This window comes from Blastococcus sp. SYSU DS0828 (assembly GCF_054050975.1).
Map to the genome: position 1 here is coordinate 1 of NZ_JBJHAK010000023.1, position 56,146 is coordinate 56,146.

The window sequence follows — 56,146 nt, forward strand, 5'->3', positions numbered from 1 at the left end:
TCACAGAGTTACGGCGGCCATGGCGAGAGGGAAACGCCCGGCAACATTCCGAACCCGGAAGCTAAGCCTCTCAGCGCCGATGGTACTGCCCTGGAGACGGGGTGGGAGAGTAGGACGCCGCCGGACATACTTCCCCGAACGGGGGTCAGAGCGAGCGCTCTGGCCCCCGTTCGCTTTTCCATGTCCGCCGCCGGCCGTGCTGGTCGTGTGCGGCGTCTAGCAAAGAGGTACTGAAAAGGCATGACTGCTCCGCGACGTGGTTCCGGCGGGTCCGGCGGGTCCGGCGACGGGCGACAGGGTGGCCGCGGCCCCCGGTCACAGAACGATCGTCGGCCGGAGGGCGGTGCTGGCGCGCGCGGTGGTGCCCGAGGCGATCGACCGGCTCGGCCGCAGGGCGACAGGCCGGCTCGCTCTCAGGGGGATCGTCCCCGTGGTGATTGGCAGGACCGTCGTCCCCAGGGTGACCGCCCGGGTCGACCGCAGGGCGACCGCCCGCGTGGTGACTGGCAGGACCGCCGTTCCCAGGGCGACCGCTCGGGGCGACCGCAGGGTGACCGGCCCGGGCGGCCGCAGGGCGAGCGTCCCCGTGGTGACTGGCAGGACCGTCGTCCCCAGGGTGACCGACCGGCTCGGCCGCAGGGTGACCGGCCGCGTGGTGACTGGCGGGACCGTCGTCCCGAGGGCGATCGACCGGCTCGGCCGCAGGGCGACCGCCCGCGTGGTGACTGGCAGGACCGTCGTCCCCAGGGCGATCGATCGGCTCGACCGCAGGGCGACCGCCCGCGTGGTGACTGGCAGGACCGTCGTCCCCAGGGCGATCGATCGGCTCGGCCGCAGGGCGACCGGCCGCGTGGTGACTGGCGGGACCGCCGTCCCGAGGGCGATCGACCGGCTCGGCCGCAGGGGGACAGGCCGGCTCGCTCTCAGGGGGACCGTCCCCGTGGTGACTGGCAGGACCGCCGTCCCCAGGGTGACCGTCCGGCTCGGCCGCAGGGCGAGCGTCCCCGTGGTGACTGGCAGGACCGCCGTCCCCAGAGTGACCGCCCGCGTGGTGATTGGCAGGACCGCCGTCCCCAGGGTGACCGCCCGCGTGGTGATTGGCAGGACCGGCGCCCCCAGGGCGACCGCCCGGCTCGGCCGCAGGGGGACAGGCCGGCTCGCTCTCAGGGGGACCGTCCCCGTGGTGACTGGCAGGACCGCCGTCCCCAGGGCGACCGCCCGGCTCGACCGCAGGGTGACCGGCCGCGTGGTGATTGGCAGGACCGCCGACCGTCGGGGGAAACGCCGCAGGGCAACTGGCGCGACCGACGCCCGGAGGGTGGTCCCTCCGGCGGCCGTCCGTCCCGGGACGCGCAGGACCGGCGCCCCCCGGTGCCGGTCGGTCCGGAGATCCCCGAATGGGCAGATCCCCGGGAGCTGGATCCTGCGATCCGCGCTGCCCTGAAGGGGCTCGACCCGCGCAACTCCGCCAAGGTCGGGGGGCACCTGGTCGCGGCCGGGTCCCTGGTCGACGAGGACCCGGAGACCGCGCTCGCCCATGCACGCGCTGCTCGTGATCGGGCTTCCCGGCTGGCCGTCGTCCGCGAGGCCGTGGGGGTTGCGGCCTACCACGCCGGCGACTACGCCGAGGCGGCTCGGGAGATCCGTGCCTACCGCCGCATGAGCGGGGATCAGGGCTACCGCGCAGTGCTGGCCGATTGTGAGCGTGCGCTCGGCCGTCCCGAGGTGGCCATCCGCCTGGTGAACGAGGCGCTCGCCGAAGGCGTCGACGCCGAGGAGACCGTGGAGCTGCGACTGGTCGAAGCAGGCGCACGACAGGATCTCGGCGAGGAGGCTGCGGCCCGCCTGGTCCTCGAGGCGGCTCTCGGTGGTCGCCCCGAGCCGTCGGCTGTGTTCGCCGGCGATCCGGGCCGGCTGCGGCTGGCCGCTGCCTACGCCGAGCTCCTGCGAGCCCAGGGCGAGGACGAGCGTGCCGATCAGTGGCTCGAGGCCGTCGCGGCAATCGATCCCGAGCTGGCGGGTGAGGATCTCGGCGTCGAGTTCAGCGAGGTCGACGAGGCAGACATGTCCGGAGAGGACGTCGTTCGGGCGGACGTGGTTCCGGGGGAGATCGCTCCGGAGGAGGTGGTTCCGGGAACAGAGGCTGCGGAGGACGTCGCTGCGGAGGACGTCGCTGCGGAGGACGTCGCTGCGGAGGACGTCGCTGCGGAGGACGTAGTCCCGGGAGCAGTGGCCCCGAAGGACATCGCGTTGCAGTTCATCGCTCCGGAGGACGCGAGCCCGACCGCCGGTACCCCGGACGACGGTAACCGCCCGCAGGCGATGAGCTTCGCCGAGGAGGTCGAGGCGGAGGTCGCCGAGCTGCTGGGTGAGACCGACGGCGACGCCCCCTCCGCTGACGAGCGAGCGGGATCCGGGAGCGACGACCAGGAGTCCTGACCCCGAGTCGGGGACGAACCGCCGTCCACACCCGCGCGTGACTCCACAGATCGGGTCGTACGGCGGACGAGGGCGGCACGACCGACCAGGCTGCGGGCATGAGCGTGGCTGTGATCGATCGCAACGACGTGGTCCTGCGGGGGCGGTTGTCCGCCCCCGCAGAACTGCGCACCCTGCCGAGCGGCGACGCGCTGCTCAGCTTCCGTCTGGTGGTGCGCAGACCGGTGCCCACGGTGCGAGGTCGGTCGGTGGACGTCCTCACCTGCATCACGTACGACCGGGCGCTGCAGCGGCGCATCGCCGCCTGGCAGCCCGGTGACGTCGTGGAGGTCGAGGGAGCGCTCCAGCGGCGCTTCTGGCGCACCGGGTCAGGTACCGCGTCGGTCTGCGAGGTCAACTGCCGGCGCGGACGGAAGGTCCCGCGGTCGGCCGGGCGAGCGGCGGGGGAGACCGCCTGACCAGCGTGGCCCGCCGGTCAGTCCGTGAGGGGCCGCAGCACCAGGCCCGTGCGCGGCTTCGGCACGAAGAGGGTGGACTTCCGCGGCATGCGGGCGCCCGCGCGCGCGACCGCGGCGACGTCGGTGGGAGACGGGGCGCGCAGCAGCACGGCGACCCCGTCCTGTTCGAGCGCGGCCGCGACCGCCTCCTCGAGGGTGTGGGCGATGACGACGGCGTCCACCGTGTCCGGCCGGGCCCATAGCAGCTGGACGAGCCCGTGGTGTGCCAGCACCACGTCGAGGTCGCGCCAGGCCGGTGGGGCCTCCGGCGGAACGGCGGCCCGGACCACCGGGTCGGCGCCGGTCAGCCGCACCAGCCGGGCGCCGTCGGTCAGCAGCAGCCCCCGCTCGGCGGGATCCCCCAGCCAGGTGCGCGCCGCCGCGACGACCGCGCCGGCGCCCGCCCCGATGACCGGCAGCTCCGCCGTGACGAACCCGCGAGCCGCCGCGTCCACAGCCGCATCGAACGGCAGGCCGGGCACCACGCGGTGGATCGGGTCGACCCGGAGACCGCCCGGTCCCATGGGCGTGACGAGGGCGAGAACCGCGCCCGACCCCGGTCCACCGCCCTGGGTGCGGGCGTGGGCGCGGGCCGCCGCGAACCGGTGGTGCCCGTCCGCGATCACCGCCCGGGTACGGGCCAGGGCACTCGTGGCAGCCTCCAGCGTCGCCGCGTCGGTCACGCGCCACAGCCGGTGCAGCACGCCGTCGCCGTCACGCAGCTCCAGGGTCGGCGGCGTCCGCCGCACCGTGTCGCTCACGCCGGACACCGCCGGATCGGGATCGTGCGCCAGCACGATGGGTTCGAGGTCCGTGCGGGTCGCGGCGAGCAGGGCGCGCCGTCCCTCCACCGCCGCGGGGTAGGTGTCCTCGTGGGGGAGCACCGCTGTCGACCCCTCCGGCGGCAGGACCACTGCGCCCAGCCACCCGACGGTGGCCGGGGCGCCGTCGGACGGTCGCAGCTCGTACAGCCACAGAGCAGCAGCCTGGTCGCGCACGAGCACGCCCTCGTCCAGCCACGCCTGCAGCGTGGCGGCGGCGAGACCGGCGCAGCTGTCCGGGACGCCCGGCCCACCGTCGAGCCCCGGCAGGATCAGCCGCACGATGTTGTGCGGGTCGGCGTGGACCAGCCGATCCCGGCCGGCCGGGGTCACCAGGTCGTAGGCTGGCGAGCTGACACGGGCGAGGTGCCCGGGATCGCGGTCCCGGTAGGTCAGCGCCCGGAACGGCCGGACCTCCAGGCCCGGGACCGACCCGGGTGTTCGGGGTCCCACCGACGACGAGAGCACGACACAGATCGTAGGAGCGGCAGCGACGGCCGCCGTCGGTCGCTCCCGACCGGCCGGGGAGAGCAGCGAGGACCGGGCAGCGGTCCAGGAAGGAGGCAGCGGTGGCGGAGCCCGGTGCACCGGAGGACCGGGGCGGGGCGCGCCAGGCACCCGCCGGCGGTGTCTACGACTGGTACCACCGCGGGCTGGAGCTGCTCGCCGACCGGCATCCCGACGCCGCCGCCACCCTCCTGGCCCGCGCGGCCGAGGCAGAGCCGGGCTCGCGCAGCGTGCGCGAGGCCCTGGCGCGGGCCCAGTACGACGCCCACCGGTACCCCGAGGCGATCGACACCTTCACCAGCCTCATCGCCTCCGACCCCGCCGACGACTACGCACGGTTCGGCCTCGGGCTGGCCGCCAGCCGCGCCGGCGACCTCGCCCTCGCCGCGGAACAGCTCGCACTCGCCGTGGCCATGCGCCCCGACCTCGCCCACTACGCCCGGGCCCTGCGCGAGGTGCGGGCGCGCCGGATGAGGGGGACCGCATGAGCGACCAGGCCACCGGGTCGCCGATCCCGGCGCTCGCCGCGGGCTGCGCCGAGCCCCCGGCCCGGCTGTACGACGTGGCCCTGCTCGACCTGGACGGGGTGGTCTACGTCGGCCCCGACGCCGTGCCGGGCGTGCCCGCCGCCCTGGCCGGTGCCCGCGCCGCCGGCATGCGGCTGGGCTTCGTCACGAACAACGCCGCCCGCACGCCGGAGCAGGTGGCCGCCCACCTGACCGAGCTGGGGGTGCCGGCCGGCGCGTCCGACGTCATCACCAGTTCCCAGGCGGCGGCCACCGTCGTCGCCGGTCTCCTCGACCCCGCGGCGCGGGTCCTGCCGGTCGGCGGCCCCGGCGTCGCGGCTGCCCTGGAGGCCGCCGGGCTCACGGTGGTCGCCAGCGCGGACGACCATCCGGAGGCCGTCGTCCAGGGGTACGGGCGCGAGGTGGGCTGGGCGCAGCTCGCCGAGGCCGTGGTCGCCGTCCGCAACGGCGCCCGGCACATCGCGACCAATGCCGACGCGTCCATCCCCTCGCCGCGCGGCCCGTTACCGGGCAACGGGGCGATGGTGGCGGTCGTCCGGCAGGTGACCGGATGCGAGCCCCTGGTCACCGGGAAGCCCGACCCTGCCATGCACGCCGAGTGCGTCCGCCGCACCGCCGCCGAGCGCCCGCTGGTGGTGGGCGATCGGCTGGACACCGACATCGAGGGCGCCCGCCGCGCCGGCGCGGCCAGCCTGCTGGTCTTCTCGGGGGTCACCGATCCGGCCACGCTGCTCGCCGCCGGCCCGGACCACCGGCCCGATCTGCTCGCTGCCGACGCCGCCGGGATGCTGCACGCCCACCCCGCGGTGACGGTCGAGGGCCGTACGTGGCGGTGCGGCGGCTGGACGGTCCAGCGGGCCGAGGGCGGCGACGCGCTGGAGCTCCGCGGACCGGACGCCGGACCCCCGCAGCGGGGTGCGGCGGCCTCCGACGACCTCGACGGGTTGCGCGCGCTCTGCGTCGCGCACTGGGCCGCCCACCCCACCGCGGCCGCGCCGGTGCGCGTCCTGGCGCACGGCCCGGCAGCGACCGAGGTCGCGCGGACCTGGCACCTGCCGTCGGCCGGCTCCCGCTGAGCCGCCCGCTCTCAGACCAGCTTGCGCAACCGCAGGAGGTCGCGCAGGCCCGCCTCCAGCTTGACCCGGCCGCTGGCCCACGCCGGCCCGAACGACAGCCGTCCGTCGGTGAGGGCCACCAGGTCGTCGCTGGTCATGGTCAGCCGGATGTCGGCCTTCGGGACGCCGGGACCGTCGGGCACCGCGTGCAGGTCCCGCACCGAACCGGAGCTCAGCCGACCGAGGACCACCTGCTCGAGGTCGGGGAGCCGGCAGGACAGGCTCCGGTCGAGCCCGGCCGCCGCGGGGTTCGCGGCCAGGTCGCCGAGGATGCCCGTGAGGGCGGTCATGCACTGGTCCATCGTGGCCACGCGGCGGGATCTCCCCTGGGATCGGTGGTGGGTGCGGTCGCCCGACGCTATCGCGCTGCTCCGTCGGGCCGGTCCGCGTCGTTGCCGGCCGGTAACCTCCGCAGCAGGACGCCGGCTCGTGCGCGAGCGCGCGCCCTTCCCTCCTCGACCCGATTCCCCGAGAGGTGCTCCGTGACCGAGCCGACCGCACCGCGTCCGGTGCCCGGGCCCCCCCGCCCGGGGGCTGCGCCGGTCGCCGCTCCCGGTGGGCCCACGACCGGGCCGCGGCCGACGCCGGCGACCGAGTCCGTGGTCTCCCAGTCCCCGGCCACCGAGGTCCCGGCGACGGGCGGGGGAACGCCCCCGGCCGGGGCGAGCGCGGGCCACCGGCTGGGCGGTCTGGAGGAGCTGCCCGTGTCCGAGCACGTGGCCGTCTTCGAGGTCGAGCACGCGCGCCTGCAGCGCGAACTCGGCACGATCGATCCGCGCTGATGGCCCGTCGCGCCCGGCTGGACGCCGAGCTCGTGCGCCGCGGCCTCGCCCGGTCGCGCGAGCACGCCGTGAGCCTCATCGCCGAGGGGCGGGTCGCCGTCGCCGGCCAGGCGGCCACCAAGCCGGCGACCGGCGTCGAGGCGGGCACCCCCGTCGTCGTGCGGACCGACCCCGACGAGCCCACCTGGGTGTCCCGCGGCGCGCACAAGCTGCTCGGGGCGCTGGAGGCGTTCCCCGTTCCGGTCGAGGGGCGGCGCGCCCTGGACGCCGGCGCGTCCACCGGCGGCTTCACCGAGGTGCTCCTGGACCGGGGCGCGTCGGAGGTCGTCGCCGTCGACGTCGGGTACGGGGAGCTGGCCTGGTCGCTGCGCACGGACGACCGGGTGCGGGTGCACGAGCGCACCAACGTGCGCACGCTCACCCCCGAGGCGATCGGCGGACCGGTCGACCTCGTGGTCGCCGACCTGTCCTTCATCTCGCTGCGCCTGGTGCTGCCCGCGCTCACCGCGTGCACCCGGCCGGGCGCCGACCTCCTGCCCATGGTGAAGCCGCAGTTCGAGGTGGGCAGGGAGCGGCTCGGTGCCGGCGGGGTCGTGCGCGATCCCGAGCACCGGGTGCAGGCCGTCCTGGAGGTCGGCCGAGCGGCGCACGCACTGGGCTGGGGAACCGCCGGTGTGGTGGCCAGCCCCCTGCCGGGGCCCGCTGGGAACGTGGAGTTCTTCCTCTGGCTGCGGTCCGACGCCGGGCCGACCGAGGAGGACACCGTCCGTCGAGCAGTCCAGGAGGGACCGCAGTGAGCAAGCCGAGCACGGCACCGCGCGACGGGCAGGAGGCCCGGTGGGTCCTGCTCACGGTGCACACCGGGCGGCAGGACATCGTCGAGCTGGCCCGCACGTCCGCGGCGCGGCTGCTCCGCGGCGGCATCGGCGTCAAGGTGCTCGAGGAGGAGGCGCCCGACCTGGAGATCCCCGGCGCCGAGGTGGTTCCCTGCGACGAGGCCGCCGCGAAGGACGCCGAGATCGTCATGGTGTTCGGTGGCGACGGCACCTTTCTGCGCGCCGCCGAGCTGGCCCGGTACACCGACGCCGCGCTGATGGGGGTCAACCTCGGCCGGGTGGGCTTCCTCGCCGAGACCGAGCCCGAGGCGGTCGAGGAGACCCTGACCGCCATCGAGGACTGCGAGTACTCGGTCGAGGAGCGGCTCGCGATCCAGGTCGACGTCCGCGACCGCGACGGCATGGTCGTCGGCGGCACGTGGGCGCTGAACGAGATCTCCGTGGAGAAGGCTGAGCGCTCGCGGGTGCTCGACGTCGTCCTCGCCATCGACGGGCGGCCGCTGACCAGTTTCGGGTGCGACGGCGTCCTGTGCGCCACCCCGACCGGGTCCACCGCCTACGCCTTCTCCGCCGGGGGGCCGGTGGTCTGGCCCGACGTCGAGGCGCTGCTGCTGGTGCCCTCCAACGCCCACGCGCTGTTCGCGCGGCCACTGGTCACCTCGCCGAACTCGGTGGTGACCGTCGCCGTCCCCGCAGACGGCAACCGCGCGCGCGTCTCGGCCGACGGGCGGCGCACCGTCGAGGTCCCCGACGGTGGCCACGTCGACGTCCGCCGGGCGAGCCGGCCGGTGCGTATCGCCCGCGTGCACGCCGCGACGTTCGGCGACCGGCTGGTGGCGAAGTTCGGACTGCCGGTCCGCGGCTTCCGTGACGCCCGGCACCCCGGTCCGGGTCACGAGCTGTTCACCAGCCGCAACGTCCTCGCCCGTGATGTCGTCGACGGCTCCGACCTCCCGGCGCGGGAGGTGAGCGGTGGCGGCACGCACGACGGCGTCTGAACGACCGGCCCCGGCGGGCACCGCGACCGGGCGGCTCTCGGAGCTGCGCATCCGGGGGCTCGGCGCGATCGACGACGTCACCCTGGAGCTGGGCCGTGGTCTCACCGTCGTGACGGGGGAGACCGGCGCCGGCAAGACCATGGTGGTGACCGGCCTGACCCTGCTGTTCGGCGGGCGGGCCGACCCCGGCCGGGTCCGGGCGAACGGTCGCGCCGGCGTGGAGGGCCGCCTGGAGCTGCCGCCGGAGTCACCCGCGTGGGCGCGGGCGGCCGACGCCGGTGCCGACCCCGACGACGACGGCAGCCTCATCCTCGCCCGCACCGTCAGCGCCGAGGGCCGGTCCCGCGCGTACCTGGGCGGCCGGAGCGTTCCGGTCGGGGTCGTGGCGGAGCTCGCCGAGAGCCTGCTCGCGGTGCACGGCCAGACCGACCAGCTGCGGCTGTCCCGCCCGGCCGAGCAGCGCCGCGCGCTCGACCGCTACGCCGGCGCCGACCACCTGGCGCTGCTGGAGCGCTACCGCGAGGCCTACCAGCGCTGGCGGGACCTGGCCGCGGACCTCGACCGCCGGCGGGGGCAGGCCCGTGAGCTGGCGCAGGCCGCCGACGTCCTCCGTCACGGCCTGGAGGAGATCGCCGCGGTCGCCCCCGAACCCGGCGAGGACGAGGCGCTCGACACCCAGGCCAAGCGGCTCAGCGACGCCGATGCGCTGCGAGCCGCCGCCGACGAGGCGCGCATGGCGCTCATCGGCGACGTCACCGGCGACCTCGTCGGCGGCGAGCTGCCGCAGGACGCCACCGCGTCGCTGGCCATCGCCGAGCGCGCGCTGGCCGGCTCCGACGACCCGACGCTGGTCATGCTCGCCCAGGACCTCGCCGACGCCGTGGCCGTCGTCTCCGACGTCGCCGGCCAGCTCGCCGGCTACGTGGCCGACCTGGACGCCGATCCCGCCCGGCTGGCCGAGGTGCTCGACCGCCGAGCCGCCCTGACGGCGCTGGTCCGCAAGTACGCCGAACCCGGGGCGGGCGTCTCCGGGGTGCTCACCTGGGCCGAGGACGCGCAGCACCGCCTGGCCGAGCTGGACGTCTCCGACGAGGCGCTGGAGGCGCTCGAGGCCGAACGGGACGCCGCCCGCGCGGAGGTCGACCGCCTGGGCGCCGCGATCTCCGCGGGGCGGCGGGCCGCCGCGGAGGGGTTCGCCGCCGAGGTCGGCCGCGAGCTGGCCGGGCTGGCGATGAAGAGCGCCCAGGTCTCTTTCAGCATCGACAGCCACCCCGACGACCCCGGGCCCGAGGGCGTCGACGAGGTGGCGCTGCTGCTGGCCGCGCACCCCGGCGCGCCGCCCCGGCCCGTGCACAAGGGCGCCTCCGGCGGGGAGCTCTCCCGCGTGATGCTGGCCATCGAGGTCGTCTTCGCCGGCGCCGACCCGGTGCCGGTCATGGTCTTCGACGAGGTCGACGCCGGGGTGGGCGGCCAGGCCGCCGGGGAGATCGGCCGGCGGCTTGCCCGCCTGGCCCGGGACCACCAGGTCGTGGTCGTCACGCACCTGGCACAGGTCGCTGCCTTCGCCGACACCCACCTGGTCGTCGACAAGGCACCCGACACCGGTGCCGGGGTCACCGCCACCGACATCCGCTCGGTCGACGGCGAGGACCGCGTGCGCGAGCTGGCTCGCATGCTCTCCGGCCTCGCCGACAGCGACACCGGCCAGGCGCACGCGCGGGAACTGCTCGCCGTGGCGGCGGCTGCCCGCTGACCGGCATTCCCCGGAGCGGGTGAGTGGCCCGCAATGCACCGGGGTAAGGGGCGTCGGTGACCTGCTTCTCCTCCACCGACGAGTCCGCGCACTACGGCTTCTCGGTGTGCATGCTGCTCGACCAGTACCGGGACCAGCTGGGCTGGGTCGAGGAGGGGGTCGACGAACTGGGCACCGGCGACGCCACCGCCATCTCCGACGTGGTGCGCTCCCTGCCCGAGCTGCGCGTGCGCAGCTACGACATCAGCGCCCCGTCGGTGGAGCAGGCCCGCGCCAACATCGCCGAGCGCGGCGTCGCCGACCGCTACACCGTCGAGCTCGGCGACTTCTTCGACCAGGCCGACTCCGCGGGCGGCCACCAGGCCCGGACGGTGATCTCCAACCCGCCCTACATCCCCGCGCCGGACCGGGACATCGTCATGCCCGAGCTCTGGGGCGGTGTCCGCGGGAACGACCTGGTGCTGCAGCTGCTCAAGGCCGGCTACACGAACGTGATCTCCGCGGTCGCCAGCTACTCGGATCCGGAGACGACCGTGCGCACCGCGGAGGAGCTCGGGTACCGGGTCGTCAACTTCCTGGCCACGGGCCTGGACTTCGGCCCGTACAGCAGCGAGCCCAAGGTGCGCGAGCACATCCGCCGGCTGTGCGACGCGGGCCACGCCTGGGCCGGCGAGGACGGCTACATGGTGGCGGTCGCGCTGTTCACCCGCGATCCGGGTCTCCCCGGCAACCGCGGCGACCAGCTGCTCCGTTCTCTGCAGATCAGTCTGTGATCCTCCGGATCACACCGCGGCCAGGAGCCGTTCCCCGCCTGCGCTGAGCCGTTGCCGGCCCTTCTCGGGGAGGCCTCCGGCCGCCCCTCGGCGGGCCGCCTCGCGGGGCGGCTCCCCGACCTCCCTCGGGAGGCCCTCCGGGCCCCGCTCGACAGGTCGGTCACCTGCGCTTGGCGTACCCGGCGAGCCCGAACTGCAGCAGGGCCAGGCCCCGGCGTCCCTGGCGGCGCAGCTCCGCGGCGAGCTCCGGCCCGCTCACCCCGGCCAGGACGCGGTCGCGGGCGAGTTCCAGCAGGGAGGCGTAGAGCCCGAGGACGGCGTGCGCGGCGAGCCACGGTTCGAGCTGGCCCGGCCGGGCCGCCGTCTCCTCGGCGATCAGGTCGGCCAGCGAGGTGGTGAGCTCGCCGAGGATCTCCCGTTCCCGCACCTGGAGCGTCCGGCTGCCCCGGATGACCCGCGCCATCCGGGCCACGCCCTCGGCGGCCTCGGGCGTGCCGAGCAGGCTCACCGCGGCGACCACGAAGCTCCCCGCCGCCGCGGCCACCGACTCACCCGCCGGCCGCCGGCGCACCGCGGCGAGCAGCGCGGCGCGCATCGGCGGATCGGCGTCGAAGACCAGCCCCTCCTTGACGGGGAAGTGGTTGAAGACGGTCTTCTCCACCACGCCGGCGCGCTGGGCGATCTCCACGACGCTCACCGCGTCGAAGCCCCGCGCCTCGAACAGCTCCGTGGCGGCGTCGACGATCCGTTCGCGGGTCTGCTGCCGGCGGTGCTCCCGGATGCCCTGGCCCCGCAGCTTCCGGCGGCCGCGCGGCCGGTCCGCGCCGTCCTGGCCCGCGACGGCCTGGTCCACGCCGTCCTGGTCCGCGACGTCCTCGTCCACCACCGGCGCGGCCGGCGGCACGGGGGGCGCAGCCGGGGCCGCGACCGGCTCCGGAGCCGGAACGGCCCTGATCACCGCGGTGCCGGCAGGGGCCGGGGCGGCCTCCTCGACCTGCGGGAGGGACGCGTCGGTCGTCAGGGCTGCGGCAACACCAGTCACACGGGCAACGCTAGTCACGACTCGGTAACGGTTCCGCGGAAGTAGCCCGCGGGACGAACCCGGCGTGTCGGCCGAAGGTGGTGTCGGACACGCTGAGTGACCAGGGCGTTGCCGAGGCGCGTCGGTGGATCGGCCGGCGTGCCGGGCGTGGCAGCATGCGATGTCATGCGCATCGGCACCGTTCGCCGCGGCCGGGCACAGGAAACCGGGTCCGGCGTCGCCGGCACCGTCCGCCTGGACCGCCGCACGAAGAACCTGACGAAGCGGTTGCGCCCCGGCGACATCGCGGTCATCGACCACGTCGACATCGACCGGGTCAGCGCCGACGCGCTGGTGGGCTGCAAGGTCGCCGCGGTGGTCAACGCCGCGCCCAGCATCTCCGGTCGCTATCCGAACCTGGGGCCGGAGATCCTCATCAACGCCGGGATCCCGCTGCTCGACGACGTCGGCAAGGACGTCTTCGCGAAGGTCAAGGAGGGCACCGAGGTCCGCCTCGACGGCGGCCGGCTGCTCGACGCCGAGGGCACGGTGCTCGCCGAGGGGACCGAGCACGACGCCGAGTCGGTCGCCGCCGCGATGGCCGATGCGAAGGCCGGGCTGTCGGTGCAGCTCGAGGCGTTCGCCGCCAACACGATGGAGTACATGAAGCGGGAGCGCGCGCTCCTGCTCGACGGGGTCGGCGTCCCCGACGTCACCACCTCCATCGAGGGCCGGCACGTGCTCGTGGTCGTCCGCGGCTACGACTACAAGGAGGACCTGCACGCGCTCCGCGCCTACATCCGCGACTACCGCCCGGTCCTCATCGGGGTGGACGGCGGCGCGGACGCCCTCGTCGACGCCGGCTACTCGCCCGACATGATCATCGGTGACATGGACTCGGTCAGCGACGACGTCCTGCGCTCCGGTGCCGAGGTCGTCGTGCACGCCTACGCCGACGGGCGGGCTCCCGGCCTCGCCCGCGTCCAGGACCTCGGCGTGGAGGCGATCACCTTCCCGGCCGCCGCCACGAGCGAGGACATCGCGATGCTGCTGGCCGACGAGAAGGGCGCCACGCTGATCGTCGCGGTCGGCACCCACGCCACCCTCGTCGAGTTCCTCGACAAGGGCCGCGGGGGCATGGCGTCGACGTTCCTCACCCGCCTGCGGCTGGGCGGCAAGCTGGTCGACGCCAAGGGCGTCAGCCGGCTCTACCGCAGCCGCATCTCGACCACCGCGCTCGTCGTCCTGGTGCTCGCCGCCTTCATCGCCATCGGGTCGGCCCTCGCCGTCTCCGCCGCGGGGCGGCTGTACCTCGACCTGCTGCTCGACCAATGGAACAGCTTCATGTTCTGGCTGGAGAACCTCTTCTCGTGATCGACTTCCGCTACCACCTGGTGTCGCTGATCGCCGTGTTCCTCGCGGTCGCGCTCGGGATCGTCATCGGCACCACGGCGCTCAACGAGCCGATCCTGGCCGACATCGAGAACCAGGTCTCCCAGCTCGAGCAGGACAAGCGGGCGCTCGAGGACCAGACCCGCGACCTCCAGGCGCAGCTGAGCACCAGCCAGGAGTTCGAGGAGGCGGTGGGCCCGGTCCTGGTCGACGGCACGCTCACCGAGCGCAGCGTGCTGCTGGTGCTCACCGACGAGGACGTCGCCCCGGAGACGGTCGAGGAGGTCACCGCGCTGATCGGCGACGCCGGGGGCTCGGTCAGCGGCGTCGTGCGCCTGCAGCCGCAGTACAGCGACCCGGCCACCGCGACCGCGCTGCAGAGCTACGTGACCGGCGCGGGGCTCCCCGCCGGCCTCCAGCTGCCCGAGAGCGGCGATGCCGGGGTCCTGGTGGCCTCCCTGCTGTCCCAGGTGCTCATGATCCCCGAGGGCGGTCCGGTGCCGGACACCGCGGCGGTGTCCTCGGTGCTGGCCGGGCTCAGCTCGCTGGAGGTGCTCACCGCCGAGTCGGCCTCCGTCTCGCCGGCCGACCACGCCGTCGTCCTCACCGGTGGCCTGTTCGAGGGTGCGGACGCCGATCAGCGCACCACCATGCTCGTCGAGCTGGTCACCGCGCTCGACGAGCAGGGCCGTGGCGCAGTCGTCGCCGGCACGGCGGCGACGGCGCGCCCCGAGGGGCTCGTCGGCGTGCTGCGCGCGGACCCCGCGCTCGCCGCGGCCGTCTCCACGGTGGACAACGTGGGCACGGAGGTGGGCAGGATCAGCACCGTCCTCGCCCTCGGTCAGGAGTCGCAGGGCACGTCGGGTAAGTACGGGACGGCGGACGACGCCCAGCCGGTGCCGCCGGTGCCCGCGGCCGCGCAGTGAGCGGACGGCGAGCCGCGGCCCTCGCGCTCGCCGGTGCGGGAGCGGCGCGCGTCGCCCTGGCCGCATCGACGGCGCTGACGGCGTCGCCGGCCGGTGCGGCCTGGCGGCGGACGAACTACGCCGGCCGGCCGGTGTCCCTGCTCGGCGGGCCGGCGCTCGCCGTCTCGGCGACGGCGTCGGCGGCGCTCGGCGCCCCGCCCGGGACCCGGGCCGCAGCGGTGGTGGTCGGCGCCGTCTCCGGCCTCGTCGGCGGGTACGACGACCTCGCCGGCGCCCGGCCCGAGCAGGCCCGTGACAAGGGGCTGGCCGGGCACCTGCGAGCGCTCCGGGAGGGCCGCGTCTCGGCCGGGGCGGTCAAGGTGGCCGGTATCGGCGCCGCGGCCGCCGTGGCCGCGATCCTGACCCGCGGGCCCGGCCGGGGCGCCGGTGCCGTGGTCGACGGCGTGCTCACCACCGGCCTGGTCGCCGGCACCGCGAACCTGCTCAACCTGCTGGACCTGCGACCCGGGCGCGCGGCGAAGGTGGCGGCGATCGCCGCGGCCGCCGGTCTGGGTGGCCCGGCGGGGAACCTGGTGGCCGGTCCCTTCGGGGCGAGCCTCGCCGTGCTGCCGGACGACCTCGGCGAGCGGATCATGCTCGGCGACTGCGGCGCGAACTCCGTGGGCGCCCTCCTCGGCCTGCGGCTGGCCCGGATGCCCTCCCGCGGCGCCCGGACGGGCGCGCTGGCGGCCATCACCGCGCTCACCCTGGCCAGCGAGCGGATCAGTTTCACCCGCGTCATCGAGGCCACCCCCGGGCTCCGCGATCTGGACCGCCTCGGTCGCCGATCCTCGTGAGCACCCGGCAGGTGGCGCGCGGGGTGGCCGGCGCCGCCGCGCTGATCGCGGCGCTGACGCTCCTGGCCCGGCTGGCCGGGTTCGGCCGCACGCTCGTCTTCACCAACACGGTGGGGGCCGGCACCACCGGTGACGCCTACCTGGCGGCCAACAACGTCCCGAACATCGTGTTCGAGGTCGTCGCCGGCGGCGCGCTGGCCAGCCTCGTCGTGCCGATGCTCGCCGGTGGCATCGCCGCCGGCGACCGGGAGCAGGTGCGCCGCACCGCCTCGGCGCTGCTGGGCTGGACGCTGCTGCTGCTGGTCCCGCTGTCGCTCCTGGTCGCCGTGTTCGCCGAGCCGATCGCCGAGCTGCTGCTCGGCGGCGGCGACGCGGCGGAGGTACAGCTGGCCAGCCGGTTCCTGCTCGTCTTCGCGCCGCAGGTCGTCCTCTACGGGATCGGCATCGTCCTGACGGGCGTGCTCCAGGCACACCGGCGCTTCGCCTGGCCGGCGCTCGCCCCGCTGCTGTCCAGCGTGGTGGTGGCCACGACCTACCTGGTCTTCGCCGCGATCGGGGGCGGCCGGGACGTCTCCGGGCTCTCCACGCCGGCCGAGCTGGTGCTCGGCGTCGGCACGACGCTCGGCGTGGTCGCCCTCAGCCTCAGCCTCCTGGCGCCGGTGCGCGGACTGCGCCTGGGGCTGCGGCCGGCGTTGCGCTTCCCGGTCGGCGCCGCCCCGCGGGTCCGCCGGCTGGCCGCCGCCGGCGTGCTGACCCTCGCCGGGCAGCAGCTGCTGGCCGCCGTCGCGATCCGGCTGGCCAACGACGGCGCCCCCGCAGGCACGCTCGTCGTGTACGCCGCCGGCCTCACGGTCTTCCTGCTGCCCTGGGCGGCCCTCGCCGTCCCGCTGGCGACGTCGGCCTACCCCGGGCTGGCCGAGAGCGCCGAGAGCGGCGACGAGGCCGCGTACCGCCGTGCGCTGGCGCCGGTCACCGTGCTCGCGGTCGCCGCCTCCGCCGTCGCCGCCGCGGTGCTGGTCGCGACCGCCGGCCCCGTGGCGCGGGTCTTCCTCGCTGCCCAGGGCGACCGCGACGTCGCGGCGCTGCGCGACACCGTCATGGCCTTCGCCCCGGGGTTGCTCGGCTACGGCCTCGTGGCGGTGCTCACCCGGGCGCTGTACGCCCGCGGCCTGTGGAAGGCGCCGACGGCCTGCGTCCTGGGCGGGTGGCTGCTCGCCGTCGTCGCCGACGTCGTCCTGGCCCGGGTCCTGCCCGCCGGCGACCGGGCGCTGGCCCTCGGGCTCGGCCACACCGCGGGGGTCACCGTCGCCGGGGCCGGGCTGCTGCTCGTGGTCGCCCGGGTGGCGGGCCGGCCCGCGCTGGGAGGGTTGGGCCGCACCGGCCCCGTGGCCGTCCTGGCGGCCGTCGTGGGCGGCGCCGCGGGGCTGTGGGTCACCCGGGCGCTGGGCGCGGACCCGGTGCCGGGGGGCGGCCTGCTCGTGACGCTCGGGGTCGGCGTCCTCGCCGGGTGCGTGGTGCTCGCCGTCGCGCTGGCGGTCATGATGGGCACGGCCCGCGCGCAGCTGGTGGGGGCGTTCCGGGAGTTGCGGTCGACGGGCGGGCAGGAGGTGCGCGGTGCCTGAGGCGCCCCTGCGCAGCCGCCGCGTCACCGAGGTGCTCGCCACCAGCACCGGCGGGGTGGGCACCCACGTGCGCTCGCTGCTGCACCCGCTGCTCGCCGCGGGTGCCGACGTGGGTGTGTGCGGCCCGGCAGCCACCGACGCGCTGTTCGACTTCTCCGGCCGCGGCGCGGACTTCACGCCCGTCGAGATCTCCGCCGGGCTGGCCCCCGCCGCCGACGCCCGGGCGGTGCGGGCGCTCCGCACGGCGCTGACCGGCACCGATCTCGTGCACGCGCACGGGTTGCGCGCCGGCCTGGTCGCCGCGGCCGCGCGCCGGCTGGCCGACGGCTCGCCCCCGCTGGTCCTCACCCTGCACAACGCCCTCCCCGAGGGCGGTGGCCTGCGGCGCCGGGTGCTGGCACGCGCGGAGCGGGCCACCGTCCGGGCCGCCGACGTCGTCCTCGCCGCCTCGGCCGACCTGGCGGAGAACGCCCGTCGGCGGGGGGCGCGCGACGTGCGGCTGGCGCCGGTCTCCGCGCCACCGCTGCCCGCGGCCACGCGCACCCCGGCGGAGGTGCGGCAGGAGCTGGGGCTGGACGACGACCGCGCGCTCGTGGTCGCCGTGGGCCGGCTGCACCCGCAGAAGGGCTACGACGTCCTGCTCGACGCCGTGGCCCGCTGGTCGGCCGACCAGCGCGTGCGACCCGCGCCGTCGGTCGTCGTCGCCGGCGACGGGCCGCTGCACGACGAGCTCGCCGGTCGCATCCGGGCCGAGAGGTTGCCGGTCACGCTGCTGGGTCGCCGGGACGACGTCGCGGACCTGCTCGGTGCCGCCGACCTCTGCGTCCTGCCCTCGCGCTGGGAGGCGCGTTCGCTCACCGCCCAGGAGGCGCTGCGGGCGGGGGTGCCCCTGGTGGCCAGTCGCACCGGCGGGCTGCCGGAGCTGCTCGGGGACGCCGCCGAGCTCGTCCCGCCAGGAGACGCCGAGGCCCTGGCCGAGGCCGTGGTGCGGGTGCTCTGCGACAGCGCGCACGCCGCCGACCTCGCCGAGGCGGGGCTGCGGCAGGCGGCCACCTGGCCCGACGAGGAGGGGACGGCCGCGCAGCTGGTCGGCATCTACCGGGACCTGCTCGGGACGTCCCCGGCCCGGCCGGGCACATGACCGGGCCGGCTACGCGGGTGGCACGCAGGACGGCGGCGCTCGTGGCGCTGGTCCTGCTGCTGCTGGTCGGGCTGCCGACCGGGGCGGGTGCGGTGGCCGACCAGCAGGACTACGCCGCCGACCGCGTCGTGGTGGTGGGGGTGCCCGGGCTCACGTGGGCCGATGTCGACGCCACGGCGACGCCGCAGCTGTGGGCGCTGGCGGAGGGGTCGGCGATCGGAGCGACGTCGGTGCGGGCCGCCCGCTCCACCACCTGCCTGCTCGACGGCTGGGCCACGCTCGGCGCGGGGAACCGGGCGCGCTTCCCCGGCACCGACGAGGGGCTGCCACCGGTGCCGCTGCCCACGCTGCCCGATCCGGAGGCGCCCGACGGGGACCGGGAGGAAGCCGGCCCCGAGGAGGAGGCCCCCGAGGAGCCCCGGCTGGACACCTCGCTCACGCGGTGCGGCCTCCAGGAGCGGGTGGCCGCGGTGGCGCTGGGCGATCCGCAGGCCACCGTCGCCCGGATCGCCGAGGACGAGGGCACCGTCCGGTTCGGCGCGCAGCCCGGCGCGCTGGGGGAGGTCGTCGGGTGCGCCGCGGTGTCGGGCCGGGCCGCCGCGCTGGCCGTCGCCGCGGACGGGGTGCCCCTCACCACGGTGCCCACCCTGGTGGCGAACCCCGCCGAGCTGGCCGAGGTGCTGGACTCCTGCCCGCTGACCCTGGTCTCCCTGGACCAGCTCACCGACGCCGGCGCCCCCGGTGCCGAGCCCACCGACGACGGCACCCGGCCCGAGCCGCGGGCGGCCGCCCTGGGCCGGATCGACGACGCGCTGGGGCGGCTGCGCGGCGCGGTCGACGCGCTCCCGGGCGACACCCTGCTGCTGCTCGCCGGCATCTCCGAGGTCAACGACGGCCGGCCCCAGCTGCACGTCGGCATGGCCTCGGGACCCGGCTTCGACGCGGGCTGGCTGACCTCGGCGAGCACCGGCCGGACGCCGTTCGTCCAGCTGATCGACGTGGCACCCACCGCCCTCCGAGCGCTCGGGCTGGACCCGCCGTCGTCGATGAACGGGCAGCCGTGGCGGAGCACCGGGCAGCGACCGCCGCTGCCCGAGGCCGTGGCCGAGCTCGAGCGGGTCAACACCGCCGCGCTCACCCACCACCGCAACACCGGTGTCTTCTTCTGGACCTTCGTGCTCCTCGGCGCTGTCGTCGTCGGGCTGGGCGTGCTGGTCGTCGGCACCGGGCGGCGGGGTGCCCGCCCCGGGGCCTGGCCGCCGGTCCGCCGGGCGCTGCGCCTGCTCTGCCTGGCCGCCGCCGGGCTGCCGGTGGCCACCTACCTCGCGGGTCTGGTGCCGTGGGAACGGGCCGGGGAGCCGTTGCCGGCGCTGGTGACCGCGGTGGTCGTCGCCGACCTGGCAGTGCTGGCGCTCGCCGTCCTGGGCCCGTGGCGCCGCCGCCGGCTGGGGCCGGCGCTGGCGGTCCTCGCGCTGACCCTGGTCACCCTCGTCGGCGACGTGCTCACCGGCTCGACGATGGAGCTCAACGGCCCGCTGGGCTACGACGCGATCGTGGCCGGGCGGTTCACCGGCTACGGCAACCTCAGCTTCGGGCTGCTGTCGGTGAGCGCGCTGACGGTCACCGCGGCGCTGGCCGCGGCGGTCGCACGCCGGTCGAGCCCCCGGCGGCGGCGCAGACGCACGGCCGCCGTGGTGGTGGGGGCCGGGCTGCTCGTCGTCGCCGTGATCGGGGCACCCGGCCTCGGGCGGGACTTCGGAGGCGTCCTGGCGGCCCTGCCCGGCTTCCTGCTCCTGGCCATGCTGCTGACCGGCGTGCGGGTCACGATCGTCCGGCTGGGCGTGATCCTCGCCGCCGCCGTGGTGGCGGTGAGCACGGTGGCGGTGCTCGACTGGACGGGGCCGCCGACGGAGCGCAGCCACCTGGGCCGCTTCGTCGAGCAGGTGCTCAACGGTGAGGCGTGGACGGTGGTGAGCCGCAAGGCCCAGGCCAACATCGGCATCCTGCTGGGCAGCCCGCTGGCGTGGATGCTGCCGGTCGCGCTTGTCGCCGCCGTCTGGCTGCTCCGGCCCGGTGGCCCGCTGCGCAGCGCGCCGACCGTGCCCGGCCGCCCGCCGCGGGGCCCGGCCGGCCTGCCACCCGGGGACGCCGCCGTGCTGCGCGCCGCGCTCCTGTCCGTGGCGCTGAGCCTCACCATCGGAGCGGCGGTCAACGACTCCGGCGTCGCGCTGCCCGCCACCGCCGCGGCCCTGCTGGTACCGCTGCTGGTGTGGCTGGTCGCGGGCCCGCAGGACGGCCGGCGCGAGACGGGTGGGTCCGCGGGTGGCGCTGCGCACTCCGGCCCGGCCGAGGGCTCCGACCGTGTTACGGTCGTCTCCCGTGGATCGACCGTCGGGAACACGTGATCACTCGGGCAGCAACGTCCTGCTCCGCAACAACCAGCCGACGAAGTTCGTCTTCGTCACCGGCGGGGTCGTCTCCTCGCTCGGCAAGGGCCTGACCGCCAGCTCGCTCGGCACCCTGCTGGCCAGCCGCGGCCTCCGGGTCACGATGCAGAAGCTCGACCCGTACCTCAACGTGGACCCGGGCACGATGAACCCGTTCCAGCACGGCGAGGTGTTCGTCACCGAGGACGGTGCGGAGACCGACCTCGACGTCGGCCACTACGAGCGCTTCCTCGACATCGACCTCTCGGGCCGGGCGAACGTGACCACCGGGCAGGTGTACTCCGACGTCATCGCCAAGGAGCGCCGCGGCGAGTACCTCGGTGACACGGTGCAGGTCATCCCGCACATCACCAACGAGATCAAGGCGCGCATCCTCGCCGGTGCCGACGGCGCGGAGCGCGTCGACGTCGTGATCACCGAGATCGGCGGCACGGTCGGCGACATCGAGTCGCTCCCCTTCCTCGAGGCCGCCCGCCAGGTGCGGCACGAGATCGGCCGCGACAACTGCTTCTTCCTGCACATCTCGCTGGTGCCCTACATCGCGCCCTCGGGCGAGCTGAAGACCAAGCCGACGCAGCACTCGGTCGCCGCGCTGCGCAGCATCGGCATCCAGCCCGACGCCCTGGTCTGCCGCTCGGACCGCGAGATCAACGAGGGCCTCAAGCGCAAGATCAGCCTGATGTGCGACACCGACGCCGAGGGGGTCATCTCCTGCCCGGACGCGCCGTCGATCTACGACATCCCCAAGGTGCTGCACCGGGAGGGGCTCGACGCCTACGTCGTCCGCCGGCTGGGCCTGCCGTTCCGCGACGTGGACTGGACGGTCTGGGGCGACCTGCTCGACCGCGTCCACGCCCCGAAGCAGACCGTGACGATCGCGCTCGTCGGCAAGTACATCGACCTGCCCGACGCCTACCTCTCGGTCACCGAGGCGCTGCGCGCCGGTGGCTTCGCGCACCGCAGCCGGGTGCAGATCCGCTGGGTCGCCTCCGACGACTGCGAGACCGAGGAGGGCGCGGAGAAGGCGCTGGCCGGCGTCGACGGCGTGTGCATCCCCGGCGGGTTCGGGGTGCGCGGCATCGAGGGCAAGCTCGGCGCGATCCGGCACGCCCGGGTCAACGGCATCCCGACCCTGGGGCTGTGCCTAGGCCTGCAGTGCATGGTCATCGAGACCGCCCGGAACCTGGCCGGGATCACCGGCGCGAACTCCACCGAGTTCGACCCGAGCACCCCCGACCCGGTCATCTCCACGATGGCCACCCAGCTCGACGTCGTCGCCGGGCGCGGGGACATGGGCGGCACGATGCGGCTGGGCAGCTACCCGGCCGTGCTGCAGAAGGGCTCGGTCGTGGCCGGCGCCTACGGGTCGACGGAGATCACCGAGCGGCACCGCCACCGCTACGAGGTGGCCAACGCCTACCGGGACCGGCTCAGCGAGACCGGCCTGGTCTTCTCCGGCACCTCGCCGGACGGGACGCTGGTGGAGTTCGCCGAGCTCCCCGCCGACGTCCACCCCTTCTTCGTCGGCACCCAGGCCCACCCGGAGCTCAAGAGCCGCCCCACCCGGCCGCACCCGCTGTTCGCGGCGTTCGTGCAGGCAGCCGTCGACTACCAGGAGTCGGCGCGGCTGCCGGTGCCGGTGGACGAGGCGGAGAAGGTCGGCATCTGATGGGCAAGGGCGAGCCGGACGCCCACGAGTACCGCGTGCTGGCCACCGAGCCGGTGTACGAGGGGCGGGTCATCCGCCTGGTCAAGGACACCGTGGCGATGCCCGGCGGCGGGGACAGCGTCCGGGAGGTGGTCCGCCACCCGGGGGCGGTGGCGGTCGTGGCGCTCACCGAGACCGACGAGGTGGTCCTCCTGCGGCAGTACCGGCACCCGGTGGGCGGCTACCTGTGGGAGCTGCCGGCGGGGCTCCGCGACGCGGAGGGTGAGCCACCGCTGGAGACGGCGAAGCGGGAGCTGGCCGAGGAGGTCCGGCTCTCGGCCGCGCGGTGGTCGCTGCTGACCACCCACTACAGCTCGCCCGGCTTCTGCGACGAGCAGGTGCTGGTCTACCTGGCCGAGGGGCTCACCGAGGTCGACCGCCCCGAGGGCTTCACCGTGGAGCACGAGGAGCTGGACATGACCGTGGAGCGGGTACCGCTCGCCGACGCGGTCCAGCGGGTGTTCGACGGCGACATCCGCAACGTCGCCGCCGTCGTGGGGCTGCTGGCCGCTGCCCAGGTGCGGGCGGCGGGCCCGCGGCTCCGCCCGGTCGACGCCGGCTGAGGCGGCCGCCGATCACGGCGCGCCGGCGTAGCGGCCGGTGAGCTCGGCGCCGATCCGCGCCAGCTCGGCCCGGACCGGCGCCGGCTCGATCACCTCGACGTCGGCGCCCCAGCCGGCGAGCGTGCGGGCGATGTCCAACGGCGTCGGGGCGGCCAGGCGGACCCGCGCCCGGCCGTCCCCGGGCCGCGTTCGAGCGGTTGCTGTCGCTGGGCGCGACGGTGCACCAGGAGCCGGTCGAGCGGGGCCCCGGCTACGTCACCGCATCGGTGGTCGACCCCTTCGGCAACGTGCTCGGGGTCATGGCCAACCAGCACTACCTCGACGTGGTCGAGGGCCGCTCCCCGGCGTGACGGGTTCCGCGGCCGGTGCCGGGTCGCGCCGGTCAGCCCGGCAGCCGGAGGCCGAGCCGAGCGAGCTCCACGGCGGCCAGGGCGCGCACCGCGGCAGGGTCCCCGGCGTGCCAGGCCGCACCCGTGCCGGCAGGCAGCGCGGCGAGCCGGGGGAGCGGCGCGTTCACCAGGGCCCGGGCGGCGAGGACGTGGAGATCCGGTGTGCCCGCCAGCAGGGTGCGGGTCGCACCCGCCTCGCGGGCGTACCGCAGCCGCCAGGGCAGCCAGCGCAGCAGCAGCCAGCCCACGGGGAGCAGCACGAGGACGACGGCGAGGATCGTCGCCAGCGTGCCGACGGCGTCCTGCGCCGACTGCCCGGCCCCCAGCACCGAGCCCCCGGCGCCGGCGAGCGCGCCGAACGGCGCGGCCAGCTCGTCGCCCACCACGGGCACGTCCTCGGCCGCCGCCGCGGCCGAGCCCATGGAGCCGGCGACCGACCGGCCGAGGTCCTCGACCGCCCGTCCCGGCTCGGCCAGCACCAGGACGGCGCCGTGCGCGGCCCGTGCCACGAGCACCCAGACCACCGACCACGCCAGGAAGCCGAGGTCGGCGGCCAGCTGACGTGCCCGCAGGGCGGGGTGCTGGGCGTAGAAGCGCATGGGGCGGTCCTCCGGGAGGGCGGGTGGCCCCGTCATCGTCGGCCAGCCGGGTGTGCGCGGCAGCCCGGCCCCCCGGCCGCGCGCGGTCACGAATCGGCTTCCGCGCCGGTACCGAGCCGGTCGGCATGCCTACACTCCGCGGCGAGGCCCGCCCCGACCGGGCGGCCCACGATGCGGTGGGGTGCCCCGTCACCCTCGGGGAGCGCCCCGCCGGGACCAGGAGAGCCAGCGATGCGGGTCGGAGTTCCCCGAGAGGTCAAGAACCGGGAGTACCGGGTGGCGCTCACCCCGGCCGGTGTCACCGAGCTGACGCGGGCCGGGCACACGGTGCTGGTCGAGCGGGGAGCGGGGGAGGGGTCGTCCATCCCGGACGAGGACTTCACCGCCGCGGGCGCACGGCTGGTGGCCTCCGCCGACGACGTCTGGGCCGACGCCGACCTGCTGCTCAAGGTGAAGGAGCCGGTCGCCGAGGAGTACGGCCGGCTGCGGGCCGGGCAGACGCTCTTCACCTACCTCCACCTCGCCGCTTCCCGGGAGTGCACCGAGGCGCTCGTCGCCTCCGGGACCACGGCGATCGCCTACGAGACCGTGCAGAAGGCCGACGGCACCCTGCCCCTGCTGGCCCCCATGTCGGAGGTCGCCGGGCGGATGGCGCCGCAGGTGGGGGCCCACTGCCTCGAGCGGGCGCACGGCGGCCGCGGGGTGCTGCTCGGCGGGGTGTCCGGGGTCTACGCCGCCAAGGTCGTGGTGATCGGTGCCGGCGTCTCGGGGATGAACGCGGCGGCGATCGCCCTCGGCATGCAGGCCGAGGTCGTCGTCCTCGACCGCGACATCGACAAGCTGCGCGCCGCCGACCGGATCTACCAGGGGCACCTGCAGACCGTCGCCTCCAACGCCTACGAGCTGGAGCGCGCCGTGCTCGACGCCGACCTGGTGATCGGCGCGGTGCTCGTCCCCGGCGCGAAGGCCCCCACCCTGGTGAGCAACGACCTGGTGGCGCGGATGAGGTCCGGGTCGGTGCTGGTGGACATCGCCGTCGACCAGGGTGGCTGCTTCGAGGCCACCCGGCCGACCACGCACGACGACCCGACCTTCCGCGTGCACGAGTCGGTCTTCTACTGCGTGGCGAACATGCCGGGGGCGGTGCCGAACACCTCCACGCACGCGCTGACCAACGTGACGCTGCCCTACGTCATGGCGCTCGCGGCCGAGGGGACGTCCGCCGCGGTCCGGCGCGACCCGGCCCTGGCCCACGGGGTGAACGTGGTCGGTGGCAGCGTGGTGCTGCCCGAGGTGGCCGAGGCCCACGACATGGCCGCCGTCCCGCTCCAGGAGGTGCTCCCCTGACCAGCACGCTGTCCGCGGGACCGGACGTCGAACGCGTCGTCACCGGCTACCTGGACCACCTGACCGTGGAACGGGGGCTGGCGGCCAACACCATCGCCTCCTACCGCCGCGATCTGCGCCGCTACAGCGAGTACCTGGCGGCGGCGGGCGTGCGCGGCCTGCGGGAGGTCGCCGAGTCCGACGTCGCCGGCTTCCTGACCGCACTGCGCCGGGGCGACGACGACCACCCGCCCCTGTCGGCGACCTCCGCCGCCCGCGCGGTCGTGGCCGTGCGCGGACTGCACAGGTTCGCGCTCCTCGACGGGCTGGTGCCCGACGACGTCGCCCACGAGGTGCGCCCGCCCACGCCGGCCCGTCGGCTGCCCAAGGCGGTGCCCGTGGAGTCGGTGGTCGCGCTGATCGAGGCGGCCGGAGCCCTGGAGGGGCCGCGCGGGTTGCGCGACCGCGCGCTGCTGGAACTGCTCTACGGCACCGGCGCCCGCATCTCCGAGGCCGTCGGTCTGGCGGTGGACGACCTCGACCGTGGGCAGAGCGCCGTCCGGCTGGCCGGCAAGGGCGGCAAGGAGCGCGTGGTACCGGTCGGCAGCTACGCCCTGCGGGCCGTGGAGGAGTACCTGGTGCGGGCCCGCCCGGCGCTCGCCGCGAACGGCCGGGCCGGAGTGCGCGGCGGCGCGCTGTTCCTCAACGTGCGCGGCGGCCCGCTGTCCCGGCAGAGCGCCTGGTCGATCCTGCGGACGGCCGCCGAGCGGGCGGGCCTGGAGGGCGAGATCTCACCGCACACGCTGCGGCACTGCTTCGCGACCCACCTGCTCGACGGCGGCGCCGACGTCCGCGTGGTCCAGGAGCTGCTGGGCCACGCCTCGGTGACGACCACGCAGGTCTACACGCTGGTGACCGTCGACCGGCTGCGCGAGGTCTACGCGACCAGCCACCCCCGTGCGCTCACCTGACAGCAGGGAACGCTCGGATTCAGCAGAATCCACAGTCTGCTCGGCTTGAGCAGTCACATGCGTTGGCATTCGTCGCCATGTCGACACGTCGACGGCGTGCCGCCTTGGGAACCTTTCTCCAGCTCCCTAGCGTCTTCCTCACCCGAGCGGACAGGACGGCTGACCGCACCCGGAACGTCCGGACGGGCTCGAGCTGGAGGCGACTACCCATGGCGATCCGAGCGGACGCGGCCTCTGCCGTCGCGCGCCCGCACGACACCGACCCCGAGATGGGGGCGGCCGCGCTGCGGCTGGACCCGGCCAGGGCGCGTCAGCGCCCCCTGCCGGACCCCAAGCCGCTGACCCAGCACGGCCCCGCCCGCGTCATCGCGATGTGCAACCAGAAGGGTGGCGTCGGCAAGACGACGTCCACCATCAACCTGGGTGCGGCGCTGGTGGAGTTCGGCCGCAAGGTGCTGCTCATCGACCTCGACCCGCAGGGGGCGCTGTCGGTGGGGCTGGGCGTGCCGGCGCAGAACCTGGACCGGACCATCTACAACGTGCTGATGGAGCGGCGCACGAGCCTCCGGGACGTGCGGGTGCCCACGGACATCCCGGGCCTGGACCTGGTGCCGAGCAACATCGACCTCTCCGCCGCGGAGGTGCAGCTGGTCAGCGAGGTGGCGCGGGAGCAGACCCTGCTGCGCGTGCTCGCCGACGTGGTCGACGAGTACGACTACATCCTCATCGACTGCCAGCCCTCGCTCGGCCTGCTGACGGTGAACGCGCTCACCGCCGCCCAGGGCGTGGTGATCCCGCTGGAGTGCGAGTTCTTCTCCCTGCGCGGGGTGGCGCTGCTGGTCGACACGATCGACAAGGTCAAGGAGCGGCTCAACCCGTCGCTGGAGATCAACGGCATCCTCGCCACCATGTACGACTCCCGGACCGTGCACTGCCGGGAGGTGTTCAGCCGGGTCGTCGAGGCGTTCGGCGACACCGTGTTCCAGACCGTCATCCAGCGCACGGTGCGGTTTCCGGAGACCACGGTCGCCGGCCAGCCGATCACCACGTGGGCACCCACGTCGACGGGCGCCGCGGCGTACCGCGACCTCGCCAAGGAGGTGCTGGCCCTGTGACTCGGCGGCCCGTTCTGCCCGGTGCGTCGGAACTGTTCCGCCGGACGGACGCCGCAGCGACGGCGTCCGAGGTCACCGAACTCCCCAGCCTGCCGACCCCGGCCAGCTCCCCGGCGCTGCGCAGCGCCGCCCGCCGGGTCGGGGAGTCGCCCGCCGAGGCGGCCGCGGCGCTGACCCTCGTCCCGGGCGGTGCGCAGCCCGGCGACGACCTGGCCGCCTTCCGCGCCGCGCCGGCCGAGCCGGCCCCGGCTCCGGTGCTGCAGCCGAAGATCGCCACCCGCGGGCGGCCCGCCCGCGGGCGGGCCGAGCGCACCAAGCACGACGAGAAGATCACCGTCTACATCTCCGCCGACGAGCTGCTGGCCCTGGAGTCCGCGCGGCTGACGCTGCGCGCCCACCACGGCCTCGCCGCGGACCGCGGCCGCATCGTCCGCGAGGCGGTGTCGGTGCTGCTGGCCGACCTGGCCGAGCGCGGGGACGACGCGATCCTCGTCCGTCGGCTGAAAGAGAAGTGAGAGGACCCTCCTGACCCCCGCCTCTCGCATGCTCGCGGCGGGTCCCTGCGGGAGGGCCGCCTACGGTGGGTGCTCGTGAGCGACAGCACCGGAGCGGTTCCGCCGGCCGATCAGGCCGACGGGGCCGCTCCGGCGCGCTTCACGGTCCGGCTGACCAACTTCGAGGGCCCGTTCGACCTGCTGCTGCAGCTGATCGGCAAGCACAAGCTCGACGTCACCGAGATCGCGCTGTCACGGGTCACCGACGAGTTCATCGCCCACCTGCGCGCGCTCGGCGACGAGCTGGACCTGGACCAGGCCAGCGAGTTCCTCGTCGTCGCCTCCACGCTGCTCGACCTGAAGGCCGCCCGCCTGCTGCCTGCTGCCGACGTCGACGACGAGGAGGACCTCGAGCTGCTGGAGGCGCGGGACCTGCTGTTCGCCCGGCTGCTGCAGTACAAGGCCTACAAGCAGGCGGCCGCGTTCCTGCGCGAGCGCGAGGCCGACGCCGCCCGCCGCCACCCGCGCGAGGCGGCGCTGGAGCCGCGGTTCGCCGAGCTCGTCCCCGAGGTGCTGCTGGACATCACGCCGGCGCAGTTCGCCGCGCTGGCCGCCCGGGCTCTCGCCCCCAAGGTGCCCGAGACGGTCAGCGTCGCGCACCTGCACGCGCCCCCGGTCAGCGTCTCCGAGCAGCTGCTGCTGGTGCGCAACCAGCTCGTGCGCGCGGGGACGTCGAGCTTCCGGGCGCTCACCGCCGACTGCGGGCACACCCTGGAGGTGGTGGCCCGCTTCCTCGCACTGCTCGAGCTGTACCGCCAGCAGCGGGTGGTGTTCGAGCAGCTCACGCCGCTGGGCGAGCTGCACGTGCGCTGGACCGGCGAGGGCGTGCCCGATCCGGCCGGCGCCCCGGCCCCCGACGCCGACGAGGAGTACCGGTGACCGACGACCGCACCGACCCAGACCCCGCCCCCATCTCCTGGGAGTCGCTCGCTGCCGAGCTGGCCGCCACCCGCGAGCAGGCGGCCGAGCGCGGGGATGCCGACCCGGCCGCCTGGGACGCCGTCGCGGCCGAGCTCGCCGCCCGCGTCGCCGAGCGCCCGGTGGAGGAGCTGCCGGTGCCGGCGGTGCCCGCCGAGGAGGCGGCGTCCCCGCCCGCGGCAACGCCCGCGCCCGCGCCCGAACCGGAGCCGGAGCCGGAAGCGGTGGTGCTGCTGGACCCGGTCGAGCTGCGCGGCGGGCTGGAGGCCCTGCTGTTCGTCGTCGACGACCCCGTCGACGACGAGACGCTGGCCGCGGCGCTGCGCTGCCCGGTCGAGCAGGTCCGCCAGGGGCTGACGGAGCTGGCGGCGGCCTACGACGACCGCTCGGCCGGCATCAGCCTGCGCCGGGTGGGGGAGGGGTGGCGGCTCTACACCCGCGAGGAGCACGCCGCCGTCGTCGAGCGGTACCTCGGCGAGGGGCAGCGCAGTCGGCTCACCCAGGCCGCGCTGGAGACCCTCGCCGTGATCGCCTACCGGCAGCCGGTGACCCGGGCCCGGGTGTCGGCGATCCGCGGCGTCGGTGTCGACGGCGTCATGCGCACCCTCATCGGGCGCGGGCTGGTGCACGAGGTGGGCACCGATCCCGACAGCGGTGGGGGGCTGTACGCGACGACTCCGCTGTTCCTGGAACGGCTCGGGCTGGCGAGCCTGGCCGAGCTGCCCGAGCTCGCGCCGCTGCTGCCGGAGACCGCCACGGTGCTCGACGAGCACCCCGACGCCTGATACGGTCGACCGGTGCCGCGCCTGGACCCCGGTCAGGCCCGGGGAGGGCGCGGGGGCACGAAGCAGGCGACCGAGGCCAGGAAGGTGACGATCCCGGCACCGAGCACGATGCGCAGGGCGTCCTCGGACGCCACGGACGGCACCGAGCCGCTGCCGAACCAGAACGCGGCGAGGAGCAGCAGGGAGACCACCGCCAGCGGCGCCCCGATCCGCGCATCGCGCCGGCGGCCCGATCCGTCGCCCGGTGCCCGCAGGGACGCGAGGAGGACGACCAGCGCGATCCCCGACAGGGCGAGGGCCAGCAGGCCCGCGAGGCCGGCGCCGATGTTCGCCCCGTCGTCGGGGTCCCCGGTCGCGATGGCGACCGCGAACAGCGCCCACCCCGCCGTCGCCGTCGCGGCCACGACCAGGCCGACCTTGCGCGTGCTGCTCATGTGCGCATCCTGGGTCGGCCGGCCCGCGGCCACCAGTACCCCGATCGGGGTGTCACGGTGAGGTGGCGCACGGCCGGGCGGAGCGCGGCGAGGCGGCCCGGGGGCGGGTGGGAGACTGGACGGCGATGAGCGACGCGACCCCGAACGACGAGAGCACGACCGCGGCCGGCGAGGGCTGGTCGGAGGACATGGAGCTGGCCCCGGCGCACCCCGGTGACCGCCCCGAGCCGGAGGAGCCGGGGGAGCGGCAGGGGGAGCGGCTGCAGAAGGTGCTGGCCCGCGCCGGGGTCGCGTCGCGCCGGGTGGTCGAGGAGATGATCGACGCCGGCCGGATCAGCGTGAACGGCCGGCAGGTGCGCGTGCAGGGCATGCGGGTCGACCCGCTCGAGGACAAGATCGCCGTGGACGGCGCGCGCCTGGAGATCCGCGACGACCGCGTCACCTACGCGATCAACAAGCCCGCGGGAGTCATCACCGCGATGAGCGACGATCGCGCCCGCCCCACGATCGGCGACATGGTGGGCGACCTGGCTCCCGGCCTGGTGCACGTGGGCCGCCTCGACCAGGACACCGAGGGCCTGCTGCTGGTCACCAACGACGGGGAGCTGGCCCACCGGCTCGCCCACCCGTCGTACGGCGTGCGCAAGACCTACCTGGCACAGGTCTCGGGCTCGGTGCCGCGGGACCTGCACCGCCGGCTGCGCGCCGGGATCGACCTGGAGGACGGGCCGGTCACGGTCGACTCGTTCCGGGTCGTCGACACCCACGCGGGCCAGTCCGTGGTCGAGGTGGTGCTGCACGAGGGGCGCAAGCACATCGTCCGCCGGCTGCTCGCCGCCGTCGGGCTCCCGGTCTCGCGGCTGACCCGCACCGCCGTCGGGCCGGTCCAGCTCCAGCGGATGCGCAGCGGGTCGATCCGGAAGCTCACCCGCGCGGAGGTCGGTGCGCTCGAGGAGCTCGTCGGGCTCTGACCGCGCCGCGGCGGCTCACAGCGCCGTGGCCAGCAGACCGAGGCCGAGGGTCGCCATCACGACGGCGATGCCGGCGTCGAGCACCCGCCAGGCGGCCGGCCGCGCGAACAGCGGCCGCAGCAGCCGGGCGCCGTACCCGAGGGCGCTGAACCAGAGCACGCTGCCGACGGCGGCGCCCGCGGCGAACCACCACCTCCGCCCACCGTGGCTGTCGGCCACCGACCCCAGCAGCAGCACCGTGTCCAGGTAGACGTGCGGGTTCAGCCAGGTCAGCGCCAGGCAGGTGGCCACGGTGGCCGCCAGACCGGTCCGGAGGCCCCCGGTCTCGACGGCGATCGACGACGGGCGCACAGCACGCCGGGCGGCGAGCGCGGCATAGCCCAGCAGGAAGGCGGCGCCGGCGAGCCGGATGACGGTGATCGCGTCGGGGAGGCGGGCGCTGAGCCACGAGTTGCCGGCGACCCCGGCGAGGATGAGCACGGCGTCGGACACCGCGCAGAGCACGACGACCGCGCCGACGTGCTCGACGCGCAGCCCCTGCCGGAGGACGAAGGCGTTCTGCGCCCCGATCGCGACGATCAGCGAGAGGCCCAGCCCCAGCCCGGCCAGCGCGGCCAGCAGTCCCGTCGTCACGGACGCCACGCTAGGAGCGCCGATCGCCTGCAGTCCAGCTAAAGATCCTTCAGCCGCATTAGCATTGCTGTCCGTGGAGATCGATCTGGCCCAGCTGCGCACCCTGGTGGCGGTGGTCGACGAGGGCACCCTGGAGGCGGCGGCACGGCGGCTGCACGTCACGCCGTCCGCGGTGTCCCAGCGCCTGCGGGCGCTGGAGGAGGCCACCGGCCGGGTGCTGGTGCGGCGCGGGCGGCCGGCGACCGTCACGACCGCCGGCGAGCCGGTGCTGCGCCTCGCCCGCCAGGTCGGCCTGCTCGTCGCCGACACCGGCCGGCAGCTCGACCCGTCCGGGTCCGGGCCGCCCGTGGTGCCGCTCGCGGTGAACGCCGACTCGCTGGCCACCTGGGCGCTGCCGGCGCTCGCCCCGCTCGCCGCTGACCTGCGCCTCGACCTGCACAGCGCCGACCAGACGCACACCAGCACGCTGCTGCGGGCCGGCACGGTGATGGCCGCGGTCACCTCCGACGCCGAGCCGGTGGCCGGCTGCCGGGTGACGCCGCTCGGAACCATGCGGTACCTGCCGTGCGCGGCGCCGGCCTTCCTCGACCGCTGGTTCCCCGACGGCCCCCGCCCCGCGGCCCTGGCGCGGGCGCCGGTGGTCGTGTTCGACCGCCGGGACGACCTCCAGCACGTCTACCTGCGCCGCCACCTCCCGTCGACGGCGGACGTGCCGGTCCACTACGTGCCCTCGTCGGCGGACTACCTCACCGCCGTGACCCTGGGCTTCGGCTGGGGCATGCTGCCGGAGCTCCAGCTGGCGGCCGCCCGGCCCGCAGGGGAGCGAGCGGTCGGGTCGTTCGACCTGGCGGGCGCCGTCGACGTGGCCCTGCACTGGCAGCAGTGGCGGCTGCACTCCGCACCGCTGGACCGGGCGGCCGGCGCACTGATCGGGGCCGCCCGCGCACGGTTGCGGCAGCCGGCGTGACCGGCCCCCGGCTCCCGCACCGCGCGGGGCCGGGGACCGGCGTCGTCAGGGAGTGCCGACCTGCACCGGCGTGGTGAGGACCCGGTCGGGCCCGACCTCGCGCACCGGACCGGTGAGCCGCACCCGGGCGCACAGCGGCAGGTCCTCGCTGGAGGTGCCCACCGCGAGCACCAGCTCGCCCGGCTCCACGATGCGGCGCAGGTCGCGCCCGGTGAACGACGCCCGGTCGGTGTGCACCGTGAACACCACCCGCGCCGACGTGCCGGCCGCGAGCTCCACGCGGGCGAAGCCGACCAGGCGGCGCACCGGCTGCACCACGCTCGCCACCGGGTCCGAGAGGTAGAGCTGCACCACCTCGGCGCCGTCCCGGTCCCCGGTGTTGGTGACGGTGCACGACAGGCGCACCGAGCCGTCGGTGGCCACCTCCGCCGGGGAGTCGCCGACGGCGACGTCGTCCAGCCGCAGGTCGCCCAGGGCGAAGCTGGTGTACGACAGGCCGAAACCGAACGGGAAGAGCGGGGTGGGGTCGGCGGAGCTGATGCCGCTGCTGCGCGCCAGCGCCGGGCTCAGGTACGTGGCCGGCGAACCGCCCGGCGTCCGCGCCACCTGGACCGGCAGCTTGCCGGACGGGTTGACCCGGCCGCTCAGCACGCCGGTCACCGCACCCGCCCCCTCCTCGCCGGGGAGAAAGGCCTGCACGACCGCGGCGGCCCGGCCGGCCACCTCGCCCAGCGCGTAGGGCCGCCCGCTCAGCAGCACCACGACCACCGGGGTGCCGGTCGACAGCAGCGCGTCGAGCAGCTCCGCCTGGGCGCCGGGGAGCCGCAGGTCCTCGGCGTCGCAGCCCTCACCCGAGGTGCCCCGGCCGAACAGGCCGGAGACGTCGCCGACGACGGCGATGCAGACGTCGGCGGCGGTGGCGACGCCGACGGCCTCGGCGATGCCGCTGCGGTCGGGCTCCTGCACCGGGCAGCCCGCCGCCGTGGTGACCGTGGCCTCGGGGTACTCGGTTCGGACCGCGTCCAGCAGGGTGGGCAGCTCGATGCCCAGCGGCACCTCGGGGTGCTGCACCCCGACGTGGTTGGGGAAGGCGTAGCACCCCATCAGCGACAGCACCTCGTCGGCGCAGGGCCCGACGACGGCGACCGACGACGGAGCCCGGAGCGGCAGCACGCCGGCGGTGTTGTCCAGCAGCACCACCGAGCGCTCGGCCATGGTGCGCGCCAGCGCCCGCATCTCCGGCGGGTCGAGGTCCAGCGTGCCGCCGTCCCGGAGCACCGCCGGCTCGGGGTCCCAGCCGGCGTCGAGCAGCCCGAGCTCGCCCTTCTGCCGCAGCACCCGCTCGACCGCCCGGTCGACCAGCGACTCGGGCACCGCACCGGTGCGCACCAGTTCGAGCAGCGGCTCGCCGTAGCAGCGCACGGTCGGCAGCTCGACGTCCACGCCGGCGGCCAGGGCCAGCGCGGCCGCCTCGCCGGGGGAACCGGCGACGCCCTGGGTCGCCTCCAGGAAGGAGACGCCGAAGTAGTCGGCGACGACGACGCCGTCGAAGCCGAGCGTGTCGCGCAGCAGGCCGGTGAGCAGCGCTTCGTCGGCGGCCGGTGGAACGCCGTCGACGGCGGCGTAGGAGTGCATCACCGAGCGGGCGCCACCCTCGCGCAGGGCCGTCTCGAACGGCGGCAGCACGACGTCGGCGAACTCCCGGGGACCCAGGTGGACGGGGGCGTGGTTGCGACCGGCGCCCGAGGCCGAGTACCCGGCGAAGTGCTTGAGCGTCGCGACGATGCCGGTGCTCTCCAGGCCGCGTGTGTACGCGCTGCCCAGGACGGCGACCAGGTAGGGGTCCTCGCCGATGGTCTCCTCGGTGCGTCCCCAGCGGTGGTCGAAGCTGACGTCGAGGACGGGGGAGAGGCCCTGGTGGACGCCGACCGAGCGCATCTGCGCCCCGATGGCGGCGGCCATCCGGGCCACCGAGTCGGGGTCGAATGCGGCGCCCCAGGCCAGGGGCACCGGGAAGACCGTGGCCTGCCAGGCGGTGAACCCGGCGAGGCACTCCTCGTGGGCCACGGCCGGGATGCCGAGCCGGGAGTTCGCGATCAGGTCCCGCTGGGTCTGGGCCAGCACGCGCGCCGCGGTGAGCGGTTCGACCGGGCCGGTGCCGAACATCCGCGTGAGCTGGCCGAGGCCGGCCTTGGTCAGCTCCTCCCACGGCGGCAGCGGCTCGCTGAACTCGTGCTGGTTGGGTGCGACGTCCTCGCCGTCGCCGATCGCCGTCCAGACGCCGTAGAGCTGGGCGACCTTCTCCTCCAGCGTCATGACCGCCATGAGGGCGCGGACCCGCTCGGGCAGGGGGCGGCCGGGGTCGGTCCAGTCGGCGGGCGGGGGGCCGGGGAGCGGGGTGGGCTCCGGGACGTCGGCGGCCGGGGGCTGGGTCAAGGAGGTGGCTCCAGGGGTGCGGTGAGTGGTCAGCGCGGGCGCGCTGCGGTGGAGGCGCGGGGGACCAGGTGGGTGGCCAGCTCCATGCGCTGGGTGTCCAGCTGCCCCCCGGTGATGAGGTCGTGCAGCATGCGGCCGGCCATCCGGCCCATGTCGGCCAGCGGCTGGCGCACGGTCGTCAGCGGGGGCGAGGACCAGCGCGCCATGGGCAGGTCGTCGAAGCCGACGACCGAGAGGTCGGCCGGCACCGAGAGGCCGGCCTGGCGGGCGGCTTCCAGGACGCCGAAGGCCTGCTCGTCGCTGCCGGCGAAGATCGCCGTCGGCGGGTCGGGCAGCTCGAGCAGCAGACGGGCCTGCTCGTAGCCGCCCTCGTGGTGGAAGTTGCCGTGCCGCACCAGGTCCGGGTCGACGCCGATGCCGGCGCGCTCCAGCGCCGCCCGGTAGCCGTCGATGCGGGCGCGGCTGCACAGGAACGCCTCCGGCCCACCGATCACCGCGATCCGCCGGTGGCCGAGCTCCACCAGGTGCTCGGTGGCGGCCAGCCCGCCGGCCCAGTTGGTCGCGCCGACGCTGGGCACGTCCTGGCCCGGCATGTCGACCGGGTCGATGACGACGACGGGCAGGTGCGAGCCGCCCAGCCGCCGCTGGTCGGCGGCGGTGAGCCGGGAGGTGACGACGAGCGCGCCCTGCCGCCCCCCGTTGATCAGGGCCTGCACCCAGTCGGCGCCGGGGTCGCGGGCGAGGGTGCCCACCACCACGTCCAGCCCGCTCTCGGTGATCCCGCGCAGGATCTCCACCGCCCAGGGGCTGTCCAGCGCGGTGAACACGACGTCCACCAGCGGGCGGGCCGGGCTCGCGGACCTGCGGGCCACGGGGACGTAGTTGTGCTCCTCGAGCAGGGCGAGGACGTGCGCCCGGGTGGCGGGGGAGACGTCCTGGCGGCCGTTCACCACCTTGGAGACCGTGGGCAGCGAGACGCCCGCCGCGGCCGCGATGCTGGCCAGCGTCGGCCGGCCGAGCTGAGGTGTCGCCACTGCCGTCCTCCTGAGGGTGAGCGCCGGGGGCCGAACCCGCCGGACCTGCGCCGGCGGTACCCGCCCAGTGGTGCGCATCACTGTGACAGGAGCGGCGATGGTATCGAAAGTTTCGGAGCGGCGGTAGCCCGCGCGGGTGGCTCGGACGCTAGCCCGTCGTCGTTCGCGGCGCCACCGGGCTGCTGGCGGGGTTCATAACGCCGCGGTGACGGCCCCGTTGACACCCTTCGTGACGCGGCTTACATTCTCGCAACTGCTCGAAACTTTCGGTTTTCAACGACGAAACAGGAAGGTGGCGGTGGGATGTCCCTCCGGCGTCTGACCCGCGTGGCCACTCAGGCCGGCGCTCTGGTCCTGGCAGGCACGCTGGTCGCGGCCTGCGGCTCCTCCGGTCCCGGTGGAGGGGGTGGCGAGGGCGGCACCGGCCAGGTGTGGGCCCTCGAGGACGCGGCCCTCAACCCGATCGAGGAAGCGTCGATCGAACGCTTCAACGAGAACTCCGACGCCGGTGAGCTGGAGCTCGCCACGTTCGGCAACGACCCCTACAAGCAGCGGCTGCGGGTCGCCCTCGGCTCGCCCAACGCCCCGGACCTCTTCTTCAACTGGGGCGGCGGCAACCTGAAGGAGTACGTCGACGCCGGCCAGGTCGAGGACCTCACCGGGCTGCTGGACGACGACCCCGAGCTGCGGGACGCCTTCCTGCCCAGCGTGCTCGCCGGTGCCGAGCTCGACGGGAAGAACTACGGCCTGCCGATGCGCGGCATGCAGCCGGTGATGCTCTTCTACAACAACGCCGTGCTCGAGTCCGCCGGTGTCCAGGTGCCCCAGACCTGGGACGAGCTGCTCGCCGCCGTGGACACGCTCAAGGCCGCGGGCGTCACGCCCATCGCCCTGGCCGGAACCCAGGCGTGGACCGAGCTCATGTGGATCGAGTACATCCTCGACCGCGTCGGCGGCCCGGAGGTCTTCCAGGCCATCCGGGACGGCGAGGAGGGCGCCTGGGAGCACCCGGCCGTCCTCGAATCGCTCACGATGCTGCGCGAGCTCATCGACCGCGGCGCCTTCGGCGAGGACTTCGCCTCGGTCGGCTACGACGTGGGTGGCGCATCCACGATCCTGGCCCAGGGCGACGCCGGATTCCACCTCATGGGCTCGTGGGAGTACACCAACCAGCTCAACGACAGTCCCGAGTTCGTCGAGGCCGGTGACCTGGGGTGGGCCACCTTCCCGGCGATCGAGGGCGGTGCCGGTGACCCGTCGAACCTGGTGGGCAACGTGTCGAACTTCTACTCGCTGACCAGCTCCTCGGAGCACAAGGAGGCCGCCCGCGAGTACCTGCGGACGGAGCTCACCTCGGACGAGTACATCACCGACCTCATCGAGGCCGGTGACGTGCCGCCGGTGCAGGGCATCCGCGACCAGCTGGCGGAGACCGAGAACGGCGACTACGCGACGTTCATCTACGACGCGACGGCCGAGGCGGACAACTTCCAGCTGTCCTGGGACCAGGACCTGCCGGCCGACGAGGCCACCGAGATGCTGACCCAGCTGGAGCAGTTCTTCCTCGGCAACCAGACGCCGCAGGGCTTCGTCGACGCGATGTCGGGCGTCTGACCCGGCCTCGGCCCGGCACCGCACCATGCACGACACGGCACAGCGCACCAGGACAGGGGCACCACGGATGGCGATCACCCGGCAGGACCGGCCCTCGGGCTGGTACCTCGCACCGGCGGTCACGTTCTTCGGGGCGTTCGCCGTGCTGCCCATGGTCCTGGTCGTCTACCTCAGCTTCACCTCCTGGAACGGCTTCGGGTTCCCCGAGCTCTCCGGGACGCAGAACTGGACGCGCCTGGTCGAGGACGGCCGGGCGTGGGCCTCGCTGCGGCTGACGCTGCTGTTCATGGTGCTGACCTGGGTCGTCCAGACCCCGATCGCGATGCTGATCGGGGTCTGGGCGGCCGGGCGCCAGCGCAACCGGGCCGTCCTGAGCTCGATCTTCTTCCTGCCGCTGCTGCTGTCCACGGCGGCGATCGCCCTGCTGTGGGCCGCGGTCCTGGACCCGAACTTCGGCGTCACCCAGGGGCTGCCGCTGCTGGACCGGTTCAACTTCCTGGGCGACACCGACCTCGTCGTCTACACCGTGGTCTGGGTGATCAGCTGGCAGTACATCCCGTTCCACACGCTGCTGTACCAAGCCGCCGCCCGCCAGGTGCCGCAGAGCCTCTACGAGGCCGCCACCCTCGACGGCGCGGGTCGCTACCGGCAGTTCTTCACCATCACCCTGCCGCTGCTGAAGTACACCGTCGTCACCTCGACGGTCCTCATGCTCGTCGGCTCGGTGACCACGTTCGACACCATCCTGATCCTCACCGGCGGCGGGCCCGGGACGGCGACGCGCATCCTGCCGCTGCACATGTACATCACCGGGTTCAGCGGGTTCGAGTTCGGCTACGCCAGCGCCATCGCGGTGCTGCTGCTGGTCCTGGGCGCGGGCCTGTCGCTCGCCGTCACCACGGCGACCGGCTTCCGCAAGATGCAGAGCCAGCAGGAGGGCATGTGAGCGACCGGGCGCCGCTGGGCGGCGACGACATGACGGGCGGCCGCTCGGGTGCGGTGGGCGTGCGGACGGCGGAGGCGCCGCCCTCGCCGATCGCACCGGTGCCGGAGGTGCCCGAGCGCCAGCGGCGGCGGATCCGGAACCGGCGGCGGGCCCACGGCCGCCCCAACGTCATCGCCGGGCTGCTCGCGACCGTCTGGCTGGCGCTCGTCGCCGTCCCGCTCTACTTCCTGGTCGCCGCCAGCTTCCGGACCCGGTCGGACTACCTGTCGGACAACCCGCTGGCCCTGCCACCGGCCCCGACGCTGGAGAACTACCAGACCGTCCTCTCCGGAGACTTCCCGACGTACCTGCTGAACACGGTGGTCGTCACGGTGGCCACCATCGCCATCGTCGTCGGGCTGACGCTCCCGGCCGGCTACGCCGTGGCCCGCAACGCCGGGCGCGTGGTGCAGCGGGGCTTCTCGCTCATGCTCGTCGGGCTGGCGATCCCCGCGCAGGCCGCGATCATCCCCGTGTACCTGATGATCACCCAGCTGCGCCTGTACGACACCCTGCTCGCGGTCATCCTGCCGACGGCGGCCTTCGCGATGCCGGTGGCCCTGCTGGTGATGACCAACAGCCTGCGCGACATCCCCAAGGAGCTGTACGAGGCGCAGACCCTCGACGGCGCCGGGCCGTTCCAGGCGCTGCGCCACCTCGTCCTCCCGCTGGCCAAGCCGGCGATCACCACGGTGGCCGTGTTCACCTCGCTCACCGCGTGGAACGGCTTCCTCTTCCCTCTCGTCCTCACCCAGTCGGTGAGCACGCGGGTGCTGACCCTGGGCCTGTGGGACTACCAGGGCCAGTTCGGCACCAACGTCCCCGCTCTCCTGGCAGCGGTGACGCTGTCGGTCGTCCCCATCTTCGTCCTGTACCTGGTCGGCCGCCGCTACCTGCTGAGCGGCCTGACCGCCGGCGCGGGCAAGTAGCCCGGCCGCCGCTCGCGAGAGGAAACCCATGGCCTCGGTCACCTACGAGCACACCAGCTGCGTCTACGGCGGCGCCGAACGACCCGCGGTGGACGGCCTGGAGCTGCAGATCGAGGACGGCGAGTTCCTGGTCCTGGTCGGCCCGTCGGGCTGCGGCAAGTCGACGTCGCTGCGGATGCTCGCCGGTCTCGAGGACGTCACCGACGGCCGGATCCTCATCGGCGACCGCGACGTCACCGACGTGCCGCCCAAGGACCGCGACATCGCGATGGTGTTCCAGAACTACGCGCTGTACCCGCACATGACGGTCGCGGACAACATGGGCTTCGCGCTCAAGATGGCGGGCCAGGGGAAGGCCGAGATCGCCGAACGGGTGCGGGAGGCGGCGAAGCTGCTGGACCTGGAGCCGTACCTCGACCGCCGGCCCAAGGCGCTGTCGGGCGGGCAGCGGCAGCGGGTGGCGATGGGGCGGGCGATCGTCCGGCAGCCGCAGGTGTTCCTCATGGACGAGCCGCTGTCCAATCTCGACGCGAAGCTGCGCGTGCAGACCCGCACCCAGATCGCCGCTCTGCAGCGGCGGCTGGGCATCACCACCGTCTACGTCACCCACGACCAGACCGAGGCGATGACGATGGGCGACCGGGTGGCGGTGCTCAAGGACGGGCTGCTCATGCAGGTGGGCCGGCCGCGCGACCTCTACGACCGGCCGGCCAACGTCTTCGTGGCCGGGTTCATCGGCTCGCCCGCGATGAACCTGTTCACGCTGCCGGTGGTCGACGGTGGTGTGCCCTTCGGCGACGAGGTGCACCCGGTGGGCCGGGAGGTGCTCGGCGGGACATCGGACGCGGTGGTGACCCTGGGGGTCCGGCCGGAGGACCTGGAGGTGGCCCGGTCCGGGCTCGCGGTCGAGGTCGACGTCGTCGAGGAGCTCGGCGCCGACGCCTACGTCTACGGCCGGACGACCGCCGGGGACGAGGAGCAGCTGCTCTGCGCCCGCGTCGACGGGCGCACCCCGCCGCGGAAGGGCGAGCTGCTGCACGTGCGCCCCCGCCCCGGCCACGTGCACCTGTTCGACAGGAGCACCGGCGCCCGGCTGGGCGGCTGAGACCCCCGGCCCGGCGGCCCGGACGCGGGTCGTCGGGCCGGGCCCGCCGCGCGCGGGGGAGAAGGGGTGGCGGGCGCTCCCTAGACTCGTGGGGTCCCCGGGAGGCGGGGGAACGCGAGCGAGGAGAGTGCATGGCCGTCCGAGCCATCCGGGGCGCGACCCAGGTCGAGGCCGACGACCGGGAGCAGGTGCTCGAGGCGACCCGCGAGCTGGTGGCCGCCGTCCTCGACCGCAACGAGCTCGAGCACGACGACGTGATCAGCATCCTGTTCACCGCCACCCCCGACCTCGTCTCGGAGTTCCCGGCGCTGGCTGCCCGCGAGCTCGGCATGGGGGGCGTGCCGCTCATGTGCGCCACCGAGATCGCCGTGCCCCACGCCCTGCCACGCGTGCTCCGTCTCATGGCGCACGTCGAGACGCCGAAGCCGCGGGCGGAGATCCAGCACGTCTACCTGCGCGGCGCCGTGGCGCTGCGGCGGGACATCGCGCAGTGACCGGGCCCGGCGACCGCGACCCCATGCACGAGCAGGCCCCATGACCGAGCAGGAGCACATGACCACCCCCCAGACCCCCTTCCGCGGGTCGGTGACCCTCGACGGCCCGTCGGGGACCGGCAAGTCCAGCGTCGCCCGTGGCGTCGCCGCCCGGCTGGGCGCTGCCTACCTCGACACCGGCGCGATGTACCGCGCGGCCACCGTCGCCGTGCTCGACGCCGGGATCGATCCCGACGACGCCGAGGCCGTGGCCCGCACCGTCGCCGAGGCGCGGATCGTCGTCGGCACCGAGGCCGGGACGGAGCGGGTCGAGGTCGGCGGTGCCGACGTCGCCGCGCGCATCCGCGGCGCCGAGGTGACCCGGACGGTGTCGGCGGTCTCCGCCGTGCCCGCCGTCCGCCGCCAGCTGGTCGACCAGCAGCGGGCCCTGGTGGCCGGGGCCGACGCCGTGGTGGTCGAGGGCCGCGACATCGGCACCGTCGTCCTGCCCGACGCCACGCTGAAGATCTACCTGACGGCCGCACCCGAGGTGCGCGCGCAGCGGCGCGCGGGGCAGCTGGGCGTCACCGACCCGGCGGAGATCGCGGCGCTCGCCGCCGACCTGCGCCGCCGCGACGAGTACGACAGCAGCCGGGCCGACAGCCCGCTGCGCCCGGCGGCCGACGCCGTCGTCGTCGACAGCAGCGAGCTCTCCCAGGCCCAGGTCGTCGACCGCATCGTGGCGCTGGCCGAGTCCGCTGTCGCCGTGGGGCAGCGGTCGTGACCGAGCAGCAGGGCGCGCCGCTCCCGGTGGTGGCCATCGTCGGCCGGCCCAACGTGGGCAAGTCGACGCTGGTCAACCGGGTTCTGGGCCGGCGCGCCGCCGTCGTGCAGGACACCCCGGGCGTGACCCGGGACCGCATCGCCTACGAGGCGCTGTGGAACGGCAAGCGGTTCACCGTGGTGGACACCGGTGGCTGGGACCCGAAGGCCGCCGGCCTGGGGGCCTCGATCACCCGGCAGGCCGAGTACGCCATGAAGACCGCCGACGTCATCGTCCTCGTGGTCGACAGCCAGGTGGGCGCCACCGAGACCGACCTGGCGGCCGCCCGCGTGCTCCGGCGCAGCGACCGCCCGGTGATCCTGGTGGCGAACAAGGTCGACGACGAGCGCAGCGAGGCCAACGCCGCCGAGCTGTGGAGCCTGGGCGTGGGGGAGCCGCAGGCGGTCAGCGCGCTGCACGGCCGGGCCAGCGGCGACCTGCTCGACCTGATCCTCGACGCACTGCCCGAGGCGCCGCGCGAGCAGGACGAGGAGGGCGGGCCGCGCCGCGTGGCGCTGGTCGGCCGGCCCAACGTCGGCAAGTCCAGCCTGATCAACCGACTGGCCAAGGAGGAGCGCTCGGTCGTCGACTCCGTCGCCGGGACCACGGTCGACCCGGTCGACTCGATCGTCACGCTCGGTGGCGAGGAGTGGCGGTTCGTCGACACCGCGGGGCTGCGCCGGAAGGTCAACACCGCCAGCGGCATGGAGTACTACGCCAGCCTCCGCACCGAGGCGGCGATCCAGGCGGCCGAGGTCGCCGTCGTGCTGCTCGCCGCCGACGAGGTGATCAGCGAGCAGGACCAGCGGGTGATCAGCCAGGTCGTCGAGGCCGGCCGGGCGCTGGTCATCGCGATCAACAAGTGGGACACCCTCGACGAGGACCGGCACTACCAGCTGGAGCGCGAGATCGAGCGCGAGCTCGCCCGGGTCAAGTGGGCCACGCGGGTCAACATCTCCGCCGCCACCGGCCGCGGCGTCAGCAAGCTCGCCGACCACCTGCGGGCCGCCCTGGCCTCCTGGGAGACCCGGGTGCCCACGGCCGAGCTCAACACCTTCGTGCGGGCGCTGGTGCAGGAGACCCCGCCGCCGGCGCGCGGAGGCCGGGCGCCCAAGATCAAGTACGTCACGCAGGCCGACATCCGGCCCCCGCGGTTCGTCGTCTTCTCCACCGGCTTCCTGGAGGCCGGCTACCGCCGGTTCCTGGAGCGGAAGCTGCGTGAGCAGTTCGGCTTCCACGGCACGCCCATCGAGATCTCGGTGAAGGTCCGCGAGGGGCGGGACAAGGACGGCAAGCGCGGCTGACCACCGTCACGGGCCTCGGTGGCCGTGCGGTAACCTTCTCGGGCGGTTGTTCGCGGCCCGGGAAGTCCCGGGAGGCGGGCGGCACGCGGGCTGTAGCGCAGCTTGGTAGCGCACTTGACTGGGGGTCAAGGGGTCGCAGGTTCAAATCCTGTCAGCCCGACAGTGTGACGTCGCAGGTCAGGGGCGGGCCGACCACGAGGTCGGCCCGCCTCTGCCGTGCTCCGGGTCGACCAGTACAGCAACGAGCTGCGTACTGCCTCCGGCGAAGCTCTCACCGTTCGACGATCGATCAGCGGGGCAGAGCGCGCTGGTCGGGCCTGTCTCGTGCGAGCAGATGGTCGGCGACGTGGCGGGCATCGGCACCGACACCCCCGAGTAGGTGGGAGGTGATCGAGCGCTGGTAGGGCAGCCCGACCGCGTACAGGCCGGGGCAGTCGTCGACGACCCCGCCGCGGTGACGCAGCCGGCCGTCCGAGTGGAGGACGTCGAGGTGCAGCCATCTGTAGTCGGGGCGCAAGCCGGTGGCCCAGACGACAGCGGTGACGGCGAGGGTGCGACCGTTGGCGAGCAGTGGCATCCCGTCACAGGTGCCGGTGACCCGAGGGTGTCGCTGCACGCCCGCGGTCGCCAGCTGCTCGGGGCGGACGCGGCCGAGGGGATCGCCGTGCCCACCCAGTCCGCGTCGGGCGAGGACGGCGCCGAGGCGGCCGAGGCGCTGCAGCACCTGGAAGGTCCACGGCCCCAGGTGCGGGATGTGCCCGACGTCGCGTCCGGCCAGATGTACGGTGCGCTGCTCCGTGGGGTCGGTCGCCACATCAAGGGCGATCTCAGCCCCGGAATTGCCCGCTCCCACCACCAGGACCGCACCGGCCGGCAGCTGAGCGGGACGGCGGTAGTGCGCCGCGTGGACCTGGACCAACCCCGGGTCCAGGTGAGCGGCGAAGGTCGGGACGAACGGTCTGTGGTGTGCGCCGGTAGCGATGACGACGTCGCCGGCCCGCCAGCGCCCACGGTCGGTGGAGACCACGAACTCCGCACCTGCGCGATGCACGGCCTGCACTCGGGTGCCCAGCCGCACCGGTAGCTCGAAGTGCTCGGCGTAGCGGGCCAGGTAGTCAGCCACGGCATCCTTGGTCGGATGGTCCGAGCGCCGGCCGGGAAAGGGCAGGCCCGGCAGCGAGTCGAAGCCGACCGGGGTGAACAGGCGCAGCGAGTCCCACCGCTCCCGCCAACTGTCGCCCACGGCGTCGGCGGCGTCGAGGAGGACGACGTCGTGGCCACGGCGGGTCAGGTGGAAACCGACGGCCAGGCCGGCCTGGCCCGCGCCGACGACCACGGTCTGGACGACACGGTCGTCCGCCGTCGCAGCCATGTCCGCTCCCCCCGGTCAACCAGTTGTCGACGCCAGGGTATACATGCCTACGTCTACAGTGGTGGGGTGAACGCCGTGGCCAGCACGCCTCCGGGGCGCAGACTTCCGCGCGCCGAGCGGCGAGAGCAGATCCTCGCGGCGGCCACGAGCGCGTTCGGTGCCGCCGGTTTCGAGGACACCACCCTGGACGGCGTGGCCGCCGCGGCAGGAATCAGCCGGGCCATCCTCTACCGGCACTTCGAGTCCAAGGCCCACCTCTACCGGGCGGTGCTGGAACGCGCGCGGGCACGGCTGCATGCGGCCGTGGGCGACCCGCCCTACACCGAGCGGATCATCGACGACCTGCTCACCGCCGCGGCCGGCGATCCCGACGGGTTCCGGCTGCTGTTCCACCACGCGGCGCGGGAGCCGGCCTTCCGCGCCGAGGTCGACGTGTTCACCGCCGAGATGACCGCCACGGCACACGACCACCTCGCCCCCTCCATCCCCGATCCGGGGTGGGCCCGGTGGGCTGCACGGCTGGCCCCGACGGTCACGATCGCCGCCGTGTTGACCTGGCTGGACGCCGGCCAACCGGAGCCGGCCGGGGCCGCCGCTCGACTGCGCCAGGCGGTCCAGGGCATCAGCTCCGCCGCGGGTGCCCCCGGCCGATCGGGCGATGAGCTCCGCGGGCGGGTGGGGTCTGCACCACCATGACCACGATGATCGCCACCCGCAGGCTCGACACGCCTGAGGCATCGCTCGCCTACGACAGTCGCTCGGTCAGGTGGACCTCGACGTCGTCTCCGTCGTCCTTGCCGATGGCCGTGCGGATCGGCGCAGCCACGGGGAGCTTGTGGGTGCCGTCTCCCAGGGCCATGAAGGCTCCGGTGAACGGGTGCCCGTCGACGGTGCCGGCAACCTTCACCAGGCCACGGGTCCCGAAGATCCGTGCTGACTCCGGCAGCTGGACACAGGTCCAGGTGTCTGACGGTCGGACCTTGCCCAGCCGGGCCGTGAACGTGATGTCCAGGGGGCGGGGATCTGCCATGTGAGTACTCCTTCGCGCTGCTGTGCGGGGGCTGTCGGGCCTATCGGAGCTGGCTCTGGTTGGAGTCCTCCAGGTAGACCAGCCCGTTGCCGTCGGGGTCGGTGAAGGAGAACATCGCCGGGACCCCTTCCATCCGCACCAGCTCCTCGTTGTGCAGGGTCGCGCCGGCCTCGCGGACCCTGTCGTGGGCCCGTTGAGCATCGGAGGTGCCCAATCGGATCGCGATCGGGATCGTGCTGTCGGGGGGGAGGAGCACCAGGGCGACACTCGAGCCCGGCGGGGCGACCTCGATCATCCGCGCGCCCGGCCACACCTCCACGTCGGTGCGGAGTTCGCAGCCCAGCACTTCGGTGTAGAACCTCAGCGCGGCGTCCTGGTCAGCCACCGGAACGGAGACACTCAACACTCTCGTCGTCATCGTCATACCGCCTCAGACGGCGCCTCGACCGGAAACTCATCGCCCGGGCGGTCGTCCCGCAGGAAAGACCTCTGACGGGAACGGTGCGGGGCAGGCAGTGCGCCGTGCGGCGGCCGTCCGGTATCTGCCGTCCGGTTGCCGTTCTCGTCGGGGGGCGGACCGGGACGCCTCCCGCCGGATGGCCGTGCTCGTGGCGGTGACCGCAGCGGCGTCCGGCACGGCCCGGTGCGCGGTGGTCATGGGGAGCACCCAGGGCCTCGGAGATTCGGTCGATGCGCGCCGGTCGCCGGGCCGGAGGTGAGGTGCTGACCGCATCCCCGGCACCCTCCGCCCGCACCCTGGTCAGGGCGGCCGCCCCGGGCGTCGTCGGATCAGAGCGCAGCCGCGCCGGGGCGTGTCAGCCCCAGGGCGCGCTCGAGCACCCGGAACCGGTAGGCCGCGCTCAGCACGAGGAACCACAGCACCAGGGCCGGCAGCACGGTGAAGAACACCGGGTCGGCGGCGCCCGTGAGGCCGAAGTAGTCGCTGACCGCGGGGACGAACAGACCGCCGGTGAACACCGCGGCGAGCCCGGCGACGAGGATCGCCGGGCGCTTGTCGCCGTCCGGCCGCGTCCAGGCGGCGAACCACCGGTTCGGTGGCTTGAGGAAGAGGATGAGCAGGAACGCGGCGAACGAGACGAAGGTGGAGAGCGCGGTCTGGGCCCCGATCGTGGCCGCCGCCTCGGCGAACCCCACGTCGTCGGAGGAGAGCCCGGTGTAGCGCTCGAACGCGGCGAGCACCTCCGCGGGTGTGCCGGTGCGGCCGAGCCCCTCGAACAGGAAGGTGTAGTGGTAGGCGTAGAGCGCGACGCCGCCGGCGGCCGTCACCACCGCTGCCGGGACGACGAACCGCCCGAGGTTCGGGAGCAGGTCCGGGTCCGGCGCCGTCGGTCGCGCCCATGCGGTGAGGAAGAGCGTCGGGACGCCGACGGTGAGCAGCGTCAGCCCGACGTTCGCCGGTGAGTAGGGGAACCCCAGGCCGAGCATCGTCACAGCGAGGATCACCAGGCCCTGCGTGGCGACCCGGGACAGGAAGACCTGCATCGAGGTCCCGATGCCGTCGATGATCCGCCGCCCCTCGTGCTGGGCGGGCAGCAGCGCCCCCAGGGAGTCCTCGGTCAGCACGATGTCGGCGACGTCCCGGGCGACGGCGCTGCCGCTCCCCATCGCCACGCCCACGTGCGCCCGCTTGAGAGCCCGGGCGTCGTTCACCCCGTCGCCGATCATGGCGACGTAGCGTCCCTGCCGGCGCAGTGCGTCGACCAGCCGCTCCTTCTGCTCGGGCGCGATGCGGCCGAACACCGTCGCCCGGACGGCCAGCCGGTCCAGCTCCGCGTCCGTCATCCCGTCGAGCTCGGCACCGGTCACCGGCACCCCGGCGTCCAGCCCGGCCTGCCGCGCCAGGGCCGCGACCGTCCGCGCGTCGTCGCCCGACACCACCTTGAGGTCGATCCCGCCGCCGGCGAACCGGGCGATCGTCTCCGGGACGTCCGGGCGCAGCTCGTCGGCGAGGGACACGAGGGCGACCGGCTCGAGGGCGGGCAGGCGGGGGCGCCCCGCGTCGTCCCGGAGCGGCGCGTGCGCGGCGGCGCGGGCGACGACCAGGACCCGGAGCCCCTGGTCGGTCCGCGCGCCGACCGCCTCGGTGAGCGGCGGCCCGGAGAGGTGGGGGGCCAGGCGGTCCGGCGCGCCGAGGACGTGCACGCCGTCGTCGGCGCGCACGGCGCTCCACCGCAGCGACGACGAGAAGGGGATCTCCTCGTGCACCGTCCACGCCCGGCCGGGCAGGGAGTCGGCGAGCGCGGTGGTGGTCAGGTTGGGCGCCGCCGTGCTGCGTGCCAGGGAGCCGACCAGCTCCCCGGCCGCCGCGGTGTCGAGGATGCCGACCGGGTGCACCTCCGCGAGGGCCAGCCGGCCGGTCGTCAGGGTGCCGGTCTTGTCGGTGCAGACGACGTCGACGTGGCTGACCGACTCGACGGCGTTGGTCTGCTGCACGAGAGCGCCCCGCCCGCTGCTCCGGGCCGCGCCGACGGTGTAGGCGACGGCCACGAGGAAGAACAGCCCGTAGGGGACCAGGCCGGAGAGCACCGCGGTGGTCTGCACCACCCGGACCAGGGAGAGGCCTTCCAGCGCGGCCTGGAACAGGATGGTGGCGCTCATCAGGGCGACCAGCAGCATCACCAGCCGGACCACGAACTCGATGCGCAGCTGCAGGGGTGTCCGGTCGGTGGTGGACCGGCGGGCGTCGGCGGTCAGCCGGCCGGCGTAGCTGGCGGCGCCCACGTCACGCGCGAGCTGGTACCCCTCGCCGCCGACGCAGAAGCTGCCCGACAGCAGGTCGTCCCCGGGCCCCTTCTGCAGTGGCTCGGACTCCCCGGTCAGCAGGGACTCGTCGACGTCCACCCGGCCACCGTCGAGGACCGGCCCGTCGACGACGAGCTGGTCGCCGGGGCGGACGTGGACGACGTCGCCGCGGACGACCTCCTCCGGCGGCGCCTCGACGTGCGTGCCGTCGCGCACGACCGTCACCAGACTGCGGTGCAGCAGCTGGAGCCGGTCGAGCTTCCGCCTGGCCCGGATCTCCTGCACGGCGCTGATCGTCGCGTTGACCAGGCCGAGACCGACGCTGGTGAAGGCGTCGCTGTACCGGCCGAGGGCGAGCAGTGCCGCGCCGATGACGAACAGGATCACGTTGAAGAACGAGAAGACGTTCGTGCGGAGGATCTGCGCGTAGCCGCGGGACGACGCGCGGACGCTGACGTTGCCCTCGCCGCGCCGTCGCCGGGCCTCGGCCTCCCGCTGGCTCAGTCCCACCGCCGCGTTCCCGCCCACCGCGGAACCCGACTCCTGCACGTCCATCCGGTTTCCTCCGACCCGGGCCCGACCGGGTGAGCGGGGCCACCCCGGAGTCTGCCGGGCGCGGCCGGCGGCCGCCCGCGCACACGCGGACCACCCAGCAGACGCACAGGCGGCGCCGCCCCGGCCGGCCGCGGGGTCCGGTGCCGCCGACGCGGCAGGCGTGCCGCACCGCAGGGCGACCGTTATGCCCAACAAGACCACGATCCGGACAGACGCCGACGAACTGCGCGGCAACGCCGGGGAGGAGCGGCGTCAGGTCCCCGTGATGCGGCGGCACTCGGGGCAGGGGTCGGCCGAGCCCAGGCCCCGGGGTCCGTCCCACTTCCCCTGGATGACGCCGACCGATGCGCCGCAGACCGCGGCCCAGGGCGCCGGCAGGTCGGCGGTGCTGCGGAGGACGGCGTGCGCCCGCCCGGTGTGCTGGTCGCGGCCGGCGGCGTGGTCGCTGCTCATGCCGACCAGCATGCGTCCCGCGCGTGCGCCCGTGGCCACGGGGTAGCGCAGCGGCCATGGCCACCGCACGCGACACCACCGGCCGGCGCTCCCGGCGGATGCCCGACCGGGCGACCGGGCTGCTGTACGGGCTGGGCTTCGGCGGCTTCGTCGACGGGATCGTGCTGCACCAGATCCTGCAGTGGCACCACATGGTGAGCGCCGTGGAGGAGCCGACGACGCTCGCCGCCCTGGAGGTGAACACGCTGGCCGACGGCCTCTTCCACGCCGCGACCTGGGTGCTCGCCTTCGCCGGCACGATCACCGCCCTCGTCGCCTGGCGGCGCGACCGGCTGGCGCCGAGCTGGAGCTTCCACTTCGGCCTCGTGCTCGTCGGGTGGGGGATCTTCAACCTCGTCGAGGGGCTGATCAACCACCAGCTCCTCGGCATCCACCACGTCCGCGACGACCTCGGTGGCCCGTTGGGCTGGGACCTGGCGTTCCTGGCGTCGGGAGTGCTGCTGATCGGGGGCGGGTGGCTGCTGCACCGTCGCGGTGTGCGCCGCCTCGCCGCGCGCGCCGGCGTCCGGGAGACCTGAGGGGGCCGGCCCCCGGCCGGGGGTCTTGTCCGCCACCCACCTCCCAGGGCAGGCTGTGACGCACGACACACCAGCACCAGGAGGCACCGTGGCAGCCCGCGCAGCACATCCCGTTCCCGCACGCGGCTCCGACGGCTGAGGTCGGTCCATGGGCAAGGACATCCCCCCGGCTCCCGCTCCCCGCCCGCCCGCGCTGGTGCGCAACGTGGCCCTCGTCGGCCGGGCCGGCGCCGGCAAGACGACGCTGGCGGAGGCGCTGCTCGCGGCCACCGGGGCCGTCCCGCGCGCCGGGCGGGTGGAGGAGGGGACCACCTGCCTGGACACCGAGGAGGTGGAGATCCGCCAGCAGCGGTCGGTCTCCCTGGGCGTGGCCGCCGTCGAGCACGACGGCCACCGGATCACCCTCCTCGACACCCCGGGTTCCCCCGACTTCGTCGGCGAGCTGCGAGCGGGGCTGCGGGCGGCCGACTCGGCGCTCTTCGTGGTCTCGGCCGTGAGCGGGGTGGACGCCGGCACCGTCCAGCTGTGGGAGGAGTGCGCCGCGGTGGGCCTGCCACGCGCCGTGGTGCTCACCCAGATCGACCGGCCGCGTGCCGACGTCGCCGAGGCCGTGCGTCTCTGCCAGCTCATGCTGGGGGAGGGGGTGTACCCGGTGCACCTGGTCGACCGCGGGCCGGACGGCGCCGCGCGCGGCCTGGTCTCGCTCCTGGAGCCGCATCTCGACGCCGCCCGCACCGGCGACCAGGACGCCGACCGCCTCCGCGCCGAGCTGATCGAGGGGATCATCGGCGAGAGCGAGGACGAGACCCTCATGGAGCGCTACCTCGCCGGCGACGAGCTCGCCGTCCCCGACCTGTTGGCCGACCTGGAGACGGCCGTCGCCCGCGGGCACTTCCACCCCGTCCTCTGCGCCGCCCCGCTCACCGGGGTCGGCATCGACGAACTGCTCGAGCTCGTCGTGGCCGCCCTCCCCTCGCCGACCGAGCACGGGTGCCCGCCGGTCACCCGGCCCGACGGGTCACCCGCGCCGCCGCTGCAGTGCGACCCCGACGGCCCGCTCGTCGCCGAGGTGGTCCGCACGACCACCGACCCCTACGTCGGCCGGATCTCGCTGGTCCGCGTCTTCTCCGGCACCCTGCGACCGGACGTCGCCGTGCACGTCTCCGGCCACGGGCTCGCGGAGCGGGGGCATCCCGACCACGACGCCGACGAGCGGATCGGCGTCCTCTCCGCACCGCTGGGCTCCGCGTTGCGGCCGGTCGCGGCGTGCCCCGCCGGCGACGTCTGCGCGGTCGGCCGGCTGGCGACGGCCGAGACCGGCGACACGTTGAGCTCGCCGGAGGAACCCCGGCTGGTCCCCCCGTGGGAACTGCCGGTGCCGCAGCTGCCGGTGGCGGTGGAGGCTGCTTCCCGCGGTGACGAGGACCGGCTGGCCACGGCCCTGGCCCGGCTCGTCGCGGAGGACCCCACCGTCCGGCTGGAGCGGCGTCCCGACACCGGGCAGCTCCTGCTCTGGTGCGTGGGGGACGCGCACGCCGAGGTGCTGCTGGAGCGGCTGCGCAGCCGCCACGGCGTCGCCGTCACCCCGGTCCCGGTGCGGGTCCCCCTGGTGGAGACGCTCCGCGGCCCGGCGCGGGTGACCGGCCGGCACGTCAAGCAGTCCGGCGGGCACGGCCAGTACGCCGTCGTCGTCGTCGAGGGGGAGCCGGGGGAGCCGGGCTCCGGGATCGTCTTCGAGCAGCGCATCGTCGGTGGCACCGTGCCCGTCCAGTTCCACGCCAGCGTCGAGAAGGGCATCCGCGCGCAGGCCGCGCGCGGGGTGACCGGTGACCGGCCGCTCGTCGACGTCCGGCTGACCCTCGTCGACGGCAAGGCCCACTCGGTGGACTCCTCCGACGCCGCCTTCCAGGCCGCCGGCGCCCTGGCCCTGCGGGAGCTGGCGAACGCGGCCGGCACCCGGATCCTGGAGCCCTGGTGCGAGATCCGCGTCCGGGTTCCGGCCGAGTTCGTGGGCGCGGTGATGAGCGACCTGTCGTCCCGCCGGGCGCGGGTGACGGGTACCGAGGCCGACCCGGGCCGGGACCGGGCCACCGTGCACGCCGAGGTGCCGGAGGCCGAGCTGCTGGGCTACCCCGGCGTGCTGCGATCGGTCACGCACGGCACCGGCGCCTTCGACCGCCGCCCACTCAGGTACGAGCCGGCTCCCGCGGCGGTCGCCGTGCCGGCCTGAGCGACGCCGTCCCGGCGAGTGGGCGGGCCCGCCGTGGCCCGTCCGGAGGCCCGCCGCGAGCCTGCGAGCGACGAGGGGGCCGGTGGCTCCCGGCAGGGACCCGCCGCGAGCAGGCGAGTGGTGGGGGGCAAGGGGTCCTTCTACTAGCCTCGGGCACGGTCGTGCTGGCACTGGAGGGAACGTGACGTCGTCGAACGGGCCGTCGGCTGCCGTACCCGTACCCCCGTCCCGGACGACGCCGGCCGCGCTGCCCGACCGCCAGGCCCTTCCGGACCGCGTCTGGACGCTCCCGAACGCGCTGTCGGTGCTGCGGCTGCTCGGCGTGCCGTTGTTCCTGTGGCTCCTGCTGGGCCCGGAGGAGGACGGCTGGGCCCTCGTGGTCCTCATGGTCTCCGGTTTCACCGACTGGCTCGACGGCAAGCTCGCCCGCTGGCTGGACCAGGGCAGCCGCCTGGGTGCCCTGCTGGACCCGGCCGCGGACCGGCTCTACATCGTCTCCACCCTGGTCGCGCTGGCGCTGCGCGAGGTCGTGCCCGTGTGGCTGGTGGCGCTGCTGCTGGGCCGGGAGCTCGTCCTCGGCCTCATGCTGCTGCTCCTGCGGGCGCACGGTTACCCGCCGCTGCAGGTGCACTACCTGGGCAAGGCGGCCACGCTCCTGCTGCTCTACGCCTTCCCGGTGCTGCTGCTCGCCGACGGGAACGGTCCGCTGGCCACCGTCGCCGCGCCGTTCGCCTGGGCGCTCACCATCTGGGGCACGGCGCTCTACCTGCTGGCCGGCATCTTCTACGTCGTCCAGGTCGTGGGGTTGCTCGCCGCGGACCGGGCGGCGGCCTCCCGGAACTCGCCGTGACCGGCACGCGCCCGGCCGGTGGCGTCCGCTCGCTGGGGGCCTCCCTGCTCGACGACGTCCTCGCCGAGACCCTCGACCCTGCCTACGCCGACGCGGCCGCGCGCAAGGCCGGGGGAGAGGCACCCCGGCGAGGCCGGGGGCGGGTCCTGGTCGCGCTCACGATGGCCGCCGCGGGCCTGCTGGCCGCGGTCACCTACGACCAGGCCGCCGCCAAGGCGCAGGGACGGCAGGAGATCCGCGAGGCGCTGGTCAGCGACATCCAGGACGAGTCGGCCCTCAGCGACGACCTGACCGCGCGGCTCGAGGAGCTGCGCGCCGAGGTCAGCCGGACCAGCGACGAGCTGCTCGCCGCCACGGCGGTGGGGCAGCGCGCGCTGGACGCCCTCGCGCGGGCCGAGCAGGGCACCGCCGCCGTCGCCGTCGCCGGGCCGGGGCTGCTCGTCACGCTGGCCAACGCCGAGGCCGAGGCCGACGACGACCCGCTCGCCGGGAGCGCCGCGGATGCCCGGAACGTGCAGGTGGCCGACGGCGACCTGCAGCTCGTGGTGAACGCGCTCTGGGCCGCCGGCGCCGAGGCGATCAGCATCAACGGCCAGCGCCTCGGCCCCACCAGCGCCATCCGGTTCGCCGGCGAGGCGGTGCTCGTCGACTTCCGCCCGGTCACCAACCCCTACCGGGTCAGCGCCATCGGCGACCCCGACGCGCTGGCCAACGCCTTCCTCGCCAACCCCGAGGTGCGTGCGCTGGCCTCGTTCTCCGCGTCCGCGGGGTTGCGGTTCGAGTTCGCCAAGGAGGACGAGCTGTCCCTGCCGGCCGCCAACCCGCCGGAGCTGCGCTTCGCCGAGCCCGTCACCCCCCGCCGGGTCCCCGGCACCGAGCCCAGCCCCGGAGGCTGACGACGTGATCCCGATCCTCGGTCTCGCCGCAGGCGTCCTGCTCGGCCTCCTCTTCGACCCGACCGTCCCGCTGTGGCTGCAGCCCTACCTGCCGATCGCCGTCGTGGCCGCCCTCGACGCCGTGTTCGGCGGCTTCCGGGCCCGGCTCGACGGCATCTTCGACGCCAAGGTGTTCGTGATTTCGTTCGTCTCCAACGTGGTGGTGGCCGCGCTCATCGTCTTCCTGGGCGACCAGCTGGGGGTGGGCGCGCAGCTGTCCACGGCGGTCGTCGTGGTGCTCGGCATCCGCATCTTCGGCAACGCGGCCGCCATCCGGCGGCACGTCTTCCGCGCGTGACGGCGGACCGGCCACCCGCCCCACCGGGAGCTGCCGCGGGACCGGACGGGCCCGACGCCGCCGGCGCGCCTCCCGACCCGGCCGCGCGGCGGCGCCCCGATCGCCTGGCGGCGGCGCTCATCGGCGTGCTGACCCTCCTGCTCGGGTTCGCGCTCGCGGTCCAGGTGCGCAACGCCGACGAGGCGCAGATGCTGGCCGGCGCGCGCGAGGAGGACCTCGTGCGCATCCTCGACGAGCTCAACAGCCGGGAGGAGCGGTTGCGGGCCCAGCTGACGGAGCAGCGGGCGGCGCTGCGCGAGCTCAACGGCTCGGGCAGCCAGACCGGGGCCGCATTGCAGGAGGCCCGCCGCCGCGCCGAGGCCCTCGGCATCCTGGGCGGCACGCTGCCGGCGCAGGGGCCCGGCATTGCCCTCTCCGTCAGCGACCCCGCCGGGGCCGTCCGGGTGTCCGACCTCCTCGACGTGATCCAGGAACTGCGCGGGGCCGGCGCGGAAACGATGCAGGTCGACGACGTCCGCATCGGGCTGTCCAGCGCCGTCACCGGGACGACCGGCGACCTCCGTGTCGACGGGACGTCGTTGCGCTCGCCGTACGAGTTCGTGGTCCTGGGGGATCCCCAGAGCATGGCGACGGCCATGAACATCCCCGGCGGAGTGGTGCAGCGGATCGAGCGGCGTGGCGGCTGGGTGGAGATCGCCCAGTCGCCCGAGCTCGTCGTGGACGCGTTGCGGCCGTTGGACCGCCCTCAATACGCTTCGCCCGAGACCGACTAAGGACCTCGGTGCCCCCACCTCTCGCTCCGCCCGAGGTGGGCCCCTGCACCGAGGCCGTTCCATCACCTCACCGGGAGACGATCGCCCGCATGGCCACGCCCGACGACCGCCGCTACACCGACCAGCACGAGTGGGCGCTGGTGCAGGGGACCGACGGCACGTCCACCGTCGTCCGGGTCGGCATCACCGACCACGCCCAGGACGCCCTGGGGGACATCGTCTTCGTGCAGCTGCCCGAGGTGGGGGCCGAGGTGGCCCCCGGCGCCCCGATCGGCGAGGTGGAGTCCACCAAGTCGGTCTCCGACGTCTACGCGCCGGTGGCGGGCGTCGTGGCGGCGGTCAACGACCGCCTCACCGATGCCCCGGAGACCATCAACGCGGACCCGTACGGCGCGGGCTGGCTGGTCGACATCGCCGTGCCGGGGGAGGGCGGCGACCCGATCGGGCAGCTGCTCGACGCCGACGCCTACCAGGCCGTGGTCGACGGCTCGTGACCGGCCCGCCGGGAGGCTGACTCCCGGCATCGATCACTATGATCGCGTGGGGCTGGGAACAGCGGGGCACCTGCGGTGAACCCGCCCCCCGGCCCTGCACCTCCGGTTGACCCTCGGGCCGACCGGCTGGTTCCATGACCCACGGTCCGCCGCCCCCGCGGCGGCCGACCCACGGCGGGCCGCCCGGCCCACCGTCCGCCGGCCGCCCGCGGCCAGTTCCAGGTCCGCGGCGGGCCCCTCGCACCGGAGGAGACGCAACGTGCACTGCACTCGATGTGGCCACGAGAACCCCGAGGGCAGTCGCTTCTGCGCGCAGTGCGGTGCGGCGCTGGCCCCCGAGCGCGTCGGCGAGGCCACCAGCGTGATCCCGAAGGTCGGCGGTGAGGAGTCCGGCGAGCAGCCCGAGGTCACCGAGGCTGCGGACGCGCACGCGGGCGCCGTGGAGTCGCTGCCGGCCGGTTCGGCCCTGCTGGTGGTCAAGCGCGGCCCCAACGCCGGGAGCCGGTTCCTGCTCGACCAGGACGTCACCACGGCCGGTCGGCACCCCGACAGCGACATCTTCCTCGACGACGTCACCGTCAGCCGCCGGCACGTCGAGTTCCACCGCGAGGGCGGGGGCTTCTCGGTGCACGACGTCGGCAGCCTCAACGGCACCTACGTCAACCGCGAGCCCGTCGACGTCGCCACCCTGGCCGGTGGCGACGAGGTGCAGATCGGCAAGTTCCGCCTGGTGTACCTGACCGGCC

Annotated in this window: 57 protein-coding genes, 1 tRNA gene and 1 rRNA gene (1 of these 59 cut by a window edge); 45 read left to right on the forward strand and 14 right to left on the reverse strand. The window is 74.9% G+C overall.

Features of this window, described 5'->3' with window-relative positions:
- The first annotated feature begins 9 nt into the window (after window positions 1–9).
- From rrf to ACI79Q_RS16375, 4 genes are all read left to right on the forward strand, one after another.
- Window positions 10–126 (forward strand): 5S ribosomal RNA (rrf, locus tag ACI79Q_RS16360).
- A 217-nt stretch (window positions 127–343) separates the two neighbouring features.
- Window positions 344–1,444: a hypothetical protein gene (locus tag ACI79Q_RS16365; RefSeq protein ID WP_456615043.1), complete on the forward strand. Its 1,101-nt coding sequence runs from the start codon at window positions 344–346 to the stop codon at window positions 1,442–1,444.
- Between the two features lie 296 nt (window positions 1,445–1,740).
- Complete coding sequence (locus tag ACI79Q_RS16370) at window positions 1,741–2,439, forward strand: hypothetical protein (protein ID WP_456615044.1); 699 nt, start codon at window positions 1,741–1,743, stop codon at window positions 2,437–2,439.
- A gap of 98 nt (window positions 2,440–2,537) precedes the next feature.
- Complete coding sequence (locus ACI79Q_RS16375) at window positions 2,538–2,897, forward strand: single-stranded DNA-binding protein (protein ID WP_456590740.1); 360 nt, start codon at window positions 2,538–2,540, stop codon at window positions 2,895–2,897.
- Between the two features lie 17 nt (window positions 2,898–2,914).
- On the opposite strand, the gene ACI79Q_RS16380 is transcribed toward ACI79Q_RS16375, so the two are convergent.
- On the reverse strand, window positions 2,915–4,225 hold the full coding sequence (locus tag ACI79Q_RS16380) for a DUF1015 domain-containing protein (protein WP_456590741.1): 1,311 nt from the start codon (window positions 4,223–4,225) through the stop codon (window positions 2,915–2,917).
- Between the two features lie 101 nt (window positions 4,226–4,326).
- Here ACI79Q_RS16380 and ACI79Q_RS16385 point away from each other — a divergent pair, with 101 nt between their 5' ends.
- Window positions 4,327–4,752, forward strand: a complete 426-nt coding sequence (locus ACI79Q_RS16385) for a tetratricopeptide repeat protein (protein WP_456590742.1) — start codon at window positions 4,327–4,329, stop codon at window positions 4,750–4,752.
- Entirely contained in the window at window positions 4,749–5,867 is a 1,119-nt protein-coding gene (locus ACI79Q_RS16390; protein WP_456615045.1) for an HAD-IIA family hydrolase, read from the forward strand. Before ACI79Q_RS16385 ends, ACI79Q_RS16390 begins: the two co-directional genes overlap by 4 nt.
- An 11-nt stretch (window positions 5,868–5,878) precedes the next feature.
- Here the strand turns inward: ACI79Q_RS16390 and ACI79Q_RS16395 are convergent, their stop codons facing one another.
- Window positions 5,879–6,196, reverse strand: coding sequence for a sterol-binding protein (locus ACI79Q_RS16395; RefSeq protein WP_456590744.1), 318 nt, complete (start codon window positions 6,194–6,196; stop codon window positions 5,879–5,881).
- Window positions 6,197–6,388: 192 nt separating this feature from the next.
- On the opposite strand from ACI79Q_RS16395, the gene ACI79Q_RS16400 reads away from it, so the two are divergent.
- Genes ACI79Q_RS16400 through ACI79Q_RS16420 form a run of 5 tightly spaced genes read left to right on the forward strand, consistent with a single transcriptional unit; the run spans window position 6,389 to window position 11,048 of the window.
- Window positions 6,389–6,688: a hypothetical protein gene (locus ACI79Q_RS16400; RefSeq protein ID WP_456615046.1), complete on the forward strand. Its 300-nt coding sequence runs from the start codon at window positions 6,389–6,391 to the stop codon at window positions 6,686–6,688.
- Complete coding sequence (locus ACI79Q_RS16405) at window positions 6,688–7,485, forward strand: TlyA family RNA methyltransferase (RefSeq protein WP_456590746.1); 798 nt, start codon at window positions 6,688–6,690, stop codon at window positions 7,483–7,485. The genes ACI79Q_RS16400 and ACI79Q_RS16405 overlap by 1 nt, the downstream gene beginning before the upstream one ends.
- Window positions 7,482–8,522 (forward strand): NAD kinase, encoded by a 1,041-nt coding sequence (locus ACI79Q_RS16410; protein ID WP_456590747.1) that lies wholly within the window; start codon window positions 7,482–7,484, stop codon window positions 8,520–8,522. The genes ACI79Q_RS16405 and ACI79Q_RS16410 overlap by 4 nt, the downstream gene beginning before the upstream one ends.
- Complete coding sequence (recN, locus tag ACI79Q_RS16415; RefSeq protein ID WP_456590748.1) at window positions 8,497–10,275, forward strand: DNA repair protein RecN; 1,779 nt, start codon at window positions 8,497–8,499, stop codon at window positions 10,273–10,275. The genes ACI79Q_RS16410 and recN overlap by 26 nt, the downstream gene beginning before the upstream one ends.
- A 56-nt stretch (window positions 10,276–10,331) precedes the next feature.
- A complete protein-coding gene (locus tag ACI79Q_RS16420; protein ID WP_456590749.1) occupies window positions 10,332–11,048 on the forward strand; it encodes a methylase in 717 nt (238 codons plus the stop codon).
- Window positions 11,049–11,208: 160 nt separating this feature from the next.
- Here the strand turns inward: ACI79Q_RS16420 and ACI79Q_RS16425 are convergent, their stop codons facing one another.
- Window positions 11,209–12,090: a TetR/AcrR family transcriptional regulator gene (locus ACI79Q_RS16425; RefSeq protein ID WP_456590750.1), complete on the reverse strand. Its 882-nt coding sequence runs from the start codon at window positions 12,088–12,090 to the stop codon at window positions 11,209–11,211.
- Between the two features lie 165 nt (window positions 12,091–12,255).
- Here ACI79Q_RS16425 and steA point away from each other — a divergent pair, with 165 nt between their 5' ends.
- From steA to ACI79Q_RS16465, 8 genes are read left to right on the forward strand one after another with little or no spacing between them, the layout of a single operon-like run.
- On the forward strand, window positions 12,256–13,443 hold the full coding sequence (gene steA, locus ACI79Q_RS16430) for a putative cytokinetic ring protein SteA (RefSeq protein ID WP_456590751.1): 1,188 nt from the start codon (window positions 12,256–12,258) through the stop codon (window positions 13,441–13,443).
- On the forward strand, window positions 13,440–14,387 hold the full coding sequence (locus ACI79Q_RS16435; protein WP_456590752.1) for a copper transporter: 948 nt from the start codon (window positions 13,440–13,442) through the stop codon (window positions 14,385–14,387). The genes steA and ACI79Q_RS16435 overlap by 4 nt, the downstream gene beginning before the upstream one ends.
- Entirely contained in the window at window positions 14,384–15,223 is an 840-nt protein-coding gene (locus ACI79Q_RS16440) for a hypothetical protein (protein ID WP_456590753.1), read from the forward strand. Before ACI79Q_RS16435 ends, ACI79Q_RS16440 begins: the two co-directional genes overlap by 4 nt.
- Window positions 15,220–16,845, forward strand: a complete 1,626-nt coding sequence (gene murJ, locus ACI79Q_RS16445; protein ID WP_456600061.1) for a murein biosynthesis integral membrane protein MurJ — start codon at window positions 15,220–15,222, stop codon at window positions 16,843–16,845. The genes ACI79Q_RS16440 and murJ overlap by 4 nt, the downstream gene beginning before the upstream one ends.
- Window positions 16,838–17,986: a glycosyltransferase family 4 protein gene (locus tag ACI79Q_RS16450; protein WP_456615047.1), complete on the forward strand. Its 1,149-nt coding sequence runs from the start codon at window positions 16,838–16,840 to the stop codon at window positions 17,984–17,986. The genes murJ and ACI79Q_RS16450 overlap by 8 nt, the downstream gene beginning before the upstream one ends.
- Before the next feature lie 17 nt (window positions 17,987–18,003).
- The gene (locus ACI79Q_RS16455; protein ID WP_456590756.1) at window positions 18,004–20,391 is read left to right on the forward strand and encodes a hypothetical protein; all 2,388 of its coding nucleotides are present in this window, start codon (window positions 18,004–18,006) and stop codon (window positions 20,389–20,391) included.
- Window positions 20,366–22,102: a CTP synthase gene (locus tag ACI79Q_RS16460; protein WP_456615048.1), complete on the forward strand. Its 1,737-nt coding sequence runs from the start codon at window positions 20,366–20,368 to the stop codon at window positions 22,100–22,102. The genes ACI79Q_RS16455 and ACI79Q_RS16460 overlap by 26 nt, the downstream gene beginning before the upstream one ends.
- Window positions 22,102–22,704: an NUDIX domain-containing protein gene (locus ACI79Q_RS16465; RefSeq protein ID WP_456590758.1), complete on the forward strand. Its 603-nt coding sequence runs from the start codon at window positions 22,102–22,104 to the stop codon at window positions 22,702–22,704. The genes ACI79Q_RS16460 and ACI79Q_RS16465 overlap by 1 nt, the downstream gene beginning before the upstream one ends.
- A gap of 12 nt (window positions 22,705–22,716) precedes the next feature.
- On the opposite strand, the gene ACI79Q_RS16470 is transcribed toward ACI79Q_RS16465, so the two are convergent.
- Window positions 22,717–22,842 (reverse strand): WCX domain-containing protein, encoded by a 126-nt coding sequence (locus ACI79Q_RS16470; protein WP_456600064.1) that lies wholly within the window; start codon window positions 22,840–22,842, stop codon window positions 22,717–22,719.
- A 59-nt stretch (window positions 22,843–22,901) separates the two neighbouring features.
- Between ACI79Q_RS16470 and ACI79Q_RS16475 the strand changes: the two genes are divergently transcribed.
- Window positions 22,902–23,054, forward strand: coding sequence for a VOC family protein (locus ACI79Q_RS16475; RefSeq protein ID WP_456590760.1), 153 nt, complete (start codon window positions 22,902–22,904; stop codon window positions 23,052–23,054).
- 32 nt (window positions 23,055–23,086) lie between these two features.
- On the opposite strand, the gene ACI79Q_RS16480 is transcribed toward ACI79Q_RS16475, so the two are convergent.
- Window positions 23,087–23,692: a hypothetical protein gene (locus ACI79Q_RS16480; RefSeq protein ID WP_456615049.1), complete on the reverse strand. Its 606-nt coding sequence runs from the start codon at window positions 23,690–23,692 to the stop codon at window positions 23,087–23,089.
- A gap of 231 nt (window positions 23,693–23,923) precedes the next feature.
- Here ACI79Q_RS16480 and ald point away from each other — a divergent pair, with 231 nt between their 5' ends.
- The 6 genes from ald to scpB all read left to right on the forward strand — a co-directional run bounded on the left by ald (window position 23,924) and on the right by scpB (window position 29,361).
- Window positions 23,924–25,039 (forward strand): alanine dehydrogenase, encoded by a 1,116-nt coding sequence (gene ald / locus ACI79Q_RS16485; protein WP_456613347.1) that lies wholly within the window; start codon window positions 23,924–23,926, stop codon window positions 25,037–25,039.
- An 8-nt stretch (window positions 25,040–25,047) separates the two neighbouring features.
- A complete protein-coding gene (gene xerD / locus ACI79Q_RS16490; protein ID WP_456615061.1) occupies window positions 25,048–25,989 on the forward strand; it encodes a site-specific tyrosine recombinase XerD in 942 nt (313 codons plus the stop codon).
- A 209-nt stretch (window positions 25,990–26,198) separates the two neighbouring features.
- A complete protein-coding gene (locus tag ACI79Q_RS16495) occupies window positions 26,199–27,104 on the forward strand; it encodes a ParA family protein (protein WP_456590763.1) in 906 nt (301 codons plus the stop codon).
- Window positions 27,101–27,619, forward strand: a complete 519-nt coding sequence (locus tag ACI79Q_RS16500; RefSeq protein WP_456590764.1) for a hypothetical protein — start codon at window positions 27,101–27,103, stop codon at window positions 27,617–27,619. Before ACI79Q_RS16495 ends, ACI79Q_RS16500 begins: the two co-directional genes overlap by 4 nt.
- Before the next feature lie 75 nt (window positions 27,620–27,694).
- A complete protein-coding gene (locus tag ACI79Q_RS16505) occupies window positions 27,695–28,537 on the forward strand; it encodes a segregation and condensation protein A (protein WP_456590765.1) in 843 nt (280 codons plus the stop codon).
- Window positions 28,534–29,361, forward strand: coding sequence for an SMC-Scp complex subunit ScpB (scpB, locus tag ACI79Q_RS16510; RefSeq protein ID WP_456600066.1), 828 nt, complete (start codon window positions 28,534–28,536; stop codon window positions 29,359–29,361). The genes ACI79Q_RS16505 and scpB overlap by 4 nt, the downstream gene beginning before the upstream one ends.
- 32 nt (window positions 29,362–29,393) lie before the next feature.
- Here the strand turns inward: scpB and ACI79Q_RS16515 are convergent, their stop codons facing one another.
- Window positions 29,394–29,795 carry a hypothetical protein gene (locus tag ACI79Q_RS16515; RefSeq protein WP_456615050.1) on the reverse strand — a complete coding sequence of 134 codons (402 nt, stop codon included), beginning with the start codon at window positions 29,793–29,795 and terminating at the stop codon, window positions 29,394–29,396.
- Window positions 29,796–29,920: 125 nt separating this feature from the next.
- Between ACI79Q_RS16515 and ACI79Q_RS16520 the strand changes: the two genes are divergently transcribed.
- The gene (locus tag ACI79Q_RS16520; RefSeq protein WP_456595696.1) at window positions 29,921–30,766 is read left to right on the forward strand and encodes a pseudouridine synthase; all 846 of its coding nucleotides are present in this window, start codon (window positions 29,921–29,923) and stop codon (window positions 30,764–30,766) included.
- A 15-nt stretch (window positions 30,767–30,781) separates the two neighbouring features.
- Here the strand turns inward: ACI79Q_RS16520 and ACI79Q_RS16525 are convergent, their stop codons facing one another.
- Window positions 30,782–31,399, reverse strand: coding sequence for a LysE/ArgO family amino acid transporter (locus tag ACI79Q_RS16525; protein WP_456590769.1), 618 nt, complete (start codon window positions 31,397–31,399; stop codon window positions 30,782–30,784).
- 73 nt (window positions 31,400–31,472) lie between these two features.
- Between ACI79Q_RS16525 and ACI79Q_RS16530 the strand changes: the two genes are divergently transcribed.
- The gene (locus tag ACI79Q_RS16530) at window positions 31,473–32,366 is read left to right on the forward strand and encodes a LysR family transcriptional regulator ArgP (protein ID WP_456600068.1); all 894 of its coding nucleotides are present in this window, start codon (window positions 31,473–31,475) and stop codon (window positions 32,364–32,366) included.
- Window positions 32,367–32,411: 45 nt separating this feature from the next.
- On the opposite strand, the gene ACI79Q_RS16535 is transcribed toward ACI79Q_RS16530, so the two are convergent.
- Both ACI79Q_RS16535 and ACI79Q_RS16540 read right to left on the reverse strand, forming a co-directional pair.
- A complete protein-coding gene (locus ACI79Q_RS16535) occupies window positions 32,412–34,802 on the reverse strand; it encodes a beta-xylosidase/alpha-l-arabinosidase (RefSeq protein WP_456615051.1) in 2,391 nt (796 codons plus the stop codon).
- Window positions 34,803–34,831: 29 nt separating this feature from the next.
- The gene (locus ACI79Q_RS16540) at window positions 34,832–35,836 is read right to left on the reverse strand and encodes a LacI family DNA-binding transcriptional regulator (protein ID WP_456590772.1); all 1,005 of its coding nucleotides are present in this window, start codon (window positions 35,834–35,836) and stop codon (window positions 34,832–34,834) included.
- Between the two features lie 303 nt (window positions 35,837–36,139).
- Here ACI79Q_RS16540 and ACI79Q_RS16545 point away from each other — a divergent pair, with 303 nt between their 5' ends.
- From ACI79Q_RS16545 to ACI79Q_RS16580, 8 genes are all read left to right on the forward strand, one after another.
- A complete protein-coding gene (locus ACI79Q_RS16545; protein WP_456590773.1) occupies window positions 36,140–37,450 on the forward strand; it encodes an ABC transporter substrate-binding protein in 1,311 nt (436 codons plus the stop codon).
- Window positions 37,451–37,517: 67 nt separating this feature from the next.
- On the forward strand, window positions 37,518–38,396 hold the full coding sequence (locus ACI79Q_RS16550; RefSeq protein ID WP_456590774.1) for a carbohydrate ABC transporter permease: 879 nt from the start codon (window positions 37,518–37,520) through the stop codon (window positions 38,394–38,396).
- Window positions 38,393–39,364 carry a carbohydrate ABC transporter permease gene (locus ACI79Q_RS16555; protein WP_456615052.1) on the forward strand — a complete coding sequence of 324 codons (972 nt, stop codon included), beginning with the start codon at window positions 38,393–38,395 and terminating at the stop codon, window positions 39,362–39,364. Before ACI79Q_RS16550 ends, ACI79Q_RS16555 begins: the two co-directional genes overlap by 4 nt.
- A 28-nt stretch (window positions 39,365–39,392) precedes the next feature.
- Complete coding sequence (locus ACI79Q_RS16560) at window positions 39,393–40,469, forward strand: ABC transporter ATP-binding protein (protein ID WP_456615053.1); 1,077 nt, start codon at window positions 39,393–39,395, stop codon at window positions 40,467–40,469.
- A 131-nt stretch (window positions 40,470–40,600) separates the two neighbouring features.
- Entirely contained in the window at window positions 40,601–40,963 is a 363-nt protein-coding gene (aroH, locus tag ACI79Q_RS16565; RefSeq protein WP_456595690.1) for a chorismate mutase, read from the forward strand.
- Between the two features lie 40 nt (window positions 40,964–41,003).
- Window positions 41,004–41,726 carry a (d)CMP kinase gene (cmk, locus tag ACI79Q_RS16570; protein ID WP_456590778.1) on the forward strand — a complete coding sequence of 241 codons (723 nt, stop codon included), beginning with the start codon at window positions 41,004–41,006 and terminating at the stop codon, window positions 41,724–41,726.
- A complete protein-coding gene (der, locus tag ACI79Q_RS16575; protein ID WP_456600071.1) occupies window positions 41,723–43,069 on the forward strand; it encodes a ribosome biogenesis GTPase Der in 1,347 nt (448 codons plus the stop codon). The genes cmk and der overlap by 4 nt, the downstream gene beginning before the upstream one ends.
- 86 nt (window positions 43,070–43,155) lie before the next feature.
- Window positions 43,156–43,229: transfer RNA gene (locus tag ACI79Q_RS16580), tRNA-Pro, on the forward strand.
- Between the two features lie 129 nt (window positions 43,230–43,358).
- On the opposite strand, the gene ACI79Q_RS16585 is transcribed toward ACI79Q_RS16580, so the two are convergent.
- Window positions 43,359–44,441: a flavin-containing monooxygenase gene (locus tag ACI79Q_RS16585; protein WP_456600072.1), complete on the reverse strand. Its 1,083-nt coding sequence runs from the start codon at window positions 44,439–44,441 to the stop codon at window positions 43,359–43,361.
- A gap of 66 nt (window positions 44,442–44,507) precedes the next feature.
- Here ACI79Q_RS16585 and ACI79Q_RS16590 point away from each other — a divergent pair, with 66 nt between their 5' ends.
- On the forward strand, window positions 44,508–45,137 hold the full coding sequence (locus tag ACI79Q_RS16590; RefSeq protein ID WP_456595687.1) for a TetR/AcrR family transcriptional regulator: 630 nt from the start codon (window positions 44,508–44,510) through the stop codon (window positions 45,135–45,137).
- A gap of 49 nt (window positions 45,138–45,186) precedes the next feature.
- On the opposite strand, the gene ACI79Q_RS16595 is transcribed toward ACI79Q_RS16590, so the two are convergent.
- From ACI79Q_RS16595 to ACI79Q_RS16610, 4 genes are all read right to left on the reverse strand, one after another.
- A complete protein-coding gene (locus ACI79Q_RS16595; RefSeq protein WP_456613354.1) occupies window positions 45,187–45,471 on the reverse strand; it encodes a DUF1905 domain-containing protein in 285 nt (94 codons plus the stop codon).
- 40 nt (window positions 45,472–45,511) lie between these two features.
- Entirely contained in the window at window positions 45,512–45,895 is a 384-nt protein-coding gene (locus tag ACI79Q_RS16600; RefSeq protein WP_456613355.1) for a VOC family protein, read from the reverse strand.
- Window positions 45,896–46,260: 365 nt separating this feature from the next.
- Window positions 46,261–48,789: an HAD-IC family P-type ATPase gene (locus ACI79Q_RS16605; RefSeq protein WP_456613356.1), complete on the reverse strand. Its 2,529-nt coding sequence runs from the start codon at window positions 48,787–48,789 to the stop codon at window positions 46,261–46,263.
- 252 nt (window positions 48,790–49,041) lie between these two features.
- Window positions 49,042–49,242 carry a hypothetical protein gene (locus ACI79Q_RS16610; RefSeq protein ID WP_456590823.1) on the reverse strand — a complete coding sequence of 67 codons (201 nt, stop codon included), beginning with the start codon at window positions 49,240–49,242 and terminating at the stop codon, window positions 49,042–49,044.
- A 56-nt stretch (window positions 49,243–49,298) separates the two neighbouring features.
- On the opposite strand from ACI79Q_RS16610, the gene ACI79Q_RS16615 reads away from it, so the two are divergent.
- From ACI79Q_RS16615 to odhI, 8 genes are all read left to right on the forward strand, one after another.
- A complete protein-coding gene (locus ACI79Q_RS16615) occupies window positions 49,299–49,820 on the forward strand; it encodes a DUF2243 domain-containing protein (RefSeq protein ID WP_456600076.1) in 522 nt (173 codons plus the stop codon).
- Between the two features lie 148 nt (window positions 49,821–49,968).
- Window positions 49,969–52,050 carry an elongation factor G-like protein EF-G2 gene (locus ACI79Q_RS16620; RefSeq protein ID WP_456615054.1) on the forward strand — a complete coding sequence of 694 codons (2,082 nt, stop codon included), beginning with the start codon at window positions 49,969–49,971 and terminating at the stop codon, window positions 52,048–52,050.
- A gap of 181 nt (window positions 52,051–52,231) precedes the next feature.
- Window positions 52,232–52,900, forward strand: coding sequence for a CDP-alcohol phosphatidyltransferase family protein (locus ACI79Q_RS16625; RefSeq protein ID WP_456600078.1), 669 nt, complete (start codon window positions 52,232–52,234; stop codon window positions 52,898–52,900).
- The gene (locus tag ACI79Q_RS16630; protein ID WP_456590827.1) at window positions 52,897–53,796 is read left to right on the forward strand and encodes a DUF881 domain-containing protein; all 900 of its coding nucleotides are present in this window, start codon (window positions 52,897–52,899) and stop codon (window positions 53,794–53,796) included. The genes ACI79Q_RS16625 and ACI79Q_RS16630 overlap by 4 nt, the downstream gene beginning before the upstream one ends.
- 4 nt (window positions 53,797–53,800) lie before the next feature.
- Window positions 53,801–54,133: a small basic family protein gene (locus ACI79Q_RS16635; protein WP_041775731.1), complete on the forward strand. Its 333-nt coding sequence runs from the start codon at window positions 53,801–53,803 to the stop codon at window positions 54,131–54,133.
- Entirely contained in the window at window positions 54,130–54,906 is a 777-nt protein-coding gene (locus tag ACI79Q_RS16640) for a DUF881 domain-containing protein (RefSeq protein ID WP_456590828.1), read from the forward strand. Before ACI79Q_RS16635 ends, ACI79Q_RS16640 begins: the two co-directional genes overlap by 4 nt.
- Window positions 54,907–54,995: 89 nt before the next feature.
- Window positions 54,996–55,400 carry a glycine cleavage system protein GcvH gene (gcvH, locus tag ACI79Q_RS16645; RefSeq protein WP_456590829.1) on the forward strand — a complete coding sequence of 135 codons (405 nt, stop codon included), beginning with the start codon at window positions 54,996–54,998 and terminating at the stop codon, window positions 55,398–55,400.
- A gap of 259 nt (window positions 55,401–55,659) precedes the next feature.
- A protein-coding gene (odhI, locus tag ACI79Q_RS16650) for an oxoglutarate dehydrogenase inhibitor Odhl (RefSeq protein WP_456590830.1) crosses the window boundary here: on the forward strand, window positions 55,660–56,146 show its 5' portion. 29 nt of this gene lie beyond the right edge of the window; 487 of the gene's 516 nt are visible here — the first part of the coding sequence; its start codon is at window positions 55,660–55,662; its stop codon lies beyond the right edge, outside the window.

Coding starts and splice junctions, on each gene's coding strand:
- ACI79Q_RS16390 (WP_456615045.1), top strand. CDS start 4,749: ATGAGCGACCAGGCCACCGGGTCGCCGATCCCGGCGCTCGCCGCGGGC.
- ACI79Q_RS16605 (WP_456613356.1), bottom strand. CDS start 48,789: ATGGACGTGCAGGAGTCGGGTTCCGCGGTGGGCGGGAACGCGGCGGTG.
- ACI79Q_RS16560 (WP_456615053.1), top strand. CDS start 39,393: ATGGCCTCGGTCACCTACGAGCACACCAGCTGCGTCTACGGCGGCGCC.
- cmk (WP_456590778.1), top strand. CDS start 41,004: ATGACCGAGCAGGAGCACATGACCACCCCCCAGACCCCCTTCCGCGGG.
- ACI79Q_RS16405 (WP_456590746.1), top strand. CDS start 6,688: ATGGCCCGTCGCGCCCGGCTGGACGCCGAGCTCGTGCGCCGCGGCCTC.
- steA (WP_456590751.1), top strand. CDS start 12,256: ATGCGCATCGGCACCGTTCGCCGCGGCCGGGCACAGGAAACCGGGTCC.
- gcvH (WP_456590829.1), top strand. CDS start 54,996: ATGGCCACGCCCGACGACCGCCGCTACACCGACCAGCACGAGTGGGCG.
- ACI79Q_RS16610 (WP_456590823.1), bottom strand. CDS start 49,242: ATGAGCAGCGACCACGCCGCCGGCCGCGACCAGCACACCGGGCGGGCG.
- aroH (WP_456595690.1), top strand. CDS start 40,601: ATGGCCGTCCGAGCCATCCGGGGCGCGACCCAGGTCGAGGCCGACGAC.
- ACI79Q_RS16480 (WP_456615049.1), bottom strand. CDS start 23,692: ATGCGCTTCTACGCCCAGCACCCCGCCCTGCGGGCACGTCAGCTGGCC.
- ald (WP_456613347.1), top strand. CDS start 23,924: ATGCGGGTCGGAGTTCCCCGAGAGGTCAAGAACCGGGAGTACCGGGTG.
- ACI79Q_RS16515 (WP_456615050.1), bottom strand. CDS start 29,795: ATGAGCAGCACGCGCAAGGTCGGCCTGGTCGTGGCCGCGACGGCGACG.
- ACI79Q_RS16465 (WP_456590758.1), top strand. CDS start 22,102: ATGGGCAAGGGCGAGCCGGACGCCCACGAGTACCGCGTGCTGGCCACC.
- ACI79Q_RS16600 (WP_456613355.1), bottom strand. CDS start 45,895: ATGACGATGACGACGAGAGTGTTGAGTGTCTCCGTTCCGGTGGCTGAC.
- ACI79Q_RS16375 (WP_456590740.1), top strand. CDS start 2,538: ATGAGCGTGGCTGTGATCGATCGCAACGACGTGGTCCTGCGGGGGCGG.
- ACI79Q_RS16520 (WP_456595696.1), top strand. CDS start 29,921: ATGAGCGACGCGACCCCGAACGACGAGAGCACGACCGCGGCCGGCGAG.
- ACI79Q_RS16620 (WP_456615054.1), top strand. CDS start 49,969: ATGGGCAAGGACATCCCCCCGGCTCCCGCTCCCCGCCCGCCCGCGCTG.
- ACI79Q_RS16615 (WP_456600076.1), top strand. CDS start 49,299: ATGGCCACCGCACGCGACACCACCGGCCGGCGCTCCCGGCGGATGCCC.
- ACI79Q_RS16595 (WP_456613354.1), bottom strand. CDS start 45,471: ATGGCAGATCCCCGCCCCCTGGACATCACGTTCACGGCCCGGCTGGGC.
- ACI79Q_RS16395 (WP_456590744.1), bottom strand. CDS start 6,196: ATGACCGCCCTCACGGGCATCCTCGGCGACCTGGCCGCGAACCCCGCG.
- ACI79Q_RS16545 (WP_456590773.1), top strand. CDS start 36,140: ATGTCCCTCCGGCGTCTGACCCGCGTGGCCACTCAGGCCGGCGCTCTG.
- ACI79Q_RS16550 (WP_456590774.1), top strand. CDS start 37,518: ATGGCGATCACCCGGCAGGACCGGCCCTCGGGCTGGTACCTCGCACCG.
- ACI79Q_RS16585 (WP_456600072.1), bottom strand. CDS start 44,441: ATGGCTGCGACGGCGGACGACCGTGTCGTCCAGACCGTGGTCGTCGGC.
- ACI79Q_RS16495 (WP_456590763.1), top strand. CDS start 26,199: ATGGCGATCCGAGCGGACGCGGCCTCTGCCGTCGCGCGCCCGCACGAC.